The organism is Planobispora longispora (genome assembly GCF_016863135.1).
GTDB lineage: Bacteria > Actinomycetota > Actinomycetes > Streptosporangiales > Streptosporangiaceae > Planobispora > Planobispora longispora.
The window spans coordinates 55,586-112,324 of record NZ_BOOH01000023.1; the positions used below are offsets into that span (position 1 = coordinate 55,586).

At 73.0% G+C, this 56,739-nt stretch carries 54 protein-coding genes and 1 riboswitch (2 of these 55 only partly in view); of the genes, 29 read left to right on the top strand and 25 right to left on the bottom strand.

The window, feature by feature from the left end; translation table 11 throughout:
- Positions 1-948, bottom strand: the 5' portion of a protein-coding gene (locus Plo01_RS16065; protein ID WP_239316433.1) for an extracellular solute-binding protein. 312 nt of this gene lie to the left of the window's left edge; the window shows 948 of its 1,260 coding nt (coding positions 1-948); its start codon is at positions 946-948; the stop codon falls past the left edge of the window.
- A 371-nt stretch (positions 949-1,319) separates the two neighbouring features.
- Between Plo01_RS16065 and Plo01_RS16070 the strand changes: the two genes are divergently transcribed.
- Both Plo01_RS16070 and Plo01_RS16075 read left to right on the top strand, forming a co-directional pair.
- Positions 1,320-2,858 (top strand): FAD-dependent oxidoreductase, encoded by a 1,539-nt coding sequence (locus tag Plo01_RS16070; RefSeq protein WP_203891399.1) that lies wholly within the window; start codon positions 1,320-1,322, stop codon positions 2,856-2,858.
- 233 nt (positions 2,859-3,091) lie between these two features.
- Positions 3,092-3,955 carry an alpha/beta fold hydrolase gene (locus tag Plo01_RS16075; RefSeq protein ID WP_203891400.1) on the top strand — a complete coding sequence of 288 codons (864 nt, stop codon included), beginning with the start codon at positions 3,092-3,094 and terminating at the stop codon, positions 3,953-3,955.
- 19 nt (positions 3,956-3,974) lie between these two features.
- Here Plo01_RS16075 and Plo01_RS16080 read toward each other — a convergent pair whose 3' ends face one another.
- The gene (locus Plo01_RS16080; protein WP_203891401.1) at positions 3,975-4,424 is read right to left on the bottom strand and encodes a hypothetical protein; all 450 of its coding nucleotides are present in this window, start codon (positions 4,422-4,424) and stop codon (positions 3,975-3,977) included.
- 52 nt (positions 4,425-4,476) lie between these two features.
- Positions 4,477-5,649 carry an NADH:flavin oxidoreductase gene (locus Plo01_RS16085; RefSeq protein ID WP_203891402.1) on the bottom strand — a complete coding sequence of 391 codons (1,173 nt, stop codon included), beginning with the start codon at positions 5,647-5,649 and terminating at the stop codon, positions 4,477-4,479.
- An 87-nt stretch (positions 5,650-5,736) separates the two neighbouring features.
- Here Plo01_RS16085 and Plo01_RS16090 point away from each other — a divergent pair, with 87 nt between their 5' ends.
- The 3 genes from Plo01_RS16090 (at position 5,737) to Plo01_RS16100 (ending at position 8,542) form a co-directional block, all read left to right on the top strand.
- Positions 5,737-6,558 carry a neutral zinc metallopeptidase gene (locus Plo01_RS16090; RefSeq protein WP_203891403.1) on the top strand — a complete coding sequence of 274 codons (822 nt, stop codon included), beginning with the start codon at positions 5,737-5,739 and terminating at the stop codon, positions 6,556-6,558.
- Positions 6,559-6,752: 194 nt separating this feature from the next.
- Positions 6,753-7,889 carry a sensor histidine kinase gene (locus Plo01_RS16095; RefSeq protein ID WP_203891404.1) on the top strand — a complete coding sequence of 379 codons (1,137 nt, stop codon included), beginning with the start codon at positions 6,753-6,755 and terminating at the stop codon, positions 7,887-7,889.
- Positions 7,886-8,542, top strand: a complete 657-nt coding sequence (locus Plo01_RS16100; protein ID WP_203891405.1) for a response regulator — start codon at positions 7,886-7,888, stop codon at positions 8,540-8,542. Before Plo01_RS16095 ends, Plo01_RS16100 begins: the two co-directional genes overlap by 4 nt.
- Here the strand turns inward: Plo01_RS16100 and Plo01_RS16105 are convergent.
- Positions 8,532-9,221 (bottom strand): DUF2306 domain-containing protein, encoded by a 690-nt coding sequence (locus Plo01_RS16105; RefSeq protein WP_239316435.1) that lies wholly within the window; start codon positions 9,219-9,221, stop codon positions 8,532-8,534. The genes Plo01_RS16100 and Plo01_RS16105 overlap by 11 nt on opposite strands.
- Before the next feature lie 173 nt (positions 9,222-9,394).
- Here Plo01_RS16105 and Plo01_RS16110 point away from each other — a divergent pair, with 173 nt between their 5' ends.
- Both Plo01_RS16110 and Plo01_RS16115 read left to right on the top strand, forming a co-directional pair.
- Positions 9,395-10,387: an NAD(P)-dependent alcohol dehydrogenase gene (locus Plo01_RS16110; RefSeq protein WP_203891407.1), complete on the top strand. Its 993-nt coding sequence runs from the start codon at positions 9,395-9,397 to the stop codon at positions 10,385-10,387.
- A 335-nt stretch (positions 10,388-10,722) separates the two neighbouring features.
- Complete coding sequence (locus Plo01_RS16115) at positions 10,723-12,117, top strand: RNA polymerase sigma factor (RefSeq protein WP_203891408.1); 1,395 nt, start codon at positions 10,723-10,725, stop codon at positions 12,115-12,117.
- A gap of 51 nt (positions 12,118-12,168) precedes the next feature.
- Here Plo01_RS16115 and Plo01_RS16120 read toward each other — a convergent pair whose 3' ends face one another.
- Entirely contained in the window at positions 12,169-12,954 is a 786-nt protein-coding gene (locus Plo01_RS16120; protein ID WP_203891409.1) for a DUF1963 domain-containing protein, read from the bottom strand.
- Between the two features lie 246 nt (positions 12,955-13,200).
- Complete coding sequence (locus tag Plo01_RS16125; protein ID WP_239316437.1) at positions 13,201-14,247, bottom strand: alpha/beta fold hydrolase; 1,047 nt, start codon at positions 14,245-14,247, stop codon at positions 13,201-13,203.
- 270 nt (positions 14,248-14,517) lie between these two features.
- Between Plo01_RS16125 and Plo01_RS40970 the strand changes: the two genes are divergently transcribed.
- Complete coding sequence (locus Plo01_RS40970; protein WP_275415393.1) at positions 14,518-14,652, top strand: hypothetical protein; 135 nt, start codon at positions 14,518-14,520, stop codon at positions 14,650-14,652.
- A gap of 180 nt (positions 14,653-14,832) precedes the next feature.
- On the opposite strand, the gene Plo01_RS16130 is transcribed toward Plo01_RS40970, so the two are convergent.
- A complete protein-coding gene (locus Plo01_RS16130) occupies positions 14,833-15,402 on the bottom strand; it encodes a transposase family protein (protein ID WP_203891411.1) in 570 nt (189 codons plus the stop codon).
- A 375-nt stretch (positions 15,403-15,777) separates the two neighbouring features.
- Here Plo01_RS16130 and Plo01_RS16135 point away from each other — a divergent pair, with 375 nt between their 5' ends.
- From Plo01_RS16135 to Plo01_RS16165, 7 genes are all read left to right on the top strand, one after another.
- Complete coding sequence (locus Plo01_RS16135; RefSeq protein ID WP_203891412.1) at positions 15,778-16,464, top strand: RICIN domain-containing protein; 687 nt, start codon at positions 15,778-15,780, stop codon at positions 16,462-16,464.
- A 284-nt stretch (positions 16,465-16,748) separates the two neighbouring features.
- On the top strand, positions 16,749-17,177 hold the full coding sequence (locus Plo01_RS16140; protein ID WP_203891413.1) for a hypothetical protein: 429 nt from the start codon (positions 16,749-16,751) through the stop codon (positions 17,175-17,177).
- Between the two features lie 372 nt (positions 17,178-17,549).
- Positions 17,550-17,876 carry a hypothetical protein gene (locus Plo01_RS16145; protein WP_239316439.1) on the top strand — a complete coding sequence of 109 codons (327 nt, stop codon included), beginning with the start codon at positions 17,550-17,552 and terminating at the stop codon, positions 17,874-17,876.
- 159 nt (positions 17,877-18,035) lie between these two features.
- Positions 18,036-18,776 carry a CHAP domain-containing protein gene (locus Plo01_RS16150; protein WP_203891414.1) on the top strand — a complete coding sequence of 247 codons (741 nt, stop codon included), beginning with the start codon at positions 18,036-18,038 and terminating at the stop codon, positions 18,774-18,776.
- 61 nt (positions 18,777-18,837) lie between these two features.
- The gene (locus Plo01_RS16155) at positions 18,838-19,797 is read left to right on the top strand and encodes a siderophore-interacting protein (protein ID WP_239316441.1); all 960 of its coding nucleotides are present in this window, start codon (positions 18,838-18,840) and stop codon (positions 19,795-19,797) included.
- Between the two features lie 117 nt (positions 19,798-19,914).
- Positions 19,915-20,547 (top strand): LysE family translocator, encoded by a 633-nt coding sequence (locus Plo01_RS16160; RefSeq protein WP_203891415.1) that lies wholly within the window; start codon positions 19,915-19,917, stop codon positions 20,545-20,547.
- A 193-nt stretch (positions 20,548-20,740) separates the two neighbouring features.
- A complete protein-coding gene (locus tag Plo01_RS16165) occupies positions 20,741-22,525 on the top strand; it encodes a DNRLRE domain-containing protein (RefSeq protein WP_203891416.1) in 1,785 nt (594 codons plus the stop codon).
- A gap of 27 nt (positions 22,526-22,552) precedes the next feature.
- Here the strand turns inward: Plo01_RS16165 and Plo01_RS16170 are convergent, their stop codons facing one another.
- Together Plo01_RS16170 and cobN are read right to left on the bottom strand one after the other, a co-directional pair.
- Complete coding sequence (locus tag Plo01_RS16170; RefSeq protein ID WP_203891417.1) at positions 22,553-23,194, bottom strand: alpha/beta fold hydrolase; 642 nt, start codon at positions 23,192-23,194, stop codon at positions 22,553-22,555.
- A gap of 194 nt (positions 23,195-23,388) precedes the next feature.
- Positions 23,389-27,123 carry a cobaltochelatase subunit CobN gene (gene cobN, locus Plo01_RS16175; protein WP_203891418.1) on the bottom strand — a complete coding sequence of 1,245 codons (3,735 nt, stop codon included), beginning with the start codon at positions 27,121-27,123 and terminating at the stop codon, positions 23,389-23,391.
- Between the two features lie 107 nt (positions 27,124-27,230).
- Positions 27,231-27,432, bottom strand: a riboswitch (cobalamin riboswitch).
- 16 nt (positions 27,433-27,448) lie between these two features.
- Here cobN and Plo01_RS16185 point away from each other — a divergent pair.
- The 3 genes from Plo01_RS16185 to Plo01_RS16195 are packed head-to-tail and all read left to right on the top strand — an operon-like array spanning position 27,449 to position 31,433.
- A complete protein-coding gene (locus Plo01_RS16185) occupies positions 27,449-29,098 on the top strand; it encodes a ferredoxin-like domain-containing protein (RefSeq protein WP_239316443.1) in 1,650 nt (549 codons plus the stop codon).
- A complete protein-coding gene (locus tag Plo01_RS16190; protein ID WP_203891419.1) occupies positions 29,095-29,721 on the top strand; it encodes a precorrin-8X methylmutase in 627 nt (208 codons plus the stop codon). Before Plo01_RS16185 ends, Plo01_RS16190 begins: the two co-directional genes overlap by 4 nt.
- Positions 29,722-29,732: 11 nt before the next feature.
- Entirely contained in the window at positions 29,733-31,433 is a 1,701-nt protein-coding gene (locus tag Plo01_RS16195) for a precorrin-2 C(20)-methyltransferase (RefSeq protein WP_239316445.1), read from the top strand.
- Here Plo01_RS16195 and Plo01_RS16200 read toward each other — a convergent pair.
- Positions 31,421-32,215, bottom strand: coding sequence for a cobalt-precorrin-6A reductase (locus tag Plo01_RS16200; RefSeq protein ID WP_203891651.1), 795 nt, complete (start codon positions 32,213-32,215; stop codon positions 31,421-31,423). The genes Plo01_RS16195 and Plo01_RS16200 overlap by 13 nt on opposite strands.
- A gap of 173 nt (positions 32,216-32,388) precedes the next feature.
- Between Plo01_RS16200 and Plo01_RS16205 the strand changes: the two genes are divergently transcribed.
- Both Plo01_RS16205 and Plo01_RS16210 read left to right on the top strand, forming a co-directional pair.
- Positions 32,389-33,459 carry a cobalt-precorrin-5B (C(1))-methyltransferase gene (locus Plo01_RS16205; protein ID WP_203891420.1) on the top strand — a complete coding sequence of 357 codons (1,071 nt, stop codon included), beginning with the start codon at positions 32,389-32,391 and terminating at the stop codon, positions 33,457-33,459.
- Positions 33,460-33,658: 199 nt separating this feature from the next.
- Positions 33,659-34,636 (top strand): alpha/beta fold hydrolase, encoded by a 978-nt coding sequence (locus Plo01_RS16210; protein ID WP_203891421.1) that lies wholly within the window; start codon positions 33,659-33,661, stop codon positions 34,634-34,636.
- A 10-nt stretch (positions 34,637-34,646) separates the two neighbouring features.
- On the opposite strand, the gene Plo01_RS16215 is transcribed toward Plo01_RS16210, so the two are convergent.
- A complete protein-coding gene (locus Plo01_RS16215; RefSeq protein WP_203891422.1) occupies positions 34,647-35,513 on the bottom strand; it encodes an NAD(P)H-binding protein in 867 nt (288 codons plus the stop codon).
- 116 nt (positions 35,514-35,629) lie between these two features.
- Here Plo01_RS16215 and Plo01_RS16220 point away from each other — a divergent pair, with 116 nt between their 5' ends.
- Positions 35,630-36,604 carry an AraC family transcriptional regulator gene (locus tag Plo01_RS16220; protein ID WP_203891423.1) on the top strand — a complete coding sequence of 325 codons (975 nt, stop codon included), beginning with the start codon at positions 35,630-35,632 and terminating at the stop codon, positions 36,602-36,604.
- A gap of 9 nt (positions 36,605-36,613) precedes the next feature.
- Here Plo01_RS16220 and Plo01_RS16225 read toward each other — a convergent pair whose 3' ends face one another.
- The 9 genes from Plo01_RS16225 to Plo01_RS16260 form a co-directional block, all read right to left on the bottom strand.
- A complete protein-coding gene (locus Plo01_RS16225) occupies positions 36,614-36,760 on the bottom strand; it encodes a hypothetical protein (protein WP_203891424.1) in 147 nt (48 codons plus the stop codon).
- Positions 36,757-37,695: an aminotransferase class IV gene (locus tag Plo01_RS16230; protein WP_203891425.1), complete on the bottom strand. Its 939-nt coding sequence runs from the start codon at positions 37,693-37,695 to the stop codon at positions 36,757-36,759. The genes Plo01_RS16225 and Plo01_RS16230 overlap by 4 nt, the downstream gene beginning before the upstream one ends.
- A gap of 335 nt (positions 37,696-38,030) precedes the next feature.
- Entirely contained in the window at positions 38,031-38,165 is a 135-nt protein-coding gene (locus Plo01_RS40975; protein ID WP_275415394.1) for a hypothetical protein, read from the bottom strand.
- A 448-nt stretch (positions 38,166-38,613) separates the two neighbouring features.
- Positions 38,614-38,925 carry a hypothetical protein gene (locus tag Plo01_RS16235; RefSeq protein ID WP_203891426.1) on the bottom strand — a complete coding sequence of 104 codons (312 nt, stop codon included), beginning with the start codon at positions 38,923-38,925 and terminating at the stop codon, positions 38,614-38,616.
- A 136-nt stretch (positions 38,926-39,061) separates the two neighbouring features.
- Positions 39,062-39,556, bottom strand: a complete 495-nt coding sequence (locus Plo01_RS16240; RefSeq protein ID WP_203891427.1) for a hypothetical protein — start codon at positions 39,554-39,556, stop codon at positions 39,062-39,064.
- A gap of 17 nt (positions 39,557-39,573) precedes the next feature.
- Positions 39,574-40,347 (bottom strand): precorrin-4 C(11)-methyltransferase, encoded by a 774-nt coding sequence (cobM, locus tag Plo01_RS16245; RefSeq protein ID WP_203891428.1) that lies wholly within the window; start codon positions 40,345-40,347, stop codon positions 39,574-39,576.
- A 103-nt stretch (positions 40,348-40,450) separates the two neighbouring features.
- Positions 40,451-41,755, bottom strand: a complete 1,305-nt coding sequence (gene cbiE, locus Plo01_RS16250) for a precorrin-6y C5,15-methyltransferase (decarboxylating) subunit CbiE (protein WP_203891429.1) — start codon at positions 41,753-41,755, stop codon at positions 40,451-40,453.
- On the bottom strand, positions 41,748-42,227 hold the full coding sequence (locus tag Plo01_RS16255) for a pyridoxamine 5'-phosphate oxidase family protein (RefSeq protein WP_275415395.1): 480 nt from the start codon (positions 42,225-42,227) through the stop codon (positions 41,748-41,750). The genes cbiE and Plo01_RS16255 overlap by 8 nt, the downstream gene beginning before the upstream one ends.
- Positions 42,228-42,336: 109 nt before the next feature.
- The gene (locus Plo01_RS16260; protein ID WP_203891430.1) at positions 42,337-42,735 is read right to left on the bottom strand and encodes a TIGR03618 family F420-dependent PPOX class oxidoreductase; all 399 of its coding nucleotides are present in this window, start codon (positions 42,733-42,735) and stop codon (positions 42,337-42,339) included.
- Positions 42,736-42,948: 213 nt separating this feature from the next.
- Between Plo01_RS16260 and Plo01_RS16265 the strand changes: the two genes are divergently transcribed.
- Positions 42,949-43,950, top strand: coding sequence for a DNA topoisomerase IB (locus tag Plo01_RS16265; protein ID WP_239316449.1), 1,002 nt, complete (start codon positions 42,949-42,951; stop codon positions 43,948-43,950).
- Between the two features lie 188 nt (positions 43,951-44,138).
- Positions 44,139-44,417, top strand: a complete 279-nt coding sequence (locus Plo01_RS16270) for a WhiB family transcriptional regulator (RefSeq protein ID WP_203891431.1) — start codon at positions 44,139-44,141, stop codon at positions 44,415-44,417.
- 30 nt (positions 44,418-44,447) lie between these two features.
- Here Plo01_RS16270 and Plo01_RS16275 read toward each other — a convergent pair whose 3' ends face one another.
- Positions 44,448-45,155: a PaaI family thioesterase gene (locus tag Plo01_RS16275; protein WP_203891432.1), complete on the bottom strand. Its 708-nt coding sequence runs from the start codon at positions 45,153-45,155 to the stop codon at positions 44,448-44,450.
- 259 nt (positions 45,156-45,414) lie between these two features.
- On the opposite strand from Plo01_RS16275, the gene Plo01_RS16280 reads away from it, so the two are divergent.
- The 4 genes from Plo01_RS16280 to Plo01_RS16295 all read left to right on the top strand — a co-directional run bounded on the left by Plo01_RS16280 (position 45,415) and on the right by Plo01_RS16295 (position 48,801).
- A complete protein-coding gene (locus Plo01_RS16280; protein WP_203891433.1) occupies positions 45,415-46,212 on the top strand; it encodes a glycerophosphodiester phosphodiesterase family protein in 798 nt (265 codons plus the stop codon).
- 168 nt (positions 46,213-46,380) lie between these two features.
- On the top strand, positions 46,381-47,739 hold the full coding sequence (locus tag Plo01_RS16285) for an MFS transporter (RefSeq protein ID WP_203891434.1): 1,359 nt from the start codon (positions 46,381-46,383) through the stop codon (positions 47,737-47,739).
- Between the two features lie 145 nt (positions 47,740-47,884).
- Entirely contained in the window at positions 47,885-48,229 is a 345-nt protein-coding gene (locus Plo01_RS16290) for an RNA polymerase-binding protein RbpA (RefSeq protein ID WP_068923951.1), read from the top strand.
- A 128-nt stretch (positions 48,230-48,357) separates the two neighbouring features.
- A complete protein-coding gene (locus Plo01_RS16295; RefSeq protein WP_203891435.1) occupies positions 48,358-48,801 on the top strand; it encodes an SRPBCC family protein in 444 nt (147 codons plus the stop codon).
- Between the two features lie 55 nt (positions 48,802-48,856).
- On the opposite strand, the gene Plo01_RS16300 is transcribed toward Plo01_RS16295, so the two are convergent.
- The 4 genes from Plo01_RS16300 to Plo01_RS16315 form a co-directional block, all read right to left on the bottom strand.
- Positions 48,857-49,432: an FxsA family protein gene (locus Plo01_RS16300; protein ID WP_203891436.1), complete on the bottom strand. Its 576-nt coding sequence runs from the start codon at positions 49,430-49,432 to the stop codon at positions 48,857-48,859.
- A 101-nt stretch (positions 49,433-49,533) separates the two neighbouring features.
- A complete protein-coding gene (locus Plo01_RS16305) occupies positions 49,534-50,277 on the bottom strand; it encodes a polyprenol monophosphomannose synthase (RefSeq protein WP_203891437.1) in 744 nt (247 codons plus the stop codon).
- On the bottom strand, positions 50,277-52,004 hold the full coding sequence (lnt, locus tag Plo01_RS16310) for an apolipoprotein N-acyltransferase (RefSeq protein WP_239316451.1): 1,728 nt from the start codon (positions 52,002-52,004) through the stop codon (positions 50,277-50,279). Before lnt ends, Plo01_RS16305 begins: the two co-directional genes overlap by 1 nt.
- Before the next feature lie 614 nt (positions 52,005-52,618).
- Entirely contained in the window at positions 52,619-54,883 is a 2,265-nt protein-coding gene (locus Plo01_RS16315) for a HelD family protein (protein WP_507763410.1), read from the bottom strand.
- A 292-nt stretch (positions 54,884-55,175) separates the two neighbouring features.
- Here Plo01_RS16315 and Plo01_RS16320 point away from each other — a divergent pair, with 292 nt between their 5' ends.
- Positions 55,176-56,384, top strand: a complete 1,209-nt coding sequence (locus tag Plo01_RS16320; protein WP_203891438.1) for an ROK family transcriptional regulator — start codon at positions 55,176-55,178, stop codon at positions 56,382-56,384.
- Positions 56,385-56,472: 88 nt separating this feature from the next.
- Positions 56,473-56,739, top strand: partial view of a 6-phospho-beta-glucosidase gene (locus Plo01_RS16325; RefSeq protein ID WP_203891439.1) — the 5' end (the start) only. It continues 993 nt past the right edge of the window; only the first 267 of its 1,260 coding nucleotides appear in the window; it begins with the start codon at positions 56,473-56,475; its stop codon lies beyond the right edge, outside the window.

The window sequence follows — 56,739 nt, forward strand, 5'->3', positions numbered from 1 at the left end:
CATGATCCAGTCCTCGACGCCCAGGGTGGTCTCCAGAGGACCGGCCTTGCCCGGGATGGGGGCCACGCCGAAGTTGCTCAGCCCGCCCTTCTCGAAGATCGGGATCGACATGGGGCCGCCGTTGACCATGCCGACCTTGCCCGCGGCGAAGTCCGCCCAGACGTCCTTGCGGTTCTTGGTGCCGGGGTTGGGGGTCGTCAGACCGGCCGAGACCAGGCCCTTGAGGTAGGTGAAGGTCTCGACGTTGGCCGGGGAGTCGATCGCCCAGTTGCCGGAGGCGTCCTTGTAGCCGCCGCCGTTGCCCATGAACCACAGGAACGACTCGGCCTGGGCCTCCTCGTTGCCCAGCGGCAGGCCGAACGGCTGGCTGACCCCGGCGGCCTTGAGCTTGCCGGCCGCGGCCTTGAGCTCGTCCCAGGTCTTGGGCGGTTCGGCGACGCCGGCCTTGTCGAACAGGTCCTTGTTGTAGAACAGGGCGCGGGCCGAGGAGACGAACGGGATGCCGTAGCCGACGCCGTCGACCTTGCCGAACTCGGCGAACTTCTCCAGCATGTCGGAGGCGGTCGTGGACGAGAGGACCTCCTCGCTCTTGTAGAGCAGGCCGTCCTTGACGAAGCCGGAGTAGTCGCCGGTCTGCAGGATGTCGGGCACCTGCCCGTTCTGCACCATGGTGGCGACCTGCTTGTCGATGTCGTTCCAGTTGATGACCTGATATTCGATCTTGATGCCGGGGTTGGCCGCCTGGAACTCGTCCACGACGCCCTTCCAGAACTTCTCCCCGCTGTTCTCGGCGGTGGGGCCGTCGCCGTAGTCCGCGGCGACGAGCTTCAGCGTCACCCGGCCGCCCTCCGCCGTGCTCTCCCCCGCAGGAGTCTCGGAGCCGCAGGCGGTCATGACCAGTGCGGCGGTCAGCCCGAGTGTGACCGCGCCGGCGAGTCTCTTGTTCACGTGACCATCACCTCGATCGTCTACGGACCAACTGGTCCGTACCGGTTGGGATGCCGAGGAGCACCCGAGCGGACGCGGTGTTCCCGGAAACGTAGCCGGTCACGGCCTGGCGGCCGGACCGAGTCGAGCTGCGTTGTGCGGAACACGTTAGGTGGGGGTGGCCTTTTGGTCCATACCGGGGAATATCAGTTTCGCAACGGCAGCCCTCGCGCACGCCAACCGGTCTAGACCAGAAGAAGGACGCACTTACCTCCATACGCTCAATATCGCCCTATTTGGCGATAAATCAATCAGCTATGAGCGGCTTTCCGTCCGCAGGATCGCCCCACCCGTTGAGGTGATATGTCCCAACCCATGGGCAGGAGCAGCCCATGACGACGCGATCCTTCTGGATGGAATCAGCGGAAGGTGGGGCATACCCGGCGCTCACCCACGACATCGAGGTCGATGTGGCCGTGGTGGGGGCGGGGATCGCCGGGCTGAGCGCGGCCTGGGAGCTCACCAAGGCGGGGCGGTCGGTGGCGGTGCTGGAGGCCGGGCGCGTGGCGGCGGGGGTCACCGGGCACACCACGGCCAAGCTGTCCGCCCAGCACACCCTGATCTACGCGAAGCTGAGGAAGTCCGCCGGGAAGGAGGCCGCCCACCTCTACGCCCGGTCTCAGCAGGAGGCCGTCGAGCACCTGGCGCGGACCGCGGCCGAGCTCGGGATCGACTGCGATCTGGAGCGGGTGCCCGCGTTCACCTACGCCGAGTCCGCGGACGCCGCCGGGGAGATGCGCGCCGAGGCCGAGGCCGCCGCGGAGGCGGGGCTGCCGGCCTCGTTCACGACCGAGTCCACGCTGCCGTTCCCGATCGCCGGAGCGGTCCGAGTGGAGGACCAGGCGCAGTTCCATCCCCGCAAATACCTCCTCGGGCTCGCCGGAGCCGTGATCTCCCGCGGCGCGGCCGTCTTCGAGGACACCCGGATCGTGGCGCTCAACGAGGGCACGCCGTGCCGCCTGCGGACCTCCGCCGGGGTGACGGTCACGGCCCGCGACGTCGTCGTCGCGACCCACTACCCGGTGTTCGATCGGGCCCTGCTGTTCGCCAGGATGGAGCCCCGGCGCGAGCTGGTCGTCGCCGCCGCCATCCCCGCCGGGCGCGATCCCGGCGGCATGTTCATCACCACCGAGCAGAACACCCGCTCGGTCCGGACCGCCCCCTACCAGGACGGACGGCGCCTGCTGATCGTCACCGGCGAGCACTTCAAGCCGGGTGCCGGAGGGGTGAGCGAACGGTTCGACCGGCTGGCCGCGTGGACGGCCGAGCGGTTCGGCGCGACCGAGGTCGCCTACCGCTGGGCCGCCCAGGACAACTCCACCACCGACGGGCTGCCGTTCGCCGGGCCCCTGCACGTGGGCGCCCGCCACACCTACGTGGCCACCGGCTTCGGCGGCTGGGGCATGAGCAACGGCGTCATGGCGGGCCTGCTGCTCGCCGACCTGATCACCGACCGGAAGAGCCCGTGGGCGCGGCTGTACGACCCGCGGCGGCTGCATCCGCTCCGGGAGGCCGGCCCGGCGCTGCGCATGCAGGCATCGGTCGCGGCCCACTTCGTCGGGGACCGGCTGGGCTCGAAGCCGGCGGACGCGGTGGACCGGCTCGCCGCCGGGCAGGGCGCGGTCCTGAAGGTGGGCGGCAAGCAGTGCGCGGTCTACCGCGACGACGACGGCCACATCCACGCCGTCTCGGCCGTCTGCACCCACCTGGGATGCGTCGTGGGCTTCAACGACGCCGAGCGCACCTGGGAGTGCCCCTGCCACGGCTCGCGGTTCGACGTGGACGGACAGGTCCTGCAGGGACCGGCCACCGAGCCCCTCGACCGGTTCGAGCTGCCGGACGCCGGAGCGCGGCGCGAAGCGATCGAGTGAGCACGGCGGGCCGGGCGGTCGGACCGTCCCGCGGGCTTTGAGCGCTCCGGACGGCTCCGCGGGACGGGACATCCCCGTACCCGGGAACGTCCGGCCCACACGGTGACGCCCCCGAGCCCGCCGTGGCGCGCTCCGGACCGGGGCACGCCGGACGAGAGCGATGTCCCCTTGACCGGGGCGGCGCATGGCCAGATTATTGACACGTTGTCCAATAGAGGCGGAAGGACGCGGCCATGCGGATGATCACGGGTGACGGCGTCGGGCTGGCCGTCTACGAGCGGGGCGGCCCGGCCGGGCCGGACCCGGATCCGAATCCGGTGGTCGTCCTGGTGCACGGCTACCCCGACGACCACCGGATCTGGGACCGGGTCGCCGAGCGCCTGGCCGGCCGGTTCCACGTGGTGACCTACGACGTCCGGGGGGCCGGGGCGTCGGACCGGCCGCGCGGGCGGGAGCCGTACTCCTTCACCCACCTGACCGCCGACCTGCGCGCCGTGATCGACGCGGTGAGCCCCGGGCGGCCGGTGCACCTGGTCGGGCACGACTGGGGATCCATCCAGGGGTGGGAGGCGGTGTGCACGACGCCCGAGAGGTTCGCGTCGTTCACCTCGATCGGCGGGCCCTGTCTCGACCACGCGGGCCACTGGTTCCGGGGGGCGGGCCGGGCGCGGGCCGTACGGCAGATGCTGGCCTCGTGGTACATCGGGTTCTTCCGGCTGCCGATCCTGCCGGAGCTGTGCTGGCGCTCCGGGCTCGGCGGGCGGCTGCTCGCCCTGAGCGCCGGGCACCGCCCCTCCTCCCGGCACGACGCGGTGGCGGGCCTGGGACTCTACCGCGCGAACGTCCGCGCCCGGCTGCGCCGCCCGCTGGAGCGGCGCACCGCGGTTCCGGCGCAGGTCGTGGTGGCGCTCCGGGACGCCTACGTGACGCCGGACCTCGCCGAGACCGCCCGCCGCTGGGCCCCGGAGATCCGGATCCACCGGTTCGACGCCCCGCACTGGATGCCGGCGACCCATCCCGGACCGCTCGCCCGCCTCATCACCGAGCACGTCGAGGCCGTCGAGCGGGCCGCCGCGAACGGGCACGTGCCCGGATGAGGCCGCATCCCGAAGACGATCAACGCGGCCGGGGACGGCTGTTCCAGCGGGAGGAGCGGAACAGGTCGCGGCGCTGGAGGAGGTAGGCGAGCTTGGCGGCGGCGACCCGGACGGTCTCCTCGTGGCGGTGGCGCCTGGCGGGGGCGACGGCGCTCCACTGGTCGAGCGCGTGGGCCATCTCGTCGGCGACCTCGCCGATCACCCGGTAGCGGGTGCCGAAGGCGTGGAGGTCACCGTGGACCTCGCCGACCAGGTCCTCGTCCACCCGGCGGGTCAGCGGCTTGATCTTGCGGAGGATGCCCGCCTCCATCGCCGGGGTCACCGGGGCCCGGCGGGCGTCGCCCTCCGGGACCATGACGAGGGCGCGGACGCGGGCCAGGGCCAGGGCCCGCTCGGCCTCGGGGGTCGAGGGGTGTTCGGCGAGGTCCAGAAGGCGGCGCAGGGTCTCCTGCGTCTTGTCGTCGAACATCCGAAAGCCCGTCCCCGTCGCGTGGTGTCCGGCACATGCTATTCGACCCGGACTATTCGACCAGGACACAGCGGGTTCTGCGGTAGGTGGTCGGCATGCACCGGTTGCAGTGGATGCAGGCGGAGACGACGGTCCTGTCCTTGCGGACCCGGTCGGGCAGGTCGGGCTCCATGAGCAGGGCCCGGCCCATCGCGGCGAACGCGAAGCCCTCGCGCATGGCCAGGTCCATGGTGGCGGCGCCGGTGATCCCGCCGAGCAGGACCAGCGGCGTCCGCAGGGCGGCGCGGAAGGCGCGGGCGTCGTCCAGGAGGTAGGCGTCCCGATAGGGATAGGCGCGTAGGAACCGGCCGCCCACCAGGCGCACGCCCAGCCGCTGCGGCTGCGGGAAGACCGCGGCGAAGTCCTTCAGCGGCGCGTCGCCGCGGAAGAGGTACATCGGGTTGAGCAGCGAGCTGCCGGCGGTCAGCTCGATGGCGTCGAGACTCCCGTCCTCCTCCAGCCAGGCCGCGACCTGCAGGCTCTCCTCGGGGACGAGCCCGCCGCGGACCCCGTCGTCCATGTTGAGCTTGGCGAGGATCGCGATCCGGTCGCCGACGGCGTCGCGCACGGCGCGCGTCACCTCCCGCGCCAGCCGGGCCCGGCCCGCGAGGCCGCCGCCGTAATCGTCGTCGCGCTTGTTGAGGCGGGGGCTGAGGAAGGCGCTGACCAGGTAGTTGTGGCCGAGGTGGATCTCCACCGCGTCGAAGCCCGACTCCGCGGCCAGCAGCGCCGCCTCGGCGTGGGCCCGCACGATGCGGCCGAGGTCGTCCCGGGTGGCCGCGCGGGTCGCGCTCACGCCCAGCGGGTTGAGGCGCCGGGACGGGCCCAGCGCGGGCAGCCGGGTGGAGGCCGGGTTCGCCACCGGCCCGGCGTGCCCGATCTGCGCGGAGACGGCCGCCCCCTCGGCGTGCACGGCCTCCGCCAGGCGGCGCAGCCCCGGGACGGCCTCGGGACGCATCCAGATCTGCTTCCGCGTGGTGCGGCCCTCCGGGGCGACCGCGCAGTAGGCCACCGTGGTCATCCCCACTCCCCCGGCGGCCGTCCGCCGGTGGAACTCGACCAGCTCGTCGGAGACCAGCGCCTGCGGGGTCCTGCCCTCGAAGGTCGCGGCTTTGATCAGGCGGTTGCGCAAGGTGATCGGCCCGAGCTTCGCCGGGGCGAAGACGTCGGCCACGTTCCCGGTCATGCCTAACTGTTTACCAAACAAGCGCTTGGGTTCAATAGCCCTCCGCCATCCGTTCGCGTACTCCGCCCTTCTGTAGGGTTCTCTCCCATGCGCCCCCTCCGCCTCGTCCTGCCGGCCGGAGTCGTGGCCAGCCTGCTGCTCGCCGGCGCCACCGACGCCGGAGCCGAGACCGCCGGGACCGGAGCCGGCTCCGTCCGCGCCGGCGGGCCGGTCCCCACCGGCACCGCGGCGCTGACCCGCAACCCGATCTACCTCGGCGGCAGGCTCGCGGTTCCCTGCGCGCACCGGCCGGACGGCTCCGGCGTCGCCGCGGCGAAGAAGCACCTGACGGCGGTCCTGTCCTGCCTGAACGCCTCGTGGTCCAGGCAGCTGGAGCGGGCGGGCCTGCCCTTCGCCGAGCCGAAGGTCCGGTTCATGACCAGGCCCGCCCGGGCGTGCGGATCGGCGTGGGGCAAGAACGTCACCGGCCGCTACTGCACCGGCGAGCGGCGGCTGGTCCTGCTGATCGGCGACCACGCCCTGTCCGACCCCGCCGACCCGGTCACCCTGCACCTGATCGCGCACGAGTACGCCCACCACGTGCAGAACCTGGCCGGCATATGGGACGCCTACCGGGGCATGCCGGCGCACGGCAGGGCCCAGATGCTCGCGCAGAGCCGCCGCCTGGAGCTGCAGGCCGACTGCCTGGCCGGGGCGTTCATGGGCAGCGTCTGGAACTCCCAGAAGTACCGGGACGCGGACTGGAAGGAGGTCGTGGACCTCATCCGGCGCAGCGGCGACGGGAGCGCCACCACGGAACGCAGCCACGGCACGGGCCGGAACCGCGTCGCCTGGCTGCGCCGGGGCTTCGGCAGCGCGTCCCCGGCCGTCTGCAACACCTGGACCGCGACGGCGTCCGCGGTCGCCTAGAGTGCGTCTTCGAGATCATGCGGGGCGCCCGCGGCCTCCGCGGACGTCACGGGAGCGAGGACCCCGGCGGGGCGTTCCCGGCTTCCTCTCCACGGCTGAAGCCGGGGATGCCGGCCGGCGGACCGTTCCGACCGGCTGGGGGATCGCGCGTTCCCAGGTCATCCCCGACGGCGCGGCTCTCGTAGCATGATGGCGTGCACGGCTTTCTGCGCTCCGTATGGAACGAGCCCCCTCCCCCCAGCCCGTCGATCCGGGTGTGGCGCGACTGGGCTCTCGTGGGGGTGCTCGTGCCGGTCGCGGTGCTCGAAGGGCTGCTGCGGCCGGACCTTCCGTGGCGGGTCGTCTCGGTGATCGTCACCGTCGGGCTGGTGCCCACGCTGCTGTGGCGCCGGACCAGGCCGCTGCTGATGGTCGTGATCGCCTTCGGCGTCACGAGCGTGGTCCCGCTGCTGACGGACGGCGACGCCGTGGAGACGAACACGACGGTGTACCTCCTGCTCCTGGTCTACGCGCTGTTCCGGTGGGGCTCAGGGCGCCAGGTCGTGATCGGGCTGTCGATCATGCTCGGCACGGTCGCCCTCTCGGCGTTCCTCGACCGCCTCGCCCCCGCCGACGCGATCGCCGCGTTCACCGTCACGTTCTCGGCCGTCGCCCTGGGCGGGGCGTTCCGCTACCGGGCCGGGGCCAGGATGCGCGAGCTCGACCAGGTCAAGCTGCTCGAACGCGAGCAGCTGGCCCGCGACCTGCACGACACCGTCGCCCATCACGTCTCGGCGATGGCGATACGGGCCCAGGCGGGGCTGGCCACCTCGGCGTCGCAGCCGGCCGCCGCGGCCGACGCGCTCCGCGTGATCGAGGCCGAGGCGTCGCGCGCCCTCGCCGAGATGCGCGCCATGGTCCGCGTCCTGCGCCGGAACGAGCCCGTGGAGATGACGCCCGGCCGGAGCATCGCCGACCTCCGGCGACTCGCCGGCCGGACCCCCGACGGGCTGTCGGTCAACGTGGAGATCTCGGGCGACCTCGACGACCTGCATCCCCCGGTGGGGGCCGCGATCTACCGCATCGCGCAGGAGTCGATCACCAACGCCAGGCGGCACGCGCGGCACGCCACCCGTGTCGAGGTCCGCGTCGCCGCCGACGACACGTCGGTGAGCCTGCGGGTGAGCGACGACGGCGACGGCTCCGCACGCCCGGCCGCGTCGCAGGGGTACGGGCTCATCGGCATGATCGAACGCGCCGACCTGCTCGGCGGCACCTGCCACGCCGGTCCGAACCCCGGCCGCGGCTGGACCGTCACCGCCGTGCTGCCCCGGGCCGGGGCGGCCGCGTGAGCATCCGGGTGATCGTCGCCGACGACCAGGAGATCGCCCGCACCGGGCTCAGGATGATCCTCGACGCCCAGCCGGGCATCGAGGTCGTCGCCGAGGCCGCCGACGGGCGGCGCGCCGTCGAGCTCGCGCGCCGCCTCCGCCCCGACGTGTGCCTGTTCGACATCCGCATGCCCGGCCTCGACGGCATCGAGGCCACCCGCTCCCTGGCCGGACCGGCCGTCGAGGACCCCATCGCCGTCGTCGTCATCACCACTTTCGACCTCGACGAATACGTCTACGCCGCGCTCAGGGCGGGCGCCCGGGGCTTCCTGCTCAAGGACGCCGGTCCGGTCCTGCTCTCCCAGGCCATCCGCGCCGCCGCCGACGGCGACGCGCTCATCGCCCCGAGCGTCACCGCGCGGCTGCTCGACGCCTTCGCCGACGCCGGGCGCTCCTCACCGCCGGCGCAGCCCATCGAGACGCTCACGGACCGGGAGGAGCAGATCCTCCTCACCGTGGCGCGCGGGCGGACCAACAACGAGATCGCCGACGAGCTGCACATCTCCCTCAGCACGGTCAAGAGCCACATCGCGAGCCTGATGGCCAAGCTCGGCGTGCGCAACCGCGTCGAGATCGCCATGTGGGCGTACGAGACCAAGCGCGTCAGGAACTGATCGGGGCATTCGGGCGCGGGCGCGCTCCCGCGGGGGTGCGGACCGGCCCGGCGGACCGCCTGCGGATGATCCATTCGGCCACGGCGAGGTTGATCACCCATCCGGCGCCCATGAGGAGCGCCCTGCTGAACTCGCCCGGCTCACCGGCGACCAGGGACCAGGGCAGATGGGTCAGCACCTGCGTGCCCGCGCCGAGCCCGATCGCGTAACCGCGCGTCATCCAGGCGCGGTGGCGGACGATGTCCCGCCGCCGGATCGCGGCGAGGCCGAGGACGATGGACAGGGCCATGCCCGAGCCGAACACGAGCCGGAAGCCGGCGAGGAGGGCGCCGTCACCGGCGGGGAAGGCGTAGAACACGGTCATCCACAGCCCCGAGAGCGCCGCGACGAGCCCGCACCCGACCAGGAGCCGCCCGGCGGCGCGGTGCCAGCCGGGCCTGCGGCGGCGCAAGCCCGGCGCGAACTGGAAGGCCCCCAGGAGGCTGTACACGGTGACGCTGAGGATGTGCAGCACGATGGGCACGGGTGCCGCGAAGAACCGGGCGTTCTCCGCCGTGACCTCCGCGCCGGCGGTCAGCTCGCCGAGACGGACGGCGCCGGCGATGACGGGGACGACGCTGAGGACGATCAGGCCGGTGGGCGCGAGCCATCCCGCCCTGGCGGGGGAAGTGTCGGTCATGGATCGATCGTGGCGGCCGGGGCGGTGCCGGCTCATCGATAGAACGGCCCGATCCGATCCCGCCGATCAGCCACGAAACGGTCGTACTTTCGGCCGTTGAGCCGCCGCACGGAACGCGGACACACTCACCTCGTTCCCCCCGGCCCCTCGCCCCAGTAGATCAGGAGAATGTGATGAAGGCGTTCGTCCTACGCTCGTACGGCTCACCCGACGTCCTCGACCTCACGGACGTCGCCATGCCCTCGCCCGGCGACGACGAGGTTCTGGTCCGGGTCCTCGCCACCTCCGTCCAGCCCTACGACTGGCACCTGATGAGAGGCGAGCCGTACATCGCGCGCCTGATGCCCGGCGGTCCCGGGCTGCGCGGACCGGAGATCGACATCCTGGGCGCCGACGTGGCGGGGCGGGTGGAGGCGGTCGGCAAGAACGTGACGGAGTTCCGCCCCGGTGACGAGGTGTTCGCGATGCCCAAGCGGGGCGGCTTCTCCGAGTACGTGTGCGTCCCGGAGAGCGAGCTGGCGCCCAAGCCGGAGAACCTCTCGTTCGAGCAGGCGGCGGCGGTGCCGCTGGCGGCCGGCACCGCCCTGCTGGGCCTGCGCGACCAGGGGCGGATCCGGCCGGGGCAGAGGGTCCTCGTCAACGGGGCCTCGGGCGGCGTCGGGACGTTCGCCGTGCAGATCGCCAAGGCGTTCGGCGCGGAGGTGACCGGCGTCTGCGGGCCGCGGAACACGGAGCTGGTGCGGTCGATCGGCGCGGACGAGGTCATCGACTACACCAAAGAGGACTTCACCCGGAGCCGGCAGCGCTACGACCTCCTGCTGGACGTCGCGGGAAGCCGCCCGGGGAGGGCGTGCCTGCGGACGCTGACCCGCGAGGGGACCCACGTCATCGTCGGCGGGCCGGGCGGCCGGTGGCTGAAGCCCGTCGGCCGCATGGTCTCCGCACTCGCGCTGTCGCCGTTCGTGTCCCAGAGGGTGGTCAGGGCGGACGTGGTCGGGTGCACGGAGAACAAGCGGAACCTGATGACGCTGACCGAGCTCATCGAGGGCGGGAAGGTCACCCCGGTCATCGACCGGTGCTACCCGTTCGAGGAGATCCCGGCGGCCGTCAGGTATCAGGAGGAGGGCCACACCGCGGGGAAGGTCGTCGTCACGGTCGGAACTTGATCTCCCACCTCCGCGAGCGCACGGACGTGGCGACTTCGACCTGCTCCGCATCCGCGTACTCCACTACCGCCAGCCCCACCTCACGCTCCGTCATCCGATCCCCGGGAGCGGGCCGGAGCCCCGGCCGGGTCGCACCGCCCCGCGATAGAACGATCAGGCGGGAACGACGGCCGCTCGCCGGTCTCGCACGGCATGAAGCCCTCCAGCCACGCAGACCTGTCCGTCACGGTAAAGCGAGGGATGCCCAGAGGGCGGAGAAATGATCGCGGCATCTGCGACATGAAGGGGCGTAAGCGAATCCCCGTCACGTGGAAGGCCGGTCATGAGGACTACCAGTGGATGACAACCCTCAAGCCTGGTTCGAGAAGGTCTATCTCGACACCTACGAACAGATCCTGGGCTATGCGATCCGCCGTTGCGACTGCGCCCAGGACGCGGCCGACGTGGTGGCCGAGACATTCGAGATCGCGTGGCGCCGTATAGCGGACCTGCCCGCCGGGGATGAGGCGCGGCTGTGGCTGTACGGCGTGGCGCGCAACGTCGTGGCCAGCCACCGCAGGGGACACCTGCGCCACCGCAGCCGCCACACGACACTGGACGAGGACGTCGTCGCCTTCTACGCCCGCACGGCCCCATCCGATGAGCGCCTGGAGTTCACCCAGGTGGCCGATGTGTTCCGCGGGCTGTCCGACGACGATCACGAACTGCTGTCCCTGGTCGCCTGGGAAGGCCTGGACGCCGCTGAGATCGCCTGTGTCCTGGGCTGCTCCCGCAACGCCGTACGCATCCGGCTCCACCGCGCCCGCAAACGCTTCGCCCAACGACTGGCCGCAGCCGGGCAGGCGTCCGCCGCGGGGGCACGGACCCTGCTCGCCACCATCACCGCCGCACGGCCGGACATCGCGGCGCCGCCCTCACCGGCCGGCGGGCGGCCCTGGAGAATGCGGCTGATGGCCGCGGCAGCCGTCGGCGTGCTCGCCACCGGCCTCGTCGTCGGTCCCAGCCTGCTGCGCGAGCCGAGCGCCGTCAGCTACGCCAACTCCGCCGTCTCGATCGTGCGCGACGGCGACCAGTACGTCGCGCGGATCACCGACCCCTTCGCCGATCACGCCAGGTACACCGAGGCGTTCCACGCGGTCGGTCTGGACATCGACCTGCGTCCGGTGCCGGTCTCCCCGGGCGCCGTGGGACAGATCCTGGGCATGGTGATCGGCGGCGATCAGGTGCCCGATCCGCAGACCCCACCGGACCCTTCCGGCCCCCGGTTCGGCGGCGTCGCCTTGTCGACGGAGAGCGCTCCGAAGGGATGCCGGCCGGGCCGCGACAGCGGCTGCGTCATGGTGATGCGGATTCCCGCCCGGTTCACCGGACATGTGAACATCCGGCTCGGCCGCCAGGCCCGGCCAGGAGAGCAGTACGCCAACGCTGACCAAGCCACGGCCCCGGGCGAGATGTTCGCCGGTGTCTCCCTGCGGCGTGGCCGGTCGGTGGGGGACATGGTGGCCGAGGCGCGCCGCCGAGACCTGCGCGCCGTGTTCAGCCGCATCCGCATCGACCCGCAGACCGCAGGCCTGTCCTTCGACCCGGTTCCTGCCGACCACGTCGAACGCGACTGGGTCGTGTGGCACGCCTGGCAGGTACAGGCCGGCGTGATCCGTTTCCTGGTCACACCCGAGCGACTGGCCGACAACCCCTTCCACAACGGAAGCGCGCCGCCACCGGCCTCCTGACCATCAGGCGCCCGGCCCCTGTTCCCGCGAGAGCGGGCCGGGGCCGGGCCGTCAGAAGGCGTCGACGTACACATACACCCGGTCGAAGCGGAGAGCGACCAGGTCGGCGCGGCGAATCACCCAGTGGAACAGGCCCGCCTCCAGCTCCTCGCAGTCGTCTTCACCACGCCAGGTGGCCAGCAGCGTCCACTCGTCGCCGTCCGCGACGGGCAGCGGCGCTTCGTCCCGGACCACCTCGACCGGGTCCCAGTTGAACAGGACCGGCTCGCCGCCAAGCTGGAAGCGCCAGTGAGGGCGCCAGCCGACCACCTGCGACCAGGCGGACTCCAGCTCGGCCGCCCGCTGCGACTCCTCGTCGTCGTCCTCCTCGCGCCACGGCCACGACCACTGGTGGAAGCAGAAGTCCAGCCGCGCCCGGCGGTAGGTGCCCGGACCGTCGTCCGGGTCGACCGCACGCTCTGCCAGCGGCGTCCCGGCCGGCATATACCGCACAGCGTCGGCGACCACCGCCCCGCTGCCCGGATCGGGGTCGGCGAAGAACAGCAGCCGGCCCTCGGTGGGCAGCGGCAGATCCGTCGCCCCCGGCGGCAGGGCCGCGCAGTCGACGGCCGCGACGAACGCCGCCGCCGGCGCGGGGGCGCCCTCCGGCAGCGGCGGGTTCCCGCCGGTCAGCGCCACGACCGGGCCGGGGCCGCCCGGTGCGAGGTAGACGGCCGGGCGAGCGGTGCGTATGTGCGCCTGCACCTCGGCGGCCGGAATCCCCCGCGCGGCGGCCTCCGCACGGAAGCGGGCGGCCCTCGCCGCCGGGGTCTCGTCAATGGTTTCCGTGTCGGTCACGGGGGGAGCCTATGGCCGTCACCCGGTTCGTGGAGGACCTGGTGGCCTCCTCGTCGTAGTGCTGGATGAGCACATGCCTGGGGCGCAGCGCGGCGATGACGGGGATGTCACCGGTTCGCCGATGGCAGGCGGTGGCGCGGTCGTACGTTGCGCCCTGGATCTCGTTCGCGGACGTCCTCGCGACGAGGGCTTCCGGGAACACGGTCTTCTCGGAGGCCGCTGGCCTGCGTCGGCAGCCCGCGTGGTTCAGCCCCGGAGGGTGGCGAGCCAGTCGGTCAGCAGGCGGTTGACCTCGTCGGGGCGCTCCTGCTGGATCCAGTGACCGCAGCCGTCCAAGAGGTGGGAGGCCGACAAGCCGGGGAGGGTGGTGGGGTAGGCGTCGATGGCGTCGGACATCCAGGTGGTGGAGGCGTCCAGGGCGCCGCCGATGAACAGAGACGGCTGCTTGATCGGGGCTCCGTGGTGCGGGGCGAGGTCTTCCCAGTCTCGGTCCATGTTGCGGTAGCGGTTGAGTGCGCCGGTCATCCCTGTGCGCTCGAACTCCCCGGCATGGACGTTCAGCTCGTCCTCGCTCAGCCAGGCCGGGAGGACTCCCGTGGGGAAGCGGTCGCGCAGCCGGCCGCCGCCGCGGACGACGAAGTGCGGGTCGGGCTCGCCCGGGGCAGGCATGGTGTCGGCGGACAGGGCCGCGTAGAAGCCCGCGAGCCAGCCCCGGACGTCGGGCTCGATCTCCGCCTCGGCGCGCCGGGGCTCCTGGAGGTAGGAGACGTAGAACTCCTCCTCGGGGCCGCCGATCTGGCCGAAGATGTCGCTGGGGCGGGGGCCGCCGGGCGGCGCGTAGGGGACGCTCAGCAGGCCGACGGCGCGGAAGACCTCGGGGTGGAGCAGGGCGGAGGCGGCGGCGATGCCGGAGCCCCAATCGTGGCCGACGACCACCGCGCTCTCCTCGCCGAGAGCGCGCACCACGGCGAGGTTGTCCTCCACCAGGTCGAGCATCCGGTAGGCATCGATCGCCTCCGGCTTGGAGGAGCGGCCGTAACCGCGCACGTCGACCGCCACCGCCCGGTGGCCGGCCGCGGCGAGGGCCGGGAGCTGGCGGCGCCAGGAGTACCAGGACTCGGGGAAGCCGTGCACGAGCAGGACCAGCGGGCCGGTGCCCTGCTCGACCAGGTGCAGGCGCCCGGCCGGGGCCTCGACGATGCGGTGGCGGAGCTCGGTGGTCGGCTCGGGCTGAATGGACTTCTCCTCGGTTCGCGGCGGATGCGGCCACCCATAGATCCTGCGGCGCGGCACCCGCCCGACGTGATTTGCCTTGCCGTTCTGGCAAACTCGCAGGACATAACGGTGGAGCGGCACGGCAAGAAGGAGCGGGAAGGTGACAGTCGACGGCGTGAACGGCACGCCGGCCGCGATGGGGCCCCGATTGCGGGCCGTGCGCGAGCACCACGGCGCGACGCTCGCCGGTGTCAGCTGCGACGGGCGGCTGTGGCTCGCGCTCGGCGGCCAAGACCTCATCCTGCCCCCGGGGACGTCGCCGAGTTCGACACCCGCACCCCGCACGGGGTGGCGAACACCAGCCCCGGCGGTCCGGTCGAATATCTGATCGTGTTCGGACCGCAGGGCGAGCGCCTGCGGCCGCGCACGCCTCCAACCGCTGGTCGCGGCGTCAGCACCGACCCGAACAAGATCATCAACTAGTTCGGCGCACCCTGATGCTGCAGGACGTCCTGGCCGGGCCGGAGTGGGCCAAGCCGCTCAACCCCACCCTGGCAGCACGTCCGGTCCTACGGCGAGCTACGGCTGGATGTCGCCAGGCGTCTGCCACTGGGCGGTGGCCCGGACGCCGCGCAGCCAGGGCCGGATGCCGCGCCCCGGCTCCTAGTAGCCGGGGAAGACGCGGCGCAGGAGGCCGAGGTCGGCGGCGACGGTCTGGGTGTCGTGACGCAGCGCGGCCAGCAAGCTGCCGGTGCTGCCGGTGCTGCTTCGGCTGCCGCGCAGCATTTTGCCGTCGACCGCCAGGCCGACCGACGGTGTCCGGCGCGCGCGATGGTCATCGGCTTCGGGCAGGGGGCGGGTGGCAAGGGTGGCCAGGTAGCCGCAGGTCGCGACGTCGAAGGCATCACCGTCCAGGCGTGACAGCAGGCGCCGCAGGGTGCCGGCGGCCAGGGGGGCGGTGCCGGGCAGCCCGGCACGGGCCAGCAGGTCGGGGTCGTATCCGCTGATGCATCGGGTGATCGCTGCCAGGGAGGCGGCCCCGCCGAGCACCGCGATCAGGGATAACGCCAGCAGTGAGCCCAGGCGGTAGCGGCGTCCCCGGCGGCTGCGCGGGTCGGGCGGTGTGTCCAGGACGTCGGCCGGGGCGGGCAGGTCGTCGGGGCTGGCGATGGGGGCGGTGGAGGTGACGTGCTCGCGGTGGTGGGTGAGCACGTCGATAGGGGATGATGGCACGCGAACGCGGCCCCTGTTCTTGATCGGCTGGCTTCGACAACCGTCGATCATCAGGAGTCGCGTTTGCCGTCTCCAGGCCGGGGTGCCCTCAATCGCTCGCCCGTGTCAGGGTGCAGCCGTCTCACCAGCCGAGAACGCCTCGGCCTTGGGCCGGGGCGTGTCCCGGACCGAGGAAACGGTAGTCACCCGCGCACACGTCCGGCGGATTATCGGCCAATTCGCCACTCCGCGCCACTGAATTTTTAAATGTGTGCAGTTTGGTTAATTAAGCGTCTGTGTGCACTTCTGCACGGAACGGTTACGTCGCTTCCGTGCAGTGTTCTCTCCGGGTTGACCAAGCCCACACAGAGAACAGAAAGGCAATCCGAAATGCCGATGAACAAGAAGGCCCTCGGTCTCGCCGTCCTGGCCGGTGCGACGGCGGCGCTGCTCGGCGGGCCCGGCCCGGCGGCAGGGGCGGTGACCGGCCCGCCCGTTCAACCCACGGCCCCGGCGGCGCAGTTCACTCCCCCGGCAGTACAGCCCACGACCTCGGCGGCGCAGCCCACGACCCTGGCGGCGCAGCCCGCCACCGGTCCGGCAACGCGGGCCGCAGCCGCGGCCCCCCTGCTGGTCGGGCTGATCCCGCAGCACGTTCCGCAGACCGACGGGCTGAGAATGGCCCTCACTGCGGGCCTCCCGCCGACGCCGGGAGTCACCGGCATCAGGGTGACCCAGGAGCCGGACCTCAGCCTGCAGACGCAGAAGTGGGAGCTGCGCTTCGCTCCCGGCGGCGCCGTTCTGCAGATCGTCAACGCCCACACCGGCCTGTGCCTGAGGGGTTCCAGCGTGGCCGGCGACATCGTTCGCCAGGTCAAGTGCCTCCCCTCGGCGTCGGTCGACGATTCCCGCCAGTTCTGGCGGGACCGCCAGACCCTGCACAACGGCGTCGTCGTCCACCGCTACGAGAACGCGGACAGCAAGCTGTACATGGGAATCAGGAACAGTTCCCCGCAGAAGGGCGCGCTTCTGGAATCACAGGTCCTCAACAACCTGCCCAGCCAGAAGTTCAAGCTGAAGTGAGGGCAGTGAGCTGACCGGCACGGGCCGAAGGCCATTTGCGGAAAACAGGCCCGGGTCAGATTCAGGGATCCCGTCCGGCGATTTCACCGGGCGGGATCCGTCTTTTTCCGATGACCCACCGGCGGTCCCTGCACTCCAAGGCCGAGGCGTTCTCGGCCGGTGAGACGGCTGCACCCTGACACGGGCGAGCGATTGAGGGCACCCCGGCCTGGAGACGGCAAACGCGACTCCTGATGATCGACGGTTGTCGAAGCCAGCCGATCAAGAACAGGGGCCGCGTTCGCGTGCCATCATCCCCTATCGACGTGCTCACCCACCACCGCGAGCACGTCACCTCCACCGCCCCCATCGCCAGCCCCGACGACCTGCCCGCCCTGGCCGACGCCCTGCGCACCCAAGACACCCACGCCCGCCACCTCGTCGCCGCCGGCGGCCACTACCTGTTCATCGTCAAGGCCAACCAACCCCCACTGCAACGCCGCCTCAAGGCGCTGCCCTGGCGCCAGGCCCTGCTCAACCACCGCAGCGATGAGCGCGCCCACAGCCGCCGTGAGATCCGCCGGATGAAGATCTGCACCGTCCGGCCCGACCTGCCCTTCCCGCACGCCGCCCAGGCCCTGCAGGTCAAGCGCCGCCGCCCGGGTCATGGCCGGCTTCCGCAACCTGGCCATCGGCCTGGCCCGCCTGATCGGCCATCGGCCTGGCCCGCCTGATCGGTTGGAGCAACATCGCCGCCGCCACCGACCATTACCGCTGTCATCCCGCCGACGGTCTTCAGCTACTCGGTCTCACAACATGAGAACGCTTCGGCCCTGATCGTCCACCACCCTCTGAACACGGGTTCTGGCACCCGATGAGGGCGATCGCCCCGCTTGAAAGCGGGCGGCCGTGCACCATGTCGCCTGACTCGGCGAATGCGGGATGCATGCGGGATGATCACGCAGATGATGCGATCCATCCAGGGCACCCGCACAGGTCAGACGGTATAAATCAGCCGTACGGCCGCCGCTCTCCTGACGCGGCTTCGATTTGCTTGCCGGAGCCCGGCTCCTTCCCCGGAGCGGACGGACCGGCCGCAGATCGCGGTGCTGTACCTGTGGCTCGAACGGCTCCACCCGACCGCGCCGGTACGGCTCAGCCGGGTGGTGGCGGTCGCCAAGGCCCACGGGCCGGCCCGCGGGCTGGCACTGCTCGACGACCTCGACCGGCGCCACGGGCTGGACCGGGAACCGCTGACCCGGCAGCGGGAACGTGCGGTGCGCGCCCACCTTCTCCGGATGACCGGCGACGCGGGCGGCGCTGTACCGCCGGGCGGCCGCCCCGACCGGCAACCAGGTCGAGCGGCGATACCTGCTCGGCCTGGCCGACCGTCACAGCTGAAGGTGCGGCCGCAGCGGGCGAAGGCATGGTAGACGGCGCGGAGCTCCGCGTCGCGCCATCCATCAAATCCGGCATTCATAACTCAATCGCCCGACTTATCCGGGTTTATCTGAATAAAGTTCGGCGTGATCGGACAGTGACCACCGCCTTCGCGCAAGGGCGGCGGCGAGGGGACGGAGCGGCGGGCGGCCATGGATCGGATCGGGGACGATCTGCTGAAGGTCATGGTGGCGGAGCTCGGGTACCGCGAGGGCGCCGGGCAGCGCACCAAGTTCGGCGAGTGGTACTCCACCCACGTGGTCCAGGACACCCAGTACCGCACGGCCCCCTGGTGCGACATGTTCATCGCCTGGGCCGCGGAACGGGCCGGGGTGGAGGAGTACGTCGGCCAGTTCGCCTGGACCCCCTCCCACGCCCGCTGGTTCGAGACCCAGGGCGCCTGGTCCAGCACGCCGGAGCCCGGTGCGCTGGTCTTCTTCGACTGGTCGGGCGGGAAGAACATCAAGGGAGTGGACCACGTCGGCGTGGTCGAGCGGGTGGACGGTGGAACGATCCACACCATCGAGGCGAACGTCGACCGGGTCTGGCTGAAGCGCAAGGCCCGCGACGAGAGCAAGGTCGTCGGCTACGGGCTGCCGCGCAAGGTCGCGGAGAACCTCACGCTGGGCGCCGAGGACACCGCCGAGACCCCGGCCGAGGTGGCCCCGGCGCCGGCCGCCGAATCCGTGTCCCTCGTCCTGTACGACCCCGAGGGAACGTTCCCCCTTCTGGACCCCCTGCCGCTGACGACGCTGATCGCCTTCGTCCTCGGCTGGACGTTCCTCATCGCCAAGTGGCACCCCCGCCCTCCGGCGAGCGGCCGGCACCGCAGGCGCAGGGAGCGGGACCCGCGGAGCCGTCCCGGAGCCCGGCACTCGTCGCGAGTTGATTAATTAGGATAGGCAAAGCTAAGTTGCTCTTGGAGGCATCCCCGAGCGAAGGCGGCGAATCACCGTGAGCACCGAGCAGACCGTGGAGCGGACCGAGGCGCAGGCCGCCGGGAGCGCCGCGGAAGCGGCTGAGGAGATCCTCGCCTTCCGCTCCTTCCGTCTCCAGGTCCTGCGGACGCGGCGGCTCAGCCCGAGCTTCATGCGGGTCACCTTCACCGGCGACGACCTGGCCGCCTTCGCCGACAACGGCCACGACCAGCGGATCAAGATAATCCTCCCGCTGCCCGACGGCACCTTCAGCCCGATCGGCGACGGCTCCGACTGGTACTTCCGGTGGCGGGCGCTGCCCGAGGCGCTGCGCAACCCGATCCGCACCTACACCGTGCGCGCCGTACGGCGGGAGGCGCGCGAGCTCGACGTGGACTTCGTGCTCCACGGCGACATCAGCCCCGCGTCCCGGTGGGCGACCTACGCCGCCCCCGGCCACCCGGTCGTGGTGATCGGCCCCAACGCCGCCTTCCCCGGCCCGGCCGGCGGCCAGGAGTGGGCTCCCCCGGCCGGGACGGCCCGCATGCTGCTGGCCGGCGACGAGACCGCGGTCCCCGCGATCGCCTCCATCGCCGAATCCCTCCCCGGGGACGCGCGGGCCCGGGTCCTGCTGGAGGTGCCGGAGGCCGGCGACGAGCTCCCCCTCACCGTCCCGCCGGGCGTGGAGGTCACCTGGCTGCCCCGCGAGGGCGCCCGCCACGGCGACCTGCTCGTGCCCGCCGTACGCGAGGCGCTCGCCGGGCTCGGCGTGTCAGGCGGCGCGCAGGAGGCGCTGGAGGACGTCGACGTGGACGCCGACATCCTCTGGGAGGTGCCCGAGCCCGCCGCTCGGGGCGGCGGCTTCTACGCCTGGCTGGCCGGTGAGGCCGGGGTGGTCAAGACGCTCCGCCGCCACCTGGTGCAGGAGGCCGGGGTCGACCGCTCGGCGGTCGCGTTCATGGGCTACTGGCGGATGGGCCGCTCCGAGAGCGAGTGAGCGAGCGGCGGGTCGCGGCGCCCCGGATCCGGCCCTCCGGATCGGGGGCGGGTCGCGGCGGCCCGGCCCGATCCTCGCGGGCCAGGCCGTTCACGTGACTCTGGCAGGATGCGGATCATGCCTATCGACCCCCACCTCCTCGCCCTCTTCACCGTCACCACGATCGTCGCGATGATCACCCCCGGTCCGGACATGTTGTTCGTGCTGGGATGCGGGATGCGCGGCGGCCCGCGCGCCGGCCTGCTCGCCACGGCCGGCGTGGCGAGCAGCGAGGCCGTCCACGTCGCCGTGGCCGCCGCGGGACTGGCCGCGCTGTTCGAGGCGGTGCCGGTCGCCTTCACGATCGTGCGGATCGCCGGAGCCGCGTACCTGATCTACCTGGGCGTCCAGATCCTGCGCAACCGCGGCAACGGCGACCTCGACGCGGCCGCGACCGGCGGAGGGATCTCGGGCCGCCGGGCGTTCCTCAGCGGCCTGATGACCAACTTGCTCAACCCCAAGATGGTCACCTTCACGATCGCCTTCCTGCCCCAGTTCATCGACCCGGCACTGGGACAGGTGTGGCTGCAGTTCACGATCCTCGGCGCCATCCTGATCGCGCTGGAGTTCCTGGTCGACGGCACGGTCGGCGTGCTCGCCGGCCGGATCGGCGGCTGGCTGCGCACCCGGCACGCCGCCCGGCGCCGCATCGACACCGCCACGGGCGGCATCTTCGTCGGGCTCGGGGTGAAGCTGGCCGTCGACAGCTGACGCCCGCCCGGACCACCGGCGGCGCGGTCAGGAGAATCCCCTGCGGAGCTCCGGAGCGAGCGTCCGCAGCCAGGCCCCGGAGAAGGCCGGCTCATCCGCGCGCCGGCGGGCTTGATCGCGAATTGGGCCTGCCCCCGCGGAGATCCTCCGGCTACCCTCCGCCTAGGGGTCGTGGGAAACGGGGTGTCTCACCATGGGGTCGTTCCGCCGCATGCTCGCGCGCGCGCTGACTGTCTCGTTGTTGTCCATGTTCGTCGTGGCGTCGCCCGCGGCGGCCCGGACCGCCACGGCGACCATCGTGCTCCAACCTCGGGCCTGGACTTACACGTCCTCGCTCCAGCCCGGCGAGAGCCACTGGAAGGAGCCCGCGGACCTGCCCGTCGGCCTGATGGGCGAGCCCCCGGCGGTGCACCGGGCGTACTACGCCTACGACGTCTCCGCGCTGACCGGCAAGAAGATCGTCGAGGCCCGGCTGACGCTGGTGCGCCCCGCGCTGGACTGCGCGGAGCGGATCCGCAGCTTCCAGCTGTGGCAGACCGGTCCCATCAGCAGGCACACCGACGGGAAGCACCAGCCGGAGTGGATCAGCTCGCTCTACGCGGTGCCCGGGGAATGGGCGTGCCGCCCCAGCCCGTCGTACGAGCTCGTGGCGACCCCCACGACGGCCTGGGAGAACGGCGTGGCGACCTACGGCGTTCGCGGCTCCTTCGAGGACCGGCCGCAGGGTCCCCTCGTCTTCCGGAATGATCCGCAGCTGCGGATCACCTACGAGTACGAGGAGAAGGACCCCTTCCCCGGCGACCCGACGCTGCCCGTCGACGCCGCCTCTCCCGACGCCTGGACCCATGTGGACTCGCGGCGCCGTCACGAGCCGCACTGGAAGGAGGAGACGCCGCTGCCCGTCGGCCGCCGGGACCGGCACGGCGTCACCCGGTCGTTCCTCAGATTCGACCTGGCCACGCTCCCCGCGGGCAGGCCGGTCGAGGCCAGGCTCTTCGTGCGGCGGGCCGACACGTGCCGGGTGGGCGAGAAAACCATCGAACTGTGGCAGACCGGCCCCATCGACGAGCGCACCACCTGGCACCGGCAGCCGACGTGGCTGCGGCTGATCGACACCTACGCCTGGGGTTCGTGCGACGACGAGTCCGGGACGACCCTGCTGTTCGACGCCACAGAGGCGGTGACGGAAGCGCGGGCCGCGGGGAAGAACACGGTGACGTTCGGGCTGCGGTCGTCGCGGGAGCGGGACCCTGGGGGCGCCTACCTGATCGGCCACGATTCGCTGCTGCGCGTCAGTTCCCTCCCGCCGCTGAGGCCGCCCGCCGAGATCATGACCGACAGGTCCGGCTATCACTGGCCGGATCCCCCCGGCGGCCGGGTCCCGCCCTTCCCCTGTACGGCGGGGGCCGGCCGGCCGTACATTCCCTACTTCCCCCGCCCCGAGGCGATCTTCAGCGGCGGCGCCCACCCGCTGAGCACCCGCTGGCAGTGGGAGACCCTCGAAGGCGTGGCCGTTCACGAGGAGGTCGCCTACGTGGAGTACAACGGCCTCTCGATGGGCTCCCCACGGGGTGCGGACGGCGAGTCCTACCGGTGGCGGGTGCGCTCGGAGGACCGCTACGGGCAGGTGAGCGAGTGGAGTCCGTGGTGTGAGTACACGGTGGACATCACCAGGCCCGCCCCCGCCGTGGTCACCGCGACCCCCTACAGCGGTCTCGATCTCGTCGGCGGGCCCGGCGTCCCGGGCCGGTTCACGTTCGCCCCCAACGGGGCGAAGGACGTGACGGACTATTACTACACGGTGCCGCCCGCGGAGCGATGGCAGCACGTCCCGGCCGGCCCCGACGGGTCCGTCACCCTGACGTGGACACCCCGGACCGCCGGGCTCCACCAGATGGCGGTGTTCAGCGTCGACCGCGCGGGCAATCGCGCCGACCTCACCTCCTACTACTTCGCCGTGGCGGCCCCGCCCCAGTGAACGATGGGGCGGGCTCCGGAGCCGGCGTCACCGGCGAATGTAGCCGTCGAGGCGGGCGGCCAGCTCCTCTGGCCGCGAGAGCATCACCATGTGGCCGCCGTCGATCTCCTCGGGGGTGACGCCCAGACGTTCACGCGCGATCCCGCGCATGAACTCCGGGCGGAAGAAGCGGTCGTCGCGGCAGACCAGGACCTTGGTCGGCACGTCGGGCCAGGCGGTCAGCGGCCAGGGCTCGACCAGCGAGCGCTCGGCATGGCCCTGGCCGCGGCGCATCGCCTCGTCGGCCAGGGCGGGCGGCAGGTCGTGGCAGAAGGTCTCGGCCGGGTCGCCGCCGGGATCCTCGAACCCGGTCGCGGTCCACCAGTCACCGGGAGGCTCGCCCGGCGCGGGGATCATGGCCGCCAGCATCACCAGCAGGTCGGCCCGGACCCGGTCGCACACCAGCGGGCCGACGAACCCGCCCCAGGAGTGGGCCACCACGACCACGTCGCCGCGCTCGCCGACCGCCTCGACCACCGTGTCGGCGAGCTCGGCCAGCCCTGCCTTCTCGTCGGCGAGGGGCAGGTCGACGGCGACGACGTCGTGACCCCGCGCGCGCAGCTCGGGATCGAGAAGGTGCCACTGCCAGGCGACACCCCCACCGCCGTGGATCAGAACGAACGTGGCCATGGGCGTGTTTCCCTCCGCGTGCGACCGCCTTCGGTATCGGAGAGGATTCTCGCCGCCGCCACCGACAGTTTCCGGTCCGGTTCAGGGGACGGCTCAGCCATGTACGGAGCGGGGGGTCGACGATCGCGGCGGCGCGGTTCGGCCGCGGTTCCCGGGACCGGCCCCGGGCCCGCGTCCGGCCTCCTCCGGCGGGTCTACCCCCGGCCGTCCTCCAGGTCCCCCTCGGTCTTGAGGTAGACCTCCTGCAGAGCGGCCAGGATGTCCGGGTCCGGGTGCTCCCACATGCCCCGGTCGGCGGCCTCCAGCAGGCGTTCGGCGATTCCGTGCAGCGCCCACGGATTGGACTCGGCCAGGAACGCCTGGTTCTCCGGGTCCAGGACGTAGGCCGCGGCGAGCTTGTCGTACATCCAGTCGGCGACGACACCGGTGGTGGCGTCGTAGCCGAACAGGTAGTCGACGGTGGCGGCGAGCTCGAAGGCCCCCTTGTACCCGTGCCTGCGCATGGCCGCCAGCCAGCGCGGGTTCACCACCCGGGCGCGGAAGATCCGGGAGGTCTCCTCCGAGAGCGTCCGGGTGCGGACGGCGTCCGGGCGGGTGCTGTCGCCGATGTAGGCGGCCGGGGCCCTGCCGGTGAGGGCGCGGACGGTGGCGACCATGCCGCCGTGGTACTGGAAGTAGTCGTCGGAGTCGGCGATGTCGTGCTCGCGGGTGTCGACGTTCTTGGCCGCCACGGCGATGCGCCGGTAGGCCGTCTCCATGTCCTCGCGCGCCGGGACGCCGTCGACGCCCCGGCCGTAGGCGAACCCGCCCCAGACGGCGTAGACCTCGGCGAGGTCGGCGTCGTCGCGCCAGTTTCGGCTGTCGATGAGCGGAAGGAGCCCGGCGCCGTACGCTCCGGGACGGGATCCGAAGATCCGGAAGGCGGCCCGGTCGCCCCGGTCGGCGTCGGCCAGCACGTGGGCGCGGACGTAGTTGTCCTCCTCGGGCTCGTCCAGGCTCGCGGCCAGCCGTACGGCGTCGTCGAGCATGGCCACGACGTGCGGGAACGCGTCGCGGAAGAAGCCGCTGATGCGGACCGTGACGTCGACGCGGGGACGGCCCAGCTCGCCGGCCGGGATCGCCTCCAGGCCGGTGACCCGCCGCGACGCCTCGTCCCAGACGGGCCTGACCCCGAGCAGCGCGAGCACCTCGGCCACGTCGTCGCCCGCGGTGCGCATGGCGCTGGTCCCCCAGACCGACAGCCCGACCGAGCGGGGCCAGTCCCCCGTGTCGGCCCGGTAGCGCTCCAGGAGGGACTCGGCCATGGCCTGTCCCGTCTCCCACGCCAGTCGGCTCGGCACGGCCTTGGGGTCGACCGAGTAGAAGTTCCGCCCGGTCGGGAGCACGTTGATCAGCCCGCGCAGCGGGGAGCCGCTCGGCCCGGCGGGCACGTACCCGCCGTCGAGGGCGTGCAGGATCGCGCCGATCTCGTCCGTGGTCCGCGCCAGCCTCGGCACGACCTCGGTCGCCGCGAACCGCAGGACCCGCTCCACCAGTTCGAGGTCCGCCCGCGTCCCCGCCTCGGAACCCGGCTGCGCCCCCACGGCAGCGGAGTCGGCTGCCACCGCGGAAGCGGCGCCGGGGACAACCGCGTCCGCTCCAGAACCCGGCTGCGCCTCCGCGCCGGCGGAAGCGTCTCCCGGTTCCGAGGCGGAGCCGAGGATGGCGGCGGTCGCCTCGGGGACGGCTGCGGGGTCCCAGCCGCGGGCTTCCATGGCCTCGACGAGGGAGCGGGCCAGGGTCTCGGCCTCGTCGGTCCCGGTACGGCCGGCGGTGCCGTCCTCCGTCAGGCCCAGGGCCTCCCGCAGGCCGGGCAGCGCCTCGGCGCCGGCCCACATCTGGCGGGCCCGGAGCATGGCCAGGACCAGGTCGACCCGGGCCGGGCCCTCCGGGGCCGCGCCGAGGACGTGCAGCCCGTCGCGGATCTGGACGTCCTTGACCTCGCAGAGCCAGCCGTCCAGGTGCAGCAGGAAGTCGTCGAACTCCGCGTCGTGCGGCCGGTCCTCGACCCCCAGGTCGTGGTCGAGCCTGGCCGCCTGGATCAGGGTCCAGATCTGGGCGCGGATCGCGGGGAGCTTGGCGGGGTCCATGGCGGCGATGGAGGCGTGCTCGTCGAGGAGCTGCTCCAGCCGGGCCATGTCCCCGTAGGTGTCGGCGCGGGCCATCGGCGGGACCAGGTGGTCCACCAGCGTGGCGTGGGCGCGGCGCTTGGCCTGGGTGCCCTCGCCCGGGTCGTTCACCAGGAACGGATAGATCAGCGGCAGGTCGCCCAGGGCCGCGTCCGGGCCGCAGGAGGCGGACATCCCGGCGGACTTGCCGGGCAGCCACTCCAGGTTGCCGTGCTTGCCGACGTGCACCACGGCGTGCGCGCCGAACCCGTCGGCCAGCCAGCGGTAGGCGGCCAGGTAGTGGTGGCTCGGCGGCAGGTCGGGGTCGTGGTAGATGGCGATCGGGTTCTCGCCGAAGCCGCGCGGCGGCTGGACCATCACCACGACGTTGCCGGCCCGGAGCGCGGCCAGCACGATCTCGCCCCCGGGGTCGCGCGAGCGGTCCACGAACAGCTCGCCGGGGGGCGGGCCCCAGTGCCGCTCGATCCCCTCGCGCAGGTCCTGCGGGAGCGTGCCGTACCAGGCGGCGTAGTCGCGCGCGGCGATGCGCACCGGGTTGGCGGCGAGCTGCTCCTCGGTGAGCCACTCCTGGTCCTGCCCGCCCGCGGCGATCAGCGCGTGGATGAGCGCGTCGCCGTCCTGCCCGGCCACGCCCGGCAGCTCGTCGTCCGCGCCGATGTCGTAGCCGTGCCCGCGCATCGCGGCCAGCAGCCGCACCAGGCTCGCGGGGGTGTCCAGGCCGACGGCGTTGCCGACCCGCGAGTGCTTGGTGGGGTAGGCCGAGAGCATCAGCGCGATCCGCCGCTCCGCCGCCGGGACGTGCCGCAGCACGGCGTGCCGTACCGCGATCCCGGCCACCCGCGCGGCCCTCTCGGGGTCGGCCGCGTAGACCGTCAGGCCGTCGGGGTCGATCTCCTTGAACGAGAACGGCACCGTGATGATCCGGCCGTCGAACTCGGGGATCGCGACCTGGGAGGCGGCGTCCAGCGGCGAGAGGCCGTCGTCGTTCTCCTCCCAGGTCGCGCGGCTGCTCGTCAGGCAGAGTCCCTGCAGGATCGGCACGTCCAGCCCGGCCAGCGCCCCGACGTCCCACGCCTCGTCGTCGCCCCCGGCCGACGCGGTCGCCGGGCGGGTGCCCCCGGCCGCGAGCACCGTCACCACCAGGGCGTCGGCCTGCCGCAGGGTCGCGAGCAGCTCCGGCTCCGCGCTGCGGAGGGAGGCGCAGTAGACGGGCAGCGCCTGCCCGCCCGCGTCCTCGATCGCCGAGCACAGCGTCTCGATGAACGCGGTGTTCCCGGCCACGTGGTGGGCCCGGTAGTACAGGACGCCGACGACCGGCCCTCCCGTACGGCGCGCCGCGCGCTCCAGCACGCCCCACGACGGGGTGGGCGCGGGAGCGGCGAAGCCGTGCCCGGTGAGCAGCACGGTGTCGGACAGGAACCGGTGGAGTTCGGCGAGGTTGGCCGGGCCGCCGTGGGCGAGGTAGGCGTGCGCCTCGGCGCAGACGCCGCCGGGCACGGTGGACAGCTCCATCAGCTCGGCGTCGGGCGCCTGCTCGCCGCCGAGCACGACGACGGGCCGTTCTCCGGCGAGCAGGAGGTCCAGGCCCTCCTCCCAGGCGCGGCGGCCGCCCAGCAGCCGGACCACGACCAGGTCCACGCCCTCCAGCAGCGGCGGCAGGTCTCCGGCGGCGAGTCGGGCGGGGTTGCCCAGCCGGTAGGCGGCGCCGCAGGCGCGGGCGCTGAGGAGGTCGGTGTCGGAGGTCGAGAGCAGGAGGATCACGCGTCACGCCCCGCCGGAGTCTCGGCGAGGCCGGGGGGCGTCGCGGAACGGCGGGAAGACGGCGAAGAGCGCACGGCGGTTTCCTCCCTCGGGGTCCTCGCCCCGGGTCGTCGTCGGACACGACGGCCGGAGTCTCCTGGCTCCCGGATCAGTGCTCCCCCCGGCCTTCCCATCCGTCGCCGGACAGTGGCCGCAGTGGGGTTCGCTCCCCGGTCACAGTGGCGGGACCGCGCCGGATTCGCACCGGCTTCCTCCCTCTGCCATCGATGACCATGAGACTACGGCAGACCGGTCCCCTCAGGAAACTGGCGTTAGCATCCCCTCCGTGCTCAATGTCGACTTATCCGGACGAACCCGGCTCGACGCGTGCCCGGGAGCCCTCCAGGTCCACGCCGCCGCCGACGGCGGGCTGGCGCGCGTCCGGGTGCCCGGGGGCAGGCTCACCACCGGCCAGCTGCGCGAACTCGCCCATGCCGCCGCCGGGTACGGCACCGGCGTCATCGAGCTGACCTCCCGCGCCAACGTCCAGGTCCGCGGTCTGCGGACCGGGGTGGAGGCAAGGGACGGAAACCGGACGGCCGTCGGGGCGGGTGCGGAGCACGGAGGCGGCACGGGAACCGAGAGACGGGCGGAGAACGAGAACGGGGCCAAAACCGGAAGCGAGACGGGAACCGGGACCGGCGGCGGAGCGGCAACCGGGGGCGGAGCGGGAACCGGGGGCGGGGGCGCGCCCGGTTTCGCGGACCGGATGGCGCGGGCGGGGCTGCTGCCCTCACCCACTCACGAACGGGTCCGCAACATCCTGGCCTCCCCGCTGACCGGCTGCGACGAGGCGGGCGCGGTGGACGTCGGGCCCCTGGTCACCGAGCTGGACCGGCTGCTGTGCGCCCGCCCCGCGCTGGCTGCCCTTCCCGGACGGTTCCTGTTCGCCCTCGACGACGGGCGGGGCGACGTCGCCGGGCTCGGCGCCGACGCCGGGATCATGCCGGTCGGCGCGGGCGAGATCGCGCTGGTCGTCGCGGGCGCCGACAGCGGCCTGCGCGCGCACCCGGACGACGCGGTGCCCGCCCTGCTCGCCGTGGCCGAGGCGTTCCTGGCGGAGCTGTCCGCCCGGGGGGTCACCGCCTGGCGGATCTCCGAGCTGCCCGGCGGCCCCGCCGCGGTGACGGCCCGCGTCCGCGCCGCCCTCGACGTGGACGCCCTCGGCGTGGACATCGGCGCCGTTCCCGAGCCGGCCGCCCACGCCGCTCCGGTTGCCGGCGGGCCGGAGCCGGTGCGGCTCCGGTCCGTCGTCCGGGGGCCCGTGGGGATCGTTCCCGGGCGGGACGGCCGCGTCGCTCTGGGCGTGGCGGTCCCGCTGGGACGGCTGACCTCGGCCCAGGCGGAGGTGCTCGCGGACGTCGCCGCCTCGGGGGAGGTACGGCTCACGCCGTGGCGAGGGGTGGTGCTGCCCGGCCTGACCCGCCCCGAGTCCGAGGCGGCGATCGCCAGACTCGCGGACGCCGGGCTGGTCACCGATCCCGGATCTCCGTGGAACGGGGTGAGCGCCTGCACCGGCCGTCCCGGCTGCGCCAAGTCCCTGACCGACGTCCAGGCCGACGCGGCCACTGCCATCGCGACCGCCGTCGCCTCCGGCCCCGACTCCGGCCCCGACTCCGGCCCCGACTCCGGGAATGAGCAGCGGGCCCCGGACAGGAGCCGGGGCGCCGCCGGAAACGGACGGCAGCCCGCAGGCGGGCATCGGGGCATGGGGTGGTCCGTGGACGGCCGCCGGGAGCCCGGCCGGTCCGGGGGCGGTACGCTCCCGGTGCACTGGGCGGGCTGTGAGCGGCGCTGCGGCCGTCCCAGGGGGCGGGTCGTGGAGGTGGTCGCGACCGGTGACGGCTATCGCGTGGATCTGGATCGTCGGAGCCTGACCTGTACGGACATCGGACAGACCGCGGCCGCGGTGGCGGCCGCCAGAGGGGAAAAGTGATCGACTACGTCCGCGACGGCGCGGAGATCTACCGCCGTTCCTTCGCCACCATCCGCGCCGAGGCCGACCTGGGCGGGCTGCCCGAGGACGTCGCCCGGGTGGCGGTCCGCATGATCCACGCCTGCGGCATGGTGGATCTGGTCGCCGACCTCGGCTGGTCGCCCGGTGTCGTCGCGGCGGCGCGAGCCGCGCTGAACGCCGGGGCCCCGGTGCTGTGCGACGCGATGATGGTCGCCTCCGGGGTGACCCGCCGCCGCCTCCCCGCCGGCAACGACGTCGTCTGCACCCTCGGCGACCCGCGCGTGCCGGAGCTCGCCGGACGGCTGGGCACCACGCGCAGCGCCGCCGCCATGGAACTGTGGCGGGACCGGCTGGAGGGCTCGGTGGTCGCGATCGGCAACGCGCCGACCGCGCTGTTCCGGCTGCTGGAGATGGTCGGGGAGGGCGCCGGGCGACCGGCCGCCGTCCTGGGCGTCCCGGTCGGCTTCATCGGCGCCGCCGAGTCCAAGCAGGCTCTGGCGGAGCACCCGGCGGGCCTGGAGTACCTGGTCGTGCACGGCCGCCGCGGCGGCAGCGCGATGACCGCCGCCGCCGTCAACGCGATCGCCAGCGAGGAAGAGTAGTGAGGACCGGAATGACCGACGAGACCGCTGGAACCGCCCGGCCGGACGCCGCGTCCCCGGGCCTCCCGGCCTCCTCCGACGCCGCCGCCTCCCCCGGCGTCTCCGCGAGCTCCGTGAGCTCCGCCGGGCGGCTCTGGGGCGTGGGGCTCGGCCCCGGCGATCCCGAGCTGGTGACCGTCAAGGCCGCCCGGCTCCTCGGCGCGGCGGACGTGATCGCCTACCACAGCGCCCGGCACGGCCGGAGCATCGCCCGCTCGGTCGCCGCGCCGTACCTTCGGGAGGGGCAGATCGAGGAGGCCCTCGTCTACCCGCTCACCACGGAGACCACCGACCATCCCGGCGGCTATCAGGGGGCGATCGACGACTTCTACGCCGGGTGCGCGCTGCGGCTGGCCGCCCACCTGGACGCCGGGCGCGACGTGGTGGTGCTGTGCGAGGGCGACCCGCTCTTCTACGGCTCCTACATGCACATGCACAAGCGCCTGGCGCACCGCTACGTCACCGAGGTCGTCCCCGGCGTGACCTCGGTGAGCGCGGCCTCGGCGGTCCTGGGACGGCCGCTGGTCGAGCGGGACGAGACGCTGACCGTCCTGCCCGGCACCCTCCCTGCCGAGGTCCTCGCCGAGCGGCTGGCCGCCGCGGACTCGGCGGCGGTGCTCAAGCTCGGCCGGACGTTCACCAAGGTCCGCGACGCGCTGGAGAAGGCGGGCCGCCTCGGCGAGGCCTGGTACGTGGAGCGCGCCACCACCGGCGGCCAGCGCCTGGCGCCCCTGGCCGAGGTCGACCCGGACAGCGTGCCGTACTTCTCGCTCGCCCTGATCACCAGTCCGGTCAACGCGGACCTGCCCGCACCGGCGGGCCTCGCGGGGGCGGGTACGGCCCTCGTCGCGGAGGCCGGGACGGACGGCCGGAACCAGGCGGACGGTCAGGTCCGGGCGGGCGCGGCGGACCGGGCTGGCCGGACGACCGGTGAGGTCGTGGTGGTCGGGCTGGGCCCGGCGGGGCGGCCGTGGCTGACGCCGGAGGCGCAGGAGGCGCTGGCCGCCGCCGACGAGCTCGTCGGGTACGGCCCCTACCTGGACCGGGTCCCGCCGAACCCGCGCCAGCGCCGCCACGCCACCGACAACCGGGTCGAGGCCGAGCGGGCCGCGCACGCGCTGGAGCTGGCCATGGCCGGGTCCCGGGTGGCGGTCGTCTCCTCGGGCGACCCGGGGGTGTTCGCGATGGCGAGCGCGGTGCTGGAGGTGGCCTGCGAGCCCCGATTCTCCGACGTCCCGGTGCGGGTGCTGCCGGGCCTGACCGCGGCGCACGCCGTGGCGAGCCGGGCGGGGGCTCCGCTCGGCCACGACTACTGCGTGTTGTCGCTGTCGGACCTGCTCAAGCCGTGGGACGTGGTGGCGGAGCGGATCCGCGCGGCGGCCAGGGCCGACCTGGTGCTGGCGATCTACAACCCGGCCTCGAAGAGCCGGACGTGGCAGGTGGCCGCCGCCCGCGACCTGCTGCTGGAGCACCGCGACCCGCGCACACCGGTGGTCATCGGACGGAACGTCGGCGGGACGCGGGAGAGCATGACGGTGACCACCCTCGCCGAGCTGGACCCGGCCGAGGTGGACATGCGCTGCCTGCTGCTGGTGGGGTCCTCGACCACGCGGGTGGCCGAGCGGGGCGACGGCCGCCGGGTGGTCTTCACCCCCCGGCGCTATCCGGCATGACCCCCCAGGCGCCCTCCGGCATGACTCCCCCGGCGCCCTCCGGCGTGAGCGACGGCCTCCAGCCAGGCGACCGCCTCCTCGACGGTCTCCACCGCGGGAACGCCGCCGGGGGCGGGCGGGCGCCGTACGACCACGACCGGCAGGCCGAGCTCGCGGGCCGCGTGGAGCTTGGCCGTGGTCATCCGCCCGCCGCTGTCCTTGGTGACGACCACGTCGATCCGGTGCTCCCGCATCAGGGCCAGCTCGCCCTCCACGGTGAAGGGGCCCCGGCTGAGCAGCACCTCCGCCCGGCGCGGCAGCGGCGGCTCGGGCGGGTCCACCGAGCGGGCCAGGAACCACAGCCCGTCCAGGCCCGCGAAGACCGGCAGGCTGCGGCGGCCGGTGGTGAGGAACACCCGCTCCCCCAGCGCGGGCAGCAGCTCGGCCGCGGCCTCCAGCGACGGGACCGGGCGCCAGTCGTCGCCGGGGCCCGGCCGCCAGCCGGGCCTGCGCAGGATCAGCAGCGGGAGGCCGGTCGCGCGGGCCGCCTCGGCCGCCGAGGCGGTCATCCGGGCGGCGAACGGGTGCGTCGCGTCCACGACGGCGTCGATCCGGCGCTCCTCCAGCCAGGCGGCGAGCCCGGCGGGACCGCCGAAGCCGCCCTCGCGCACCTCGCCCACCGGCAGCTTCGGGTCGCGCACCCGCCCGGCCAGCGAGGACACCACGTGCGTCCCGGCCCGCCCGGCGAGCGCGGCGGCCAGCCTCCTCGCCTCGTCGGTGCCGCCCAGCACGAGGACGTTCAGCACTCCCCCACCCCTCTTCGGCCTCTCACGTCGCGGAGCACCTCGGTCCTCCCCTTCCGGGGAACCGGGTCTCCCCCCTCCCGGAACACCCGGGAGCTCCTTTGGCGGAATGCCGGGGTCCGTCCCGTTCCGTCCCCCGGCACCGGGACACCGTACCGGCCGGCGGGCGAGCGGTGAGCGCGCCCCTGCGCCACGGCTGGACCACGGGCGCGTGCGCGACGGCGGCGACCGCCGCCGCCTACACCGCCCTGCTGACCGGCGAATTCCCCGACCCGGTGGAGATCACCCTGCCGAGGGGACAGCGCCCGGCGTTCGCGCTGGCGCGCGAGGACCTCACGGGCGACGCGGCGACGGCCTCGGTGATCAAGGACGCGGGCGACGACCCCGACGTGACGCACGGCGCGCTGATCTCGGCGACCGTACGGCACGGCGCCCCGGGCGGCGGCGTGCTGTTCGCCGCGGGGCCCGGCGTCGGCACCGTCACCAAGCCGGGCCTCCCGCTGGAGGTGGGCGAGCCGGCGATCAACCCGGTGCCCCGGCGGATGATGCGCGAGCACGTCGCCGAGGTGGCCGCCCGGCACGGCGGGACCGGCGACGTGATCGTGGAGATCTCCGTGGAGCACGGCGAGGAGCTGGCCGGGAAGACGTGGAACCCGAGGCTGGGCATCCTGGGCGGCCTGTCCATCCTCGGCACGACCGGCGTCGTCGTGCCGTACTCGTGCTCGGCCTGGATCGACAGCATCCGCCGGGGGATCGACGTGGCCCGCGCGGCGGGGTACGCGCACGTCGCGGGCTGCACCGGGAGCACCTCCGAGCGGGTCGCCGCCGAGCTGTACGGCCTGCCGGAGGACGCCCTGCTCGACATGGGCGACTTCGCCGGAGCCGTGCTGAAGTACCTGCGCCGGCATCCGGTGCCCCGGCTGACGATCGCCGGCGGCGTCGGCAAGCTGTCCAAGCTCGCCGACGGCCATCTCGACCTGCATTCGGGCCGCTCCCAGGTCAATCCGGACCTGCTGGCCGAGCTGGCCCGCGCGGCGGGCGGGGACGACGCCCTGGCCGGGCGGGTGCGCGCCGCCAACACGGCCCTGCACGCGCTGCGCCTGTGCCAGGAGGCGGGTCTCCCCCTGGGGGACCTGGTCGCCGAGCGGGCCCGCCGTACCGCCGAGGCCGTGCTCCGCGAGGCCCCGGTCGCCGTCGACGTCGTGGTCATCGACCGCGCGGGCGTGATCGTCGGCCGCGCCTGAACGCCGGGCGGCGGCGCTGTCGACGGCGTTGATCGCGGTGTCGGCGTAGGTCGTCGAGGAATGCGACCGGCGTAGTCGTCGAGAAGGCGGCCACCGGGCCGCCCGGGCGGTCCGTGATCACGATCACACGCGCGAGTTGTCACGCCGGGCGTCTCGGGGCCCGTCTGTAGGGCACCGACACGCGACCCGAGGGAAGACCATGACTCAACTCGCCGAGCGCCCCCAGACCTCCGCCCGCCGGCCGTCGCGCAGGAGACTGCGCCGATGGGCCGGGGCCGTCCTGGCGGCGCTGGTGGCCGCACTGCTGTTCGGCGCGTACGTATGGCAGCCCGCCCGGGCCGAGTTCCGCTCGCCGTACCTGGCGAAGACGGGCTCCCGCTACGCCGACACCCCGATCGCCCGCTTCCACTACGTCCGGGCCGGATCCGGCAGCCCGGTGATCCTCATCTCCCCCGGCGGCACCTCGGTGATCGGCTGGAAGGATCAGGTCGGCGTGCTGGCCCGCGACCACACCGTCTACGTGGTCGACCTGCCGGGCCAGGGCTACACCCGCCTCAACGATCCCGGCTTCGGCTACGACCTGCCCGCCATGACCGCCGCCATCGGCTCCTTCATGGACGCCGTCGGAGTACGGCGGGCCGCGCTCGCCGGCAACTCCTGGAGCGGCGGCTGGGCGCTGGCCTTCGCCCAGCGCCACCCCGACCGGGTCAGCAGGCTCGCCCTGCTGGACGCCACCGGCCTGGACCTGCCGGGCACCTGGATGTGGGAGGCGCTGAAGATCCCGGTCGTCGGGGAGCTGGCCGTCAAGCTGTCCGCCGGCCGCTCGGCCGCGCGCGGCCTGGCCGAGGGGATGCTCGTCAACAAGCGGCTCCTCACCGAGGAGCTGCTGGACGAATGGTGGGCTCCGATGACCTTCCCGGAGAACATCCGCGCCACCTACCTGCTGGAGCGCCGCCTGGACTGGGCTCAGACCGAACGCGCCCTGCCCTCGACGAAGACCCCGACCCTGGTCCTGTGGGGCGGGCAGGACACCGTGCAGCCGGTCGAACGCGCCCGCCGCTTCGCCGAGCTGCTGCCCGATGACCGGACCCACATCCTGGACGGCTGCGGCCACATGCCCCAGCTCGACTGCCCGGAGCCGGTCAACCGCCACCTCCAGGCCTTCTTCGCCGACTGACCGGGATCCGTCACCGGGGCGGACGGCCGGCGGGGAGAGGACCGTCGGCCCGGTGGTCCCGGCGGCGGAAGGCGTGGGCGTGCTCGGCGACCCAGGCCCGGAAGGTGCGCGCGCCGCTCCCGGTGACCTGCTCGACGGTGGCGGTCACCGGCGCCGGGCCGCCGGCCATCTCCGCCTGGGCGCTCAGGATGCCGTCCACGACTTCGGCCGGCCAGCCTCGGGCGAGCATCTCCCGCCGGGCGTCCTGCGCGGGAGCCTCCTCCCAGTGCACCGGCTCGCCGATCACCTCGCCGATGACGCGTGCCTGCTCGGCCTGGGTCAGCGAGTGCGGCCCGGTCAGCTCGTAGACGGCGCCGGCGTGACCATCCCGCGTCAGCGCCCGAACCGCCACCGCGGCGATGTCCCGCTCATGCACCGGGGACATGGCGGCCCGGCCGTACGGCCCGCGCACCACGCCCCGGGCGCGGATCTGCTCGGCCCAGCGCAGGGTGTTGGCCGCGAAGGCGTGCGGGCGCAGGATGGTCCATTCCAGCCCGGACCGGGCGATCAACCGCTCGGCCTCCCGTTCATGGTCGCGTACGGCCGCCGACGACAGGTAGACCACCCGGCGCGCGTGTCCGGCGGCCGTCCTCAGCACCGGCTCCAGCCCTTCCACCGAGGCGAACGGCCAGACCAGGAACACCGCCTCGACGCCCTCGGCGGCGCCGTCCAGGGAGCCGGGCCGGGACAGGTCGCCTCGCACGCCCTCGACGGCGGACGGGAGATCGGCCGTCCCCCTCGTCAGCGCGCGGACCCCGGCCCCGGCCTCCAGCAGTTGCGATGCCACCTGGCGGCCGACTGCGCCGGTGGCCCCGGTGACCAGAATCTGTCGTGACATCCCACGTCTCCTCTTCGGTGATTTCACTGATCAACAACCGTATGAGGGGGAAATGAGATGACCAATGCTTGTATCTCTCCGATTTATACGTGATCGTCTCGTGTTAGCGTCTCCATGTGGACGTTCTCAGCGACGCGATCATGATCATGCGTTCCGGACGGCCCCGTTCGGCGCGCGTCGCCTGGCGGGCCCCGTGGGGGCAGCGGTTTCCCGCGGTGCCCGGTTCAGCGGGCTTTCAGGTGATCCTGCAGGGCTCGTGCCGGCTCATTCCCCCCGCCGGCGCCCCCGTCGCGCTCAGGGTCGGCGACGTGGTGTTCTTCCCGCACGGCCACGGGTACGGCCTCGCCGACAGCGCGGCGACGCCGCTGGCCGAGCCCGCCTGCGATCCGCTGGAGGACGCCGAGCTGTTCGTCTCCGACTCCGTCGGGCACGACGGGCCCCTCACCGTGACACTGTGCGGCGGTTACCGGCTGGACCCCCGCCACGCCCATCCACTGCTCCATGACCTGCCCGAGGTCATCCACCTGCCCGCCCGGCCCGGCCACCACCCCGAACTGCGCGCGGCCGTCGATCTGCTCGGCAACGAGGTCGGCGACCCCCGGCTCGGCGCGGACACCGTCGTGCTCGCCCTGCTCGACATGCTGCTGCTGTACATCCTGCGCGCCTGGTTCGAGGAACTTCCGGCGCCGGCGAGGGCGACCGGCTGGGCCGCGGCGCTGGCGGACCCCGCCGTCGGCTCCGCCCTGCAGGCCGTCCACCGCGATTTCGCCCATCCCTGGACCGTCCAGACCCTCGCCGCCCGGGCCGGCCTGTCCCGCGCGGCCTTCTCCCGCCGCTTCGCCGCCCTGACCGGCCGGCCGCCCCTGACCTACGTGACATGGTGGCGCCTGACCGTCGCGGCCGGCCTTCTCCGCACGACCGACACACCGATCGGCGAGGTGGCCTCCCGCATCGGCTACACCTCCGAGTTCGCCTTCGCCAACGCCTTCAAACGCCACTACGGCACGGCGCCCGGCAAGTACCGCCGCCAGAACATCACGAGCCCCGTCCGCGAAGGCGGCCCGCTCGGCAACGCCGGTACCGACGTCTGAGACCGGCCTTCACCCAGGGAACCGGCCCGTTTCATGACGGCGGCAGCGGGCTGCCGTCACCGGGTGGACGGCCAGCGGGGAGCCGCGGGCGGCGCGGGCCAGGACGTCCTTCCAGACGCGGGTGGGGTGGATGGCGTGCAGATCCGTCAGCATCATGCTCCTCCGTACACGGGTGTGGTCCATTCGGGGTGGCGCGGGTCCCTGCGGCGGCTGATCGCGTCGAGCGCGGACTGGACGGCGAGGGTCGCCTCACCCGGACGTCCGTCCCCGACGCGGCGGCCGTCCACCTCGACGACGGGGGCGACGAGGGCGGCGGTGCCGCACAGGAGCGCCTCGTCGCAGGCGTAGAGCTCCGAGCGGTGGACGCGGCGCTCGGTGACGGCGGCCCCGGCGAGCTCGCCCAGCAGGCGGGCGACCAGGCGCCGGGTGATGCCGTCGAGGATGTCGTCGGCGGGCGAGGGAGTGGCCCAGTCCCGGCCGGTCCGCAGCAGGATGTTCGAGGTGGTGGCCTCGGCCACGTAGCCGTCGGCGGTCAGCATGATCGCTTCGTCGAAGCCGTTGCGGATCGCCTCCGACTTGGCCAGGGAGGGTCCGACGTAGCCGCCGGTCACCTTGGCCCGGCCCGGCACGGTGGTGTCGACGGCCCTGCGCCAGGTGCTCACCGCGCACCGCACGCCCCGCCGGTCGATGTAGTCGCCGGGCATGGGGGTGGCGGCGATGTACAGGCGGGTGCCCGAGTCGTGCATGCGCACGGCGAGTTGCTCCCCCGCCTGCAGCAGGAGCGGGCGCACGTAGGCGTCGCCGCGCACGCCGTTGCGGCGCAGCAGTTCGGCGGTGACGCCCACCAGGTGGCCGGGGCCGTGCGGCAGATCGAGGCCGAGGATGCGGGCCGAGCGGCCCATCCGCACGTAGTGCGCCCCCGCTTCGAGCAGGTAGAGCTCCTGCTGCCCGGGATTCCACAGGGCCCTGACGCCCTCGAAGGTGCCGGTGCCGTACGAGACCGCGTTGGCCAGGACGCTGAGCCTGGCCTCCTTCTCGGGGACGAACGCGTCGTCGACGTAGATCTCGTCGTAGGGGGTTCCGAATCGCATGGCGGCCTCGGCTTCACGTGGTGATTCCTCCGGGAAGCCGGATCTAGGCAGACGGAGGGTTAAGCACAATCGACGGCTTCTTAAGGGAGGGTTTAGCGTTTCCGTATGCTCGATCTCACCAGGCTCCGGCTGCCGGCCGCCGACGCGATGATCGAGCACCTGCGCGCGGTCGCGGCGGACCTCCGGAAGGTCTGAGGCGATTCCAGCGGGAAAGGGGGCGGGCCGTACGGCGCGGCCACGACGGTACCGGGTGGCCACTGTCCTCAGCGCCCACCCGGCCCCCGTCGTACCGTCATGTCACGCAGGCCTCACGCCGTCCCCGCACGCAGGCGACCTCAAGCGGCCTCGATGGAGAACAGCTGGTGGCCGCCGCCGGCTCCGACGATGTGGAACCGCCGCCGCCAGCCCTTGTTGCAATTCCAGAGCCGGAAGGATTCACCGTTGAATGAGGAGCCGTGGGGAACGTCCACGCATGCCCTTCCTCTCTGACGATTCCTTCGGCGAACGAAGCGGTTGCACGGGAGATCCGCCCAGCTCAAGCCGTGTGCCGACACGCCTGCCGCTTCGCACGTCGCACGGCCAGAAGAGGGACGACCGGCACTCAACGCCACTTCACGAATGTCACCCGCCTTCCAGAGAAGGCGGGCCGAAGAATTCGCCCGAGAACGAATTTGTCTCTTCGGTCCCGCCCTTTGTGGAGGTTGTCCTTCCGCATGAGTGAACCAAAGAGGAAGCACTCATAAATAGAGATTCGACGACATTCGAATGTGATTTACCGTGAGCCGTGATCACTGTAAGAGCGGATGCCTTGAGTCTTTCCCGGACCAGGTTCGTCACGCGATCCCGACGTGGCGCGGCAGCCGCGGCTGGGCCGCTCCCGGCGGCCCCGTGCCGGACGGGATGCGCGCCGCGCCCGCGTCAGGGGAGCGGGCGCGTGTCCATGCCGTAGCTCAGGCGGTCGATCCACCATGGTCCGCAGGTCGCCGTGCTCCACTGGCCGCTGCCGGTCGTCACCCAGCCGCCGTCCCTGCGGCCGTTGACGCACTGGACCCACGTGCGGAACTCGTAGGCGGGACCGCTGGTCGCGCATCGGGCGGAGAACGAGTTCTGGCCCAGGGCGTAGTCACAGCCGCCTGCCCCTGCCGACGCCGGGTTCAGCGCACTCGACCCGACGGTGACGGCTCCCGCCGCGAGCACGGTCGCGGCGAGGACGCGCACGGTTCTTCTCATATCTCTCCTCGTACTGGTGACGGGTGGCCGTTTCACGTTCCGTACGCCCCGGTTCGCGCCTCGATCCGGGGTTGTGCAGCAGAGAGAATTCTTAGGAAACTTTCCTAAATGAAAGATACGCGCCAGCCGGAGCGCGTCAACCCCGCGCGCGCCCGCGCCGGTGGACGAGCAGGAGCAGCCCGAGCATCGCGAGCTGCGCCGCGCCGCAGGCCAGCAGCGGGAACCCGTACGGCCGCCGGGGCGGCCACTGGTCGGCGACGATGGCCCATCCCGACAGGAGGACGAGCGCGGCCCAGGCGGCGGCGACCGCCAGGCCGAGGCCTGTCGGCCGGTGGGTCCGCGTGGTCCGCAGCACCCAGCCGATCACGACCGCCTGGGCGACTCCCGGCCACGCCAGGAGGGCGACGTCCCCGGCGAGGGGGAGGCCGACGACCAGGCCCTCGGGCAGGAGCACCTGCACCAGGAGGTCCGCCATCGAGAGCGGGAACGCGAGCAGCAGCATGAGCAGGCTGCCGTAGATGCCGTCCCCGGGCATGCCCTCGAAGGTCCACCAGGCCAGCAGGATCACCGCCGCGCCGTAGCAGGCGGCCACGCAACCGGCCAGCGCGTTCGGCAGGACGTTCCCCCGCATGCTCACGCCTCCGGGCTTCACAGGTCCGCGCCCGCGGCGGCCTCGATCGGGGCGCGGCAGCGGGCGGCGGAGTAGAGGTGGCTGTCGGGGAACTCCGCGGCGGTCAGGACGCGGCCGACGACGATCACCGCGGTGCGGACGATCCCGGCGGCGCGGACCTGGTCCGCGATGTCGGCGAGGGTGCCGCGCAGGACGACCTCGTCGTCGCGGCTGGCCCTGGCCACCACGGCCACCGGGCAGTCGGCGCCGTAGCTGGGCGCCAGCTCGCGGGCGATCTCCTCGACGCGCTGCACGGCCAGGTGGAGCACCATCGTGGCCCGGCTCCTGCCGAGCGTGTCCAGGTCCTCGCCCTCGGGCATGGGGGTGGCCCGTACGGAGGTCCGGGTCAGCACGACGGTCTGGCCCACCCCGGGCACGGTCAGCTCGCGTTTGAGCGAGGCCGCCGCGGCGGCGAACGCGGGCACCCCGGGGATCACCTCGTACGGCACCGCGGCCGCGTCGAGCCGCCGCATCTGCTCGGCCATCGCGCTGAACACCGACGGGTCGCCGGAGTGCAGCCGGGCCACGTCGTGCCCGGCCCCGTGGGCGGCGAGCATCTCCGCCACGATCTCATCCAGCGCCATCCGCGCGGTGTCCACCAGCCGGGCGCCGGGCGGGCAGTCCTTCAGCAGCTCGGCGGGGACCAGCGACCCTGCGTACAGGCACACCGGCGCGGCCTGGATCGCCCGCAGGCCCCGGAGGGTGATCAGGTCGGCGGCGCCCGGTCCCGCCCCGATGAACCGGACCGTCATCGCCCGCCCTCCCCGGCGCGCACGGACCGGACCGTCGCCGCCCGCCCTCCGGGAGAACCGGACCCGCGTCCCCGGCCCTCCGGGGAACCGCAGCTGATCACTCTCATCGTCCTTCCTCGGGCTTGACCGCGCTCCAGATCGTCACGGGCATCAGGGGTTTCCAGCCGGTGAAGCCGCCCACCGGGGCCGCCCGGCTGACCGACAGCCGGATCAGGTCGCCGCCGAGCCGGCCGTACCAGGAGGCCAGGACCGCCTCGGACTCGACGGTCACCGCGTTGGCGACCAGGCGCCCGCCGGGGCGCAGCGCCTCCCAGCAGGCCTCCACCACGCCGGGGGCGGTCACCCCGCCGCCGACGAAGACGGCGTCGGGCCGCGGGAGCCCGGCGAGCGCCGCCGGGGCCGGACCGTTGACCACGGTCAGCTCGGGCGCCCCGAGCCCGGCGGCGTTGCGGGCGGCCCGGGCGGCGCGGCCGGGGTCGCGTTCCACGGCCACGGCCCGGTTGGCCCGGTGGCCGCGCATCCACTCGATGGCGATGCTCCCCGCCCCGGCTCCGACGTCCCACAGCAGCTCGCCGGGGACGGGCGCGAGGCGGGCGAGGGTCACCGCGCGCACCTCGGCCTTGGTGAGCTGCCCGTCGTGCTCGAACGCCGCGTCCGGCAGGCCGGGCAGGCACGGCAGCGGCACCGTCCCGGGGTCGGCCCGGCACTCCACGGCGACGATGTTCAGATCCTGGGTCGTCGGCAGGTCCCAGCGGGCCGCCACCCCGGTGATCACGCGTTCCTCGGGGCCGCCGAGCCGCTCCAGGACGGTCACCGGGCTGCCGCCGTACCCCCGGGCGGCGAGCAGGACGGCGACCCGGGCGGCGGAGCTGCCGTCGGCGCCGAGGACCAGCACCCGGCGGCCCTCGTGGATCACCGAGTTCAGCGCCTCGACCGGCCGCGTCATGAGGCTGACGACCTCGACCTGGTCGACGGCCCAGCCGAGGCGGGCGCAGGCCAGCGAGACCGACGACGGGTACGGCAGCACCCGGACCCGGCCGGCGCCCAGCAGGCGGACCAGCGTCGTGCCGATGCCGTGGAACATGGGGTCGCCGCTGGCCAGCACGCAGATCCGGCGGCCCCGGTGGGCGGCCAGCAGGCCGGGCAGCTCGGGCAGGAGCGGCGAGGGCCACACCACCCGCTCGGCGGTGGGCTCGGGGACCAGGGCGAGCTGCCGCGCACTGCCCATGAGGACCTCGGCGGCGTGCAGTTCCCGGCGTGCGGCCTGCGACAGGCCGGCCCAGCCGTCGGCGCCGATGCCGACGACGGTGACCGTGTCGTTCACGACGGCGGGCAGCGCGGGCGCCGGGACGGACGCGGCGGGATGCGGGACGGCGAGCCCCGGGTCAGACAGCCTCGGGTCAGACATTGCCCATCACCCGGGTTACCCGGATCTCGATCACGACGCGGGACGGGTTCTCCCGGGGCGGCTTGTAGCGCTCGGCGTAGCGCTGTTCGGCGTCGGCGACCGACGCGCGGTCCGCGCGGATCACCGCCCGTCCCTCCAGCGTCGACCAGCGCCGCCCGTCCACCTGGCAGACCGCGACCGGCACGCCCTCTTGCCCCGTCTCGTTCGCCGCGCCCTCCTGCCCCGTCGCGTCCGTCGCGTCCGCCGCGTTCGCCGCGTTCGCCGCGTTCGCCGCGTTCGCCGCGTTCGCCTCCAGGATGTTGCGGACCTTGCGGGAGCCGCCCGAGGAGATCACCCGGGCCGTGGCGGTGGCCGCGTCCAGGGTCACCCCCACCGGGACGACGTGCGGCGTGCCGTCGCTCCGGGTGGTGGTCAGCGTGCACAGGTGGCGCTCCCGCCAGAAGGCGTGGAACCCGTCCCCGAGATCCTTCAAGATCTGGCGATCCTTCAACACCCAGCCCCTCCGTCGTCACGGTCCAGGGCGACATGCTAGCGGCGATCTCCGTTTCCCGGCCGGGCCCGGCCGGGTCCGGGGAGCGGGCTCAGCCGCCCGGGTTGAAGATCACCTTTTCGGGGGTCACCCGGACCGTGATGCGCTGCTCGCCGGGCTGGCGGTAGGGGTAGGTGTCCACGCCGAGATACTTCTTCGCCAGCCCGTCGATGACCCGGTCGGCGCCCTCGAGTTCGAGCCGCGCGACGCCGGAGACGCTCACCAGGTGGAAGGCGTCCTCCGGGTCCAGGACGCTCACCGAGACCTGCGGGTTGGCGCGCAGGTGCCGCTCCTTGGCCCGGCCGACGGCCGTGTTGAAGATGACGTCGTCCCCGTCCACGTCCACCCAGACCACGGTGCTGTGCAGCGAGCCGTCCGGGCGTACGGTGGCCGCCCAGCCGTGCACCGGCCGCTGGAGCAGTTTTCTGGCGTCGTCGGTCAGCTTTTCCATGGGAACCTCCCCGATCCGCGATATGTCCGCCGAACGATCGAACATCGCGGAACGGCGGTCCCCCGGCTCCGCCACACGCTCCGGGCACCCGCATTCCCATTTCCCGGCCCGCCGTTTACGGGTCCCGCCCGGAGCGCCGTGCCGTACGCCCCACGAGACGATCATCTGTACCGCGCTCCTCATGTGTCCCTGTTCCGTGGGTAGGAGAGGCCGGTGACCGAACTGCGCCAGAGTGATCCCGCCGAGCCCGGAATCATCCGCCGCCGCAGGGGGCGGGGGTTCAGCTACCACCACCCGGACGGCCGGCAGGTCCGCGACCGCCGCACCCTCGACAGGATCAAGGCGCTGGCGCTCCCGCCCGCCTGGATCGACGTGTGGATCTGCCGCGCGCCGAACGGGCACATCCAGGCGGTCGGCACCGACACGGCCGGCCGGCGGCAGTACCGCTACCACGACGTCTGGCGCGAGGAACAGGACCGGATCAAGTTCGACCGGGTGCTGGAGATGGCCGAGCGGCTGCCCGTGTTCCGCGAGCGCGTCGCCGAGCACCTCAAGCAGCCGGAGCTGACGCGCGAGCGGGTGCTCGCCGCGGCGGCCCGGATGCTCGACGTCGGTTTCTTCCGGGTGGGCGGCGAGTCCTACGACTCGTTCGGGCTCGCCACGCTCCGGATGGAGCACGTCACCTGTTCGGCGGGCCGCGTCGTCTGCGCCTACCCCGCCAAGGGCGGCAAGCACCGCGAGGTGGAGATCGTCGACCCGGATGTGTGCACGGTGGTCACCGCCCTGCACCGGACCGGACAGGAGGGGGAACTGCTGCGCTACGAGAACGGCTCCGGGTGGACGGACGTGCGCAGCGACGACATCAACGCCTACCTCCGCGAGACGTTCGAGTGCGAGGTCTCGGCGAAGGACTTCCGCACCTGGCACGCGACCGTGCTGGCCGCGGTGGGCCTGGCGGTCTCCTCCCCCGTCCGCTCCAGGAACGGCAGGCGGCGCGCGGTGGCCAGGGTGATGAAGGAGGTGGCCGGCTATCTGGGCAACACCCCCGCCGTCGCCCGCGCCTCCTATGTGGACCCCCGGATCGTGGACGCCTACGAGAGGGGCCGGACCGTCGCCCGGGCGCTCACCCGGCTCGGCGCCGAGGCGGAGTTCGGCCAGCTGGCCACCCGGGGCGACGTGGAGCGGGCGGTCATCTCCCTGCTGCGCCGATCATGACAGAGGGACGCCCGCCGCACACCGGTGATGACACGCCGGGCCTTCCAGCTGCACCGATCATGTTTTCTCGGCCCCGATTTTGCCGATTTTTCTATCCCCAAATCGTATGAACCCGACAGGCAGGGGCATCCGAATGAGCAGTTGGGCCGACGGCAGTCGGGTTTCTCCCACGACTCATTGGATTCACCATGCCTTCTCACACTGACATTTCTTTCATCACCCACTGGTCTCGCCGGGCCGCCTGCCTCAGCGAGGACCCGGAGCTGTTCTTCCCCATTTCGCCCCAGGGGCCGGGACAGATCCAGCACGAGCACGCCAAGGCCGTGTGCCGCCGCTGCCCGGTGCGGGCCCAGTGCCTGGACTACGCCGTCAACACCCACCAGATGCACGGAGTCTGGGGCGGCACCAGTCCCGACGAGCGCGCGGCGACGGCGCTGGCGAAGACCCGCCAGAGAACGGGCACCTGACCGCCCCGCCCCCCCCCTGCCGCCGTCCTCTCAGATCTTGATCCAGGTGGCACGGCTCGCGGCGACCAGCCTGCCGTCCGCCTCGTAGACCGCCCCGCTCGCGAAGAGCTTGCGCCGCTCCCGCCCCTCCTTGCGGGCCACGACCACGTACGTCCTGCCGGGCACGACCGGCCGGCGCGTCCGCACCGTGAGCCTGCCCAGCAGAGCCACCCCGCCGGGCTCCAGGTGCGCCCAGCCCGTGGGGCAGTCGAGCGCCCCCCACACGTGCGTCAGCGGCATACCGGCCGACCACTCGGCCAGCGCCGGGTGGGCGAACCAGGGAGCGGCGACGGTGTCCGGCACGCCGCCGACCGGTCCCGGGTGGATCCGCATGCCGTCGCCCGGCTCGCGGTCCCCGCAGACGAAGCAGCCGGGGAAGGGGTGGTCGTCGATCCCGACGAACTTCTCCGCCGCCACGGCGGCCCGGTCCAGCGAGACGAACGGCGGCGGCGCCGGGACGTCGTCCACCCGCCTGGCCTCGACGAGCGGCTCGTCACCGTGGAACAGCGTGACGCGGCCGTCCTCCCGCTCGGGCCGCAGCGGGGTGTCCAGCGGGGTCGGCGCCCGCAACGTCACCTCGACGGTGTTCCCCGACGGGAGGTAACTCGCCGCCATTCCCGCGATCCACCCGCCGTTCGCCATGCCCGCCGGGCCGCAGTAGCGCTCCGGCACGCTGAACTCCTGCAAGAGGGTCTTCATCGTCGTACTCCCCGTACTCCCGTTCTCAGTTGACGGAGACCAGAGTGGCCGAGCGCGCTTGCGTCGCGCTGTCACGCCGGTGTCAACGGATCACATGCCCGGACCTAGCGGCGCACAAGTGCGGTACGGCGGAGCGGTGATATGCGGTGCCGCAGCGGAGCGGACGGGCGGCGGCGGGGCGGACGTTTGGGGGCCCGTAATCCAAACGTTCACCCGGGCGCGATGACGGACCGCGCCCACACCGGGCATACTCCTCCACGTGCAGCGCCGTTACGCCTTCCTCGACCATCCTGTCCCTCTCGCCTTCGCCCACCGGGGCGGCGCCTGGGAGGGCAGGGAGAACACCTACGCGGCCTTCGCGCACGCGGTGGAGCTCGGTTACACCTATCTGGAGACCGACGCCCACGCCACCGCCGACGGCGTGCTGCTCGCCTTCCACGACCACACCCTGGACCGGGTGACCGACCGCGGCGGCAGGGTCTCCGCCCTGCCGTACCGGACGGTGCGCGAGGCGCGCATCGGCGGCGTCGACGAGATCCCGCTCATGGAGGAGCTGCTGGGCTCCTGGCCCGAGGCCCGCTTCAACATCGACGTCAAGGAGGCGGGCGCCATCGCCCCGCTGGCCGAGGTGGTCAAGCGGACCAACGCCTACGACCGGATCTGCCTGACGTCCTTCTCCGACGAGCGCCTGGCCCGCGCCCGCGCCGCGATGGGCCGGGACGTGTGCTCCTCCCTCGGCCCGCGCGGCGTCGCCGCCCTGCGCGCCGCCGCCGCCACCTCCGCCTACGGGCGCCTGCTCACCCGCCTGGCCCGCGCCGGGGTGCCGTGCGCGCAGGTGCCGGTGGGCTTCCGGGGCCTGCGGGTCACCACCCCCGCCCTGATCCGCACGGCGCACGCCCTCGGCATGCAGATCCACGTGTGGACCGTCAACGACACCCGGCAGATGGAGCGCCTGCTCGATCTCGGCGTGGACGGCGTGATGACCGACAACATCACCGGCCTGCGCGAGGTGCTCCAGGCGCGCGGCCAGTGGCACCCGGGGCGGCTGGCCGCCTGACCCCCTGGCGCGGGGCCGGTCCGAGCTGGGAAGATCCCGGCGTCGGCCGTACCCGCCCGGACGGGTTTCCGGGACGGCCGCGCCCCGACCGCGAAGCCCCGCAGAGAACCGGCGTCGAAGTCCCCGCGAGCCGCCCTCCGGCCGCACCCCTGAGAACGAGGACCGCCCATGACCGTCTCCCCGGACGTCGTAGAAGAAAGCCCCCAGGCCCGCCGGCGCGAGCAGTTCGGCTGGTACTGGTACGACTGGGCCAACTCGGCCTTCCCCACCACGGTCCTGACCGTCTTCCTGGGGCCCTACCTGACCACGATCGCCGAGAAGGCCGCCGGGAGCGCGCCGTACGTCCCGGTGCTCTGGTTCGACGTGCGGCCCAGCGCCTACTACTCCTTCGTGGTCGGCGTCGCCGCCATCCTGCAGATCATCCTGATGCCCATGGTGGGGGCGCTGGCCGACCACACCGGCCGGAAGAAGGAGATCATGGCGGTCTTCGCCTACCTGGGCGCGGGCGCGACGGTCTGCTTCTGGTTCCTGTCCGGCGACCGCTACCTGCTGGGCGGCCTGCTGTTCATCGTCGCCAGCGTCAGCTTCGCCGCCGCGTTCGTCGTCTACAACTCGTTCCTGCCCCAGATCGCCACGGCCGACGAGCGCGACAAGGTCTCGGCGCGGGGCTGGGGCTTCGGCTACCTCGGCGGCGGCCTGCTGCTCGTGCTCCACCTGGCGCTGTTCCTCTACCACGATTCCTTCGGCGTCTCCGAGGGCGACGCGGTCCGCATCGCGCTGGCCTCCTCCGGCCTGTGGTGGGGCGGGTTCACGGTGATCCCGATGTTGCGGCTGCGCAACCGGCGGGCGCTCGCCCCGGGGACGGAGAGCGCGGGGCGGGCCGTGACCGGCAGCTTCCGGCAGCTCGGCCGTACGATCAAGGGCCTGCGCGCCTACCCGCTGACGCTGGCCTTCCTGCTCACCTACCTGATCTACAACGACGGCGTGCAGACGGTCATCTCCTTCTCGGCCACCTACGCCGACAAGGAGCTCGGGCTGAGCCAGACCGTGCGCATCGCGGCGATCCTGATGGTGCAGTTCGTCGCCTTCGGCGGCGCGCTGCTGCTGGGCCGGCTGGCGGGCTCCTTCGGGGCCAAAAAGGTCGTGATGTACGCGCTGGTGGCCTGGACCGTCGTGGTGGCCGTCGCGTACTTCCTGCCCAAGGGGTCGGCGGCGGCGTTCTTCGCGCTCGGCTTCGCCATCGCGATCGTGATGGGCGGCACCCAGGCCCTGTCGCGCTCGCTGTTCTCCCACGTGATCCCCCAGGGCAAGGAGGCGGAGTACTACAGCCTGTACGAGATCAGCGACAAGGGCTCGACGTTCCTCGGCTCGTTCACCCTCGGTCTGGCCCTGCAGCTGACCGACAGCTACCGGCTGGGCATCCTCACGCTGGTCGTCTTCTTCGTGGTCGGCCTCGCCGGCCTGGCCGCGATCAACCTTCCCAAGGCCATCCGCGCGGCCGGGAACCCGGTGCCCGAACGCATCTGAGGGCCCCTCCAGAGGGATCTTCTGTCGATCATCTCGAAAACAGCGATTGGATCACGCCCTGTGTGGGAATCCACACACGGTATCAAGCGTTGTACGCCGTGGGAGACGAACCCCTCACGACGGGGCCCTCAGGAGGCATTCAGACATGGGCGAGCGTGCGCTGCGCGGTACCCGACTCGGGGCGACCAGCTACGAGAACGACCGCAACACCGATCTGGCCCCGCGCCAGGAGGTGTCCTACACCTGCCCGAAGGGCCATCGGTTCGACGTCCCCTTTGCGGCGGAGGCGGAGATCCCGGCGACGTGGGAGTGCCGCATGTGCGGCGCCGTCGCCCTCCGCGTGGACGGTGAGCAGCCGGAGGCGAAGAAGGCCAAGCCTCCGCGGACCCACTGGGACATGCTGCTGGAGCGACGCACGATCGAGGACCTGGAGGAGGTGCTCAACGAGCGTCTGGCGATCCTGCGCGCACAGCGCCGCAAGAGCGCCTGACCGGCAGGACCGTCTGGACCGTTCGGGGAACGGATGCGGATCGGAGCCCCCGGCACCTTTCACGGTGCCGGGGGCTCCGGTTCTTCCCCGCCCGGTGATGCGGCCCGCCGTCCGGGAAGGATGCGCGCGTGACCCATGCCCACATCAGCGTCTCGGTCGAGGCGGAGGCGAGCCCGGCGCACGTGTTCTCCGTGCTGACCGACTGGCCCCGGCACGACGAGTGGATGGTCCTGACCCGCGCGCGCGTCACGGCCGGTGACGGCCGCGGCCCGGGGAGCCGGCTGGCCGCCTTCACCGGTCTGGGACCGCTCGGCTTCCTGGACACCATGGAGATCGTCCAATGGGACCCGCCGACGACGGTGGCGGTCCGGCACACCGGACGGCTGGTGCGCGGCACCGGCGCCTTCCGGGTGCTGCCCCGGCCCGGAGGGGGCAGCAGCATCATCTGGGAGGAGGACCTCGACCTGCCGTTCGGCCCGATCGGGCGGCTCGGCTGGCCGCTGCTGCGGCCGGTCAACGAGGCCCTGTTCCGGCTCTCGCTGCGCCGCCTGGCCCGCCTCAGCGCGGGCTGACCGCGCCCTGGGACGTACGTGCTGAGACGCACACCCTGAGACGTGCGGAGGAACGTCAGCCGTTGGGCAGGTCCCGGCCGGGGTCGCGGGTGACCGGGCCGGTGGCGTCGTCGTGGATGACCTCGCCGTGGATGACCGGGCCGGAGCCGTCCGGCCGTCCGCGCCGGGCCTCGCCGGAGGTCCCGAAGGGGCCGAAAGGCGCGCCGGCCGGGCCCGCGGCGCCGAACGGCATGCCGAGGCCGGGTCCCGCACCCGTCTTGGCGAGCGCCCGGATCCGGCGGGCGAAGAACCAGGAGCCGAGCCGGCGCATCAGCGGCCGGGTGAACGGCAGCACCAGCAGGAAGCCCGCGACGTCGGTGAGGAAGCCGGGGGTGAGCAGCAGCGCGCCGCCCGCGACGATCATGGCGCCGTCGGCGAGCTCCCGGTCGGGCATGCGGCCCTGGCCGAGCGCGCCCTGCAGGCTCCGCCAGGCCCGGCGGCCCTCACGGCGGACGATCCAGGCTCCGAAGAGACTGTCGGCGAGCAGCAGGGCGACCGTGGGCCAGCCGCCGATGACCTGACCGACCTGGATCAGCACCCAGATCTCCAGGATCGGGACCACCAGGAAGGCCAGGAACAACAGAAGGCGCATCGTTTCCTCACTCGGGCGCGGGGCCGTGACTCGGGCGCGGGCCGTACGAGAGTGTCAACGCCCGCAGGCGCCGCCGCGTTCCGTCGTATCTGTGAAGGCTCTCAGCGGGGACGGCGCAGCCGGTGGGGCAGGCCGGAGACCCCCCACACCGTGACCCGCCAGAGCGCCTCGGTGATGACGGTACGGCTCATCTTGCTGGCGCCGACGGTGCGCTCCACGAAGGTGATGGGCACCTCGGCCACGCGCAGGCCGTGCCGGGCCGTGCGGAGCGTCAGGTCCACCTGGAAGCAGTAGCCCTGCGACTCGACGCCGTCCAGGCCGATCTTCTCCAGGGTGGAGGCGCGGTAGGCGCGGAAGCCCGCGGTGGCGTCGCGGACCGGCATCCCGAGCATCATCCGGGTGTAGACGTTGGCGCCGCGCGACAGGAACTCCCGGGAGGCCGGCCAGTTGACCACCTTGCCGCCGGAGACGTAGCGGGAGCCGATCGCCAGGTCGGCCCCGCCGGCCACCGCCTCCAGGAGCTTGGGCAGTTCCTCGGGCTGGTGCGAGCCGTCGGCGTCCATCTCCACGAGGATGTCGTAGCCCTCGGCCAGGCCCCAGCGGAACCCCGCGATGTAGGCGGCGCCGAGCCCCTGCTTGCCCGGCCGGTGGAGGACGTGGACGTGATCGTCGTCGGCCGCCAGCCCGTCGGCCACCCGACCGGTGCCGTCGGGGCTGTTGTCGTCGGCGACGAGCACGTGCGCCTCGGGCACCGACGCGCGCACCCGCTCGACGATCATCGGCAGGTTCTCCCGCTCGTTGTACGTCGGAACGATGACGAGCACCTTGCCGAACGTCCGCTCCATCACGCGTCTCCCACCTGCCGGTCGTCATTCTTCACCAGGCGAGCCAGGCGGCGGTTCCGGAGCGCCGGGACCGCGCCCAGCGCGACTGTACCCATCAGTATCAAGGCCCACTCGGGCCAGGCGCCAACCGTGGTGGCGATCGTGGCCGCCGTGCGGACCTCGACCTCCAGCACGGCCATGTCGGGAACCAGCTCCCGGGTCTGCCAGACCACCCGCCCCTCCGGGGTCACCGACGCGGAGATGCCGGTGATCGCCGAGGTGACCACCGCGCGGTTGTGCTCCACGGCGCGCAGCTGGGACATGGCGAGCTGCTGGGGAGGCAGGTTGGTCAGCGCGTAGGTCGCGTTGTTGGTCTGCACCACCAGCGGGCTCGCGCCGGTCCTGGCGGTGCCGCGGACGACGTCGTCGTAGGCGACCTCGTAGCAGTTGACGGCCCCGACGGTCACCGGGCCCATCCGCAGGTCGCCGTCGCGGGTGCCGGCCACCGACTGCCTGCCGACCAGGTTGGCCCGCTCGAACAGGGCGAGCACGAGGTCCTTCAGCGGGGTGTACTCCCCGAACGGCACCAGCTGCTGCTTGTCGTAGTAGGCGCCGGGGCCGGTGACCGGGTCCCAGACCAGGCTGCGGGTGGCGCGCTGGCTGTCCCCGATCGCCACCACGGCGCCGACGAGGACGGGCACCCCGACGTCCTTCACCGCCGCGTCGATCTCCTGGCGGGCGACGTCGCTGCGGTAGGGATCGATGTCGGTGGAGTTCTCCGGGAGCACGACCACGTCCGGCCGGGGCAGCTTCCCCTCCCGTACGGCCCGCGCCATCTCGTGGAGCTTGCTCGTGTGGTTGCGCAGGACCACGGCCGGCTCGTCGCCCAGGGGGTACATGCCCCGGCCCGGCACGTTGCCCTGGATGACGCCGATGGTCACGCTCCTGCCCTCGTCGCCCGGGCGGGGCACGGCGAAGGCCGCGAGCGGGACGGCCAGCGCCCCGGCGAGCGGGAGGGCGAGCGCCCGGTCCCACCGGCGCGGCCCCCGGCCCGGCCCGGCCCCGGACGAGGACGCCTCCACGGTCGCGGGCCGCAACGCCCGCACGGCGGCGAGGGCCAGGAGCGCGCCGCAGAGCACCGCCGCGAAGCTCACCAGCGGCGCGCCGCCGAGAGCCGCGTAGGGGGTGAAGACCGACTCGCCCTGGCTGAAGGCGACCCGCACCCAGGGGAACCCGCCGAAGGGGACCTCTCCCCGGGCCCACTCCATCGCCACCCAGAGCGCCGAGGTCCACAGCGGCCACAGGGGAAGCTTGACGACCACGGCGGTGGCCGCGGCCCAGGCGACGTAGAAGAGGCTCTCGATGGCGACCAGGCCCAGCCAGGCGTCCGTGCCGATCGGGCTGACCCAGCGCAGGCCGGGCAGGAGGAAGGCGAGCGCCGCCAGGAGGCCGAGCCAGGCGGCGCGGCGGGGGCGGGTGCCGTACAGCGCCAGGATGAGCAGGGCCGCGCCGATCGGAGCGAGGAACCAGAGCCCGAGCGGGGGGAAGGCGAGGTAGAGCAGCGCTCCCCCGGCGACCGCGGCCGCGGCCGCGGCGAGGGTTTCCCGTCCCGGGGATCCGCCGGAGCCCTCCCCCGCCGGACCACCCGCCCCGGGCGCGCCCGGTCCGGGGGCGCCCGGCTCAGGAGCGCCCGCACCCTCCCCGGCGGGCTCGTCCCCCACCGGGGAAACCGTTCTCTCCTGCACCACCGGCGAGGCTCCTTGCGCTGTCGTTCGGGCTTGCCCGAACGCTACCGCCCGGCCTCCACCTTCCCAAACCCCGGACAACCCGCGAGGGGGCGCCGGTGCGCTGGACTGAGGAGCGCGCGCTGCGAAGCGAGCGCGTGACGAGGGAAGGCACCGGTCACCGGCCCCCGAGCCGCCGTGCGCAGCACGGCCATGAACACGGCCATGGACACAGCAACGGGGTGACCCCCGCCCTGGAGATCACCCCGACGCGTGCGGCGGTGGCACGGGAGCGGGAAAAGAGCCTGGACAGACCCTTCGGACCGGTTCCGTCCCGTCGGCGGCGGGCTCGGATTGCCGTTGTCTACTGGGTGTCCAGACCCCTCCTGGGTCCATTCCCCCGCCCGGATGGAGTGCCCCGACCCGACGGACCACCGGTCCTGCACCTGGCTGTTCGGGCGGAGCGCACTCCGCCGCGGACGCAGGAGCCGGCGACGTCGGAGACGGCCAACCGGCCAGTCCCGTGCTGGACTGGGCAGCAAACTACCGGCACCGGTCCAGATGTCAACCCCGCTACCAGCTGCGGAGACAGTGCATCCCCCCAGCTAGGCCATGATCGACAAGAGCTGTCAATGCTCTCATGTAATCCGCTGCCACTCAAGCCCCGCCAATTCCCCGGGGAGAGGAGTGGTGTGGACCACACCCAGGCGCTGGGTGGCGCGGGTCAGGGCGACGTAGAGATCGCTCGGCCCGCGCGCGGACTCGCGGAGGATCAGGGCCGGTTCCACCACGACGACCGTGTCGAACTCCAGTCCCTTGGCGTCGGCGACGGTCAGGACCGCCGCGGGGGCGTCCAGGGCCGCCAGGCCGGGCCCGGCGACCGCGCCGGGAACGCCCAGCGTCACGGCCTCGCCGAGTTCGTCCTTCAGGGACTCGGGGACGATCACCGCGAGGCGGCCGCCCTCGACGGCCTCGGACTTCACCAGCGGCACCAGGGCCTCGGCCGGGGAGGCGGCCCAGGGGCGCACGCCGGTCTCCCGGACCGAGTCGGGCGCGGTGAGCCCGGGACCGACCAGCGGGAGGACGGCGGCGGCCACGGCCATCAGCTCGGTGGGGGTGCGGTAGTTCATGGTGAGGCTCTCGGTGCGCCAGCGCCCGGCCACGTAGGGGTCGAGCACCCGCTTCCAGGAGCGCGCCCCGGCCGCGGAGGCGGTCTGCGCCAGGTCCCCGACGAGCGTCATCGACCGGCTCGGGCAGCGGCGCATGACCATCCGCCAGTCCATCGGCGACAGCTCCTGCGCCTCGTCCACGATGACGTGGCCGAAGGCCCAGGTGCGGTCCCCGGCGGCGCGCTCGGCGGTGGTGAGGTAGAACTCGTCGCCCAGGTGCCGGGCGGCGAACTTCTCGGCGTCCATGATGTCGGACAGGCCGGTCAGCTCCAGCACCTCCTTGGCGTAGGCGAGGTGGGCCTGGCTCTCCTCCCGGTCGGCGGCGCGGGCCGCGGCCTGCTCCTCCTCCGCCATCCACGCCCCGGCCCGCAGCACCGCGGGATCGATGTCGCCGAGCAGCTCGGCGGCCTCGTCCAGCAGTGCCACGTCGGACTCGGTCCACCAGCTCTCCCCCTTGCGGGGCGGCTCGCGCAGCAGCAGCTCGCGCTCGGCCGGGGCGAGGTCGGCCGCGGCGTAGTCGAGCCGCTCGCGGGAGGTGAACAGCCCGATGAGGAGCTGCTGCGGGGTGGTGTACGGCCACAGCCGGTTCAGCGCGGCCTTCACCGGCTGCTCGGTGCGCAGGTCCTCGCGGAGGTCGGCCAGCTCGTCGTCGTCGATCATGCCCTTGCCGAGCTGCTTGGCCGCCTGGCGGGCGAGCGCGTTGAGCAGGTGGCGGACGAAGACCGCGCGGGCCTCGTTGTGGGTGCGGCGGGCGCGGGAGGCCCGGTTGCGCGCGGCGTCGAGGGTGCGGCCGTCGAGCCGGAGGGTGTAGCGGTCGAGTTTGATGTCGATCGGCTTGCGGGGCACGCGCTGGCGTTCCCGTACGGCGCGGGCCACCACCTGCGCCATCCGCTCGTCGCCCTTGAGCGCGGCCACCTCGGGCCGGTCCCTGCGCGCGGCGGTGACCCCGGGGTACAGCTCGGCGACCGTGGACAGCAGCACGTCGGTCTCGCCGAGCGAGGGCAGGACCTGCTCGATGTAGCGCAGGAAGGTGAGGTTGGGGCCGAGGATGAGCACGCCCCGGCGGGCGAGCTTCTCGCGGTGGGTGTACAGCAGGTAGGCGGCCCGGTGGAGGGCCACCACGGTCTTTCCGGTGCCGGGACCGCCCTGCACGACCAGCACGCCGTTCAGGTCGGAGCGGATGATGCGGTCCTGCTCGGCCTGGATGGTGGCCACGATGTCGCGCATCCGGCCGGTGCGGCGGGCGCCGATGGAGGCCAGCAGCGCGGCCTCGCCGTTGAGGGTGGCGGCGGCCTCGTCGGTGAGGTTGTCGAGATCGAGCAGGTCGTCGTCGACGCCGATCACCGTGCGGCCCTTGGTCTGCAGGTGACGTCGGCGGGTGACGCCCATCGGGGCGGCGGGGGTCGCCCGGTAGAAGGGCTGCGCCACCGGGGCCCGCCAGTCGATCAGCATCCGCCGCTGGTCGTCGTCGGCCAGGCCGATGCGGCCGATGTAGAGGGAGGTCTGGTCGGCGTTGTCGAGCCGGCCGAAGCAGAGGCTGTTCTCCACCGCCCAGAGCCGGGCCAGTCGCTCGGCGTACATCCCCGCGAAGGTGTCGCGTTCCGAGCGGTTCTGGTGGGTGCCGCCTCCGCCCTGGGCCAGGACACCGTCGAGCTGGCGCTGGGTGCGGTCGCGCAGCAGATCGAGCCGTTCGTAGAGGGTGGAGACGTACTCCTGTTCTTTGGCGAGCTCGATTTGACGGGTTGCCGTCGCTCCATTATCGTTGCTAGTAATGGGATACTCCGGGCCATATGGCTACTGTTAGGTCAATATAGGGCTATTTCAGTAGTTGTGTGACAAACCACCACCTTACCAGGTCCGTCGAGACATTCGCATTCTCTTTCCTCTCGTTCTCTACCCCTCCGGCGTCACAGGTTGATTGCAGCCCGCGCCGCATTTCCCTTTCTCGCTTGACGCCCCGCACCGGGACTTCTAGATTCATTGGAGGTTAGGAAAGTTTCCTAACAGTAGATGAGGTGGAGGGGCAGTGGCCCAACCGACACCGGGCACTCCGAGCCTGCTCCGCGCGATCAACGACCGCGCCGCGATCCAGGCGTTCCTGGAGCGCGGCCCGCTGACCCGGCCCGAGATCGGCGCGCTGACCGGCCTGTCCAAACCCACCGCCTCGCAACTCCTCTCCCGTCTTCAGGACGCCGGGCTCGTCGTCCTGGACGGCATCCGCGAGGGACTTCCCGGCCGCACGGCCGAGGTCTACCGCATCAACCCCGGCCTCGCCCACGTCGCCGCGGTGGACGTCACCCCCTCCCGCATCGAGGCCCGCGTCGCCGACATCACCGGCGCCGTGACCGGCGAGCACCGCCTGCCCACCCCGGGCCGCTCCGGCCGCGACATCGTGGGCCGGCTGCGCGCCGCGCTCGACGGCGCCGGGGCCCAGGACGTCCCCAGCGGCCTGCGGCGCGTGGTGATCGGCATCCAGGGCGCCCTGGACCCGGTCACCGGCAGGCTCGGCTACGGCGGCCACATCCCCGGCTGGCACATCCCCGACCTGGTCCCCACCCTCCGCGACGGCCTCGGCGCCGACGTCCGCATCGAGAACGACGTGAACCTCGTCGCCCTGTGCGAGCAGGCCCGCGGCGCCGCCCGGGGCCGGCAGGACTTCGTGCTGCTCTGGGCCGACGCCGGCCTCGGCTCGGCGCTGGTGCTCGGCGGACGGCTGCACCGCGGCGCGACCGGCGGCGCGGGCGAGGTCGGCTACATGCCCGCGCTGGGCGCCCCCACCGCCCGCGAGGTCGGGCACGACGCCGACCACGGCTTCCAGGCCCTGACCGGCGGCCGCACCGTGCTCAAGGTCCTGCGCTCGTACGGCGTGCGCGGCGCCACCTCCGCCGCGGCCGTGCGCAACGCCGTACTGGCCTCGGAGGGCACCGGGAGAGGGGCCGACGACGCCCGCGCCGGGCTGCGCGACATCGCCGCCCGCCTCGCCGTCGGCCTGGCCGCCGTCACCGCGGTCGTCGACCCCGAGCTCGTCGTCCTGGCCGGGGGCACCTTCGCCGCCGGCGGCGAGACGCTCCGCGATCTCGTCGAGCACGAGCTGCACGCGCTCACCATCCCCCGGCCGCCGCTGCTGCTGTCGGCCGTCGAGGGCAACCCGGTCCTGACCGGCGCTCTCGACGTGGCCCTGGCCGGCGTCCGCGACGAGGTCTTCGGCCCCGTCGTGCCCGGAATCTCCGCGTGACGGCCCGGCCCGCCGGGGCGCCCGCGGTCACTGTGTCCTTTCGCCCGGAGAGTTTCCACCGGGGGCGCTACATGACAGGAGTGAAAAGGTGAAAATCGCCGTTGTCGGGGGCGGCTCGACGTACACGCCGGAGCTGATCGACGGGTTCGCGCGGCTCCGGGACGAGCTTCCCCTCACCGAGATCGCGCTGGTCGATCCGGACGCCCACCGCCTGGAGCTGGTCGCGGGCATGGCCCGCCGGATGCTGGCGCACGCCGGCCACCCGGGGAGGATCCTCGCGACCTCGTCGGTCGAGGAGGGCGTCGCCGGGGCGCAGGCCGTCCTGCTGCAGCTGCGCGTCGGCGGCCAGACGGCC

Bases quoted from the DNA above. Each gene is read 5' to 3' on its own strand.
- Plo01_RS16260 (WP_203891430.1), bottom strand. From the start codon at position 42,735: ATGGAAAAGCTGACCGACGACGCCAGAAAACTGCTCCAGCGGCCGGTG.
- Plo01_RS16240 (WP_203891427.1), bottom strand. From the start codon at position 39,556: ATGCGGGGGAACGTCCTGCCGAACGCGCTGGCCGGTTGCGTGGCCGCC.
- Plo01_RS16070 (WP_203891399.1), top strand. From the start codon at position 1,320: ATGACGACGCGATCCTTCTGGATGGAATCAGCGGAAGGTGGGGCATAC.
- Plo01_RS16305 (WP_203891437.1), bottom strand. From the start codon at position 50,277: ATGGAGCGGACGTTCGGCAAGGTGCTCGTCATCGTTCCGACGTACAAC.
- Plo01_RS16170 (WP_203891417.1), bottom strand. From the start codon at position 23,194: ATGGCCACGTTCGTTCTGATCCACGGCGGTGGGGGTGTCGCCTGGCAG.
- Plo01_RS16160 (WP_203891415.1), top strand. From the start codon at position 19,915: ATGCCTATCGACCCCCACCTCCTCGCCCTCTTCACCGTCACCACGATC.
- Plo01_RS16085 (WP_203891402.1), bottom strand. From the start codon at position 5,649: ATGACCGGGAACGTGGCCGACGTCTTCGCCCCGGCGAAGCTCGGGCCG.
- Plo01_RS16135 (WP_203891412.1), top strand. From the start codon at position 15,778: ATGAACAAGAAGGCCCTCGGTCTCGCCGTCCTGGCCGGTGCGACGGCG.
- Plo01_RS16275 (WP_203891432.1), bottom strand. From the start codon at position 45,155: ATGAAGACCCTCTTGCAGGAGTTCAGCGTGCCGGAGCGCTACTGCGGC.
- Plo01_RS16290 (WP_068923951.1), top strand. From the start codon at position 47,885: ATGGGCGAGCGTGCGCTGCGCGGTACCCGACTCGGGGCGACCAGCTAC.
- Plo01_RS16270 (WP_203891431.1), top strand. From the start codon at position 44,139: ATGCCTTCTCACACTGACATTTCTTTCATCACCCACTGGTCTCGCCGG.
- Plo01_RS16075 (WP_203891400.1), top strand. From the start codon at position 3,092: ATGCGGATGATCACGGGTGACGGCGTCGGGCTGGCCGTCTACGAGCGG.
- cbiE (WP_203891429.1), bottom strand. From the start codon at position 41,755: ATGTCTGACCCGAGGCTGTCTGACCCGGGGCTCGCCGTCCCGCATCCC.
- Plo01_RS16225 (WP_203891424.1), bottom strand. From the start codon at position 36,760: ATGATGCTGACGGATCTGCACGCCATCCACCCCACCCGCGTCTGGAAG.
- Plo01_RS16210 (WP_203891421.1), top strand. From the start codon at position 33,659: ATGACTCAACTCGCCGAGCGCCCCCAGACCTCCGCCCGCCGGCCGTCG.
- Plo01_RS16150 (WP_203891414.1), top strand. From the start codon at position 18,036: ATGGATCGGATCGGGGACGATCTGCTGAAGGTCATGGTGGCGGAGCTC.
- Plo01_RS16105 (WP_239316435.1), bottom strand. From the start codon at position 9,221: ATGACCGACACTTCCCCCGCCAGGGCGGGATGGCTCGCGCCCACCGGC.
- Plo01_RS16090 (WP_203891403.1), top strand. From the start codon at position 5,737: ATGCGCCCCCTCCGCCTCGTCCTGCCGGCCGGAGTCGTGGCCAGCCTG.
- Plo01_RS16080 (WP_203891401.1), bottom strand. From the start codon at position 4,424: ATGTTCGACGACAAGACGCAGGAGACCCTGCGCCGCCTTCTGGACCTC.
- Plo01_RS16300 (WP_203891436.1), bottom strand. From the start codon at position 49,432: ATGCGCCTTCTGTTGTTCCTGGCCTTCCTGGTGGTCCCGATCCTGGAG.
- cobM (WP_203891428.1), bottom strand. From the start codon at position 40,347: ATGACGGTCCGGTTCATCGGGGCGGGACCGGGCGCCGCCGACCTGATC.
- Plo01_RS16195 (WP_239316445.1), top strand. From the start codon at position 29,733: ATGACCGACGAGACCGCTGGAACCGCCCGGCCGGACGCCGCGTCCCCG.
- Plo01_RS16215 (WP_203891422.1), bottom strand. From the start codon at position 35,513: ATGTCACGACAGATTCTGGTCACCGGGGCCACCGGCGCAGTCGGCCGC.
- Plo01_RS16285 (WP_203891434.1), top strand. From the start codon at position 46,381: ATGACCGTCTCCCCGGACGTCGTAGAAGAAAGCCCCCAGGCCCGCCGG.
- Plo01_RS16165 (WP_203891416.1), top strand. From the start codon at position 20,741: ATGGGGTCGTTCCGCCGCATGCTCGCGCGCGCGCTGACTGTCTCGTTG.
- Plo01_RS16230 (WP_203891425.1), bottom strand. From the start codon at position 37,695: ATGCGATTCGGAACCCCCTACGACGAGATCTACGTCGACGACGCGTTC.
- Plo01_RS16235 (WP_203891426.1), bottom strand. From the start codon at position 38,925: ATGAGAAGAACCGTGCGCGTCCTCGCCGCGACCGTGCTCGCGGCGGGA.
- Plo01_RS16110 (WP_203891407.1), top strand. From the start codon at position 9,395: ATGAAGGCGTTCGTCCTACGCTCGTACGGCTCACCCGACGTCCTCGAC.